This is a genomic window from Nocardioides pocheonensis, assembly GCF_003725535.1.
Classification (GTDB): domain Bacteria; phylum Actinomycetota; class Actinomycetes; order Propionibacteriales; family Nocardioidaceae; genus Marmoricola; species Marmoricola pocheonensis.
In genome coordinates, this window is sequence record NZ_RJSF01000047.1 from 1 (window position 1) to 52,273 (window position 52,273).

Genomic DNA, 52,273 nt, shown 5'->3' on the forward strand with positions numbered 1-52,273 from the left:
TGCGGGGCGTCGTACGCTCGGACCATGGACGCGACGGTCGCCCAGACGACCGGACAGACGGCCGCGCAGGCCGAGCGGCCCGTCCCGCAACCGTGGAGCCTCGAGATCGATGCGGTCGCGCACCTGCTCGACACCCGGACCACTCGCGGGCTGAGCGCCGCCGAGGCCGCGGCCCGGCTCGAGCAGGACGGCCCGAACGTGCTGCGCCAGGAGCCGCCGGAGCCGCGGTGGCGTGCGGTCCTCCGGCAGGTCACCGACCCGCTGGTGCTCCTGCTGCTGGCGGCGATCGCGATCTCGCTGGTCGCGTGGCTGGTCGAGGGCGCGGAGGGGGTGCCGTACGACGCGGTGGTGATCGCGCTGATCGTCGTGGCCAACGCCGTCCTCGGCTACGTCCAGGAGGCCCGCGCCGAGCAGGCCGTCGCGGCGCTCCAGCGGCTGACGGCGGCCACCTCGTCGGTGCTCCGGGACTCCGAGGTGGTGCGGGTCCCGTCGGCCGAGCTCGTGCGGGGCGACGTGCTCGTGCTCGAGGAGGGCGACGCCGTCGGCGCGGACGCCCGCCTGGTCGAGGCGTCCGCGCTGACGGTCGGCGAGGCCTCGCTCACCGGCGAGAGCGTGCCGGTGCTCAAGGACGCGCGGACGCTTCCGGGCGCGACCGCGCTCGGCGACCGGCTGGACATGGTGTTCGGAGGCACGGCGGTGAGCCGGGGACGCGGCCGAGCGATCGTGACGAGCACCGGCATGGACACCGAGATGGGGCGCGTCGCCGCGCTGCTGGAGTCGACGGAGAAGGAGAGCACGCCGCTGCAGCGAGACGTCAGCAGGATCGGCCGGATGCTGGGTGTGGCCGTGATCGTGATCGCGGTGGTGGTCACCTCGGCGATCTTCCTCACCACCGAGGTGCGCACCGCCTCGGAGGTCGTCGCGGTGCTGCTCATCGGCGTCTCGCTGGCGGTGGCCGCGGTGCCCGAAGGACTGCCGACGATCCTCTCGGTGGTTCTCGCGCTCGGGGTGCAGCGGATGGCCGCGCAGCGCGCGATCGTCAAGCGGCTCTCGTCGGTGGAGACGCTCGGCTCGGCGAGCGTGGTGTGCTCGGACAAGACCGGCACGCTGACCTGCAACGAGATGACCGTGCGGGCCGTGCTCACGCCGTCGGCGTACGTCGAGGTCAGCGGCTCGGGCTACGACCCCGAGGGCGCGCTGGTCGTCGACGGCCGCCCGCTCGACGACGAGCGGGTGCTGCGCGAGGTCGAGCTGGTCATCGGCGGCGGGAGCCTCGCGAACGACGCCGCGCTCGTCGCCGACGGCGGCTCGTGGTCGATCCAGGGCGATCCCACCGAGGCGGCCTTCCTGGTCGCGGAGGCGAAGATCGGCCTCACCGAGGCACGTCGGAACCGGTTCACCCGGGTCGACGAGGTCCCCTTCACCTCCGAGCGCAAGCTGATGAGCGCCCTCGCGACCGACGCGGCTGCCGAGGGCCGGCTCGCGGTGGTCACGAAGGGAGCACCCGACGTGCTGCTCTCACGGTGCACCCACGAGCAGACCTCCGCGGGTATCGTCCCGCTGACCGACGTACGCCGGGCCGAGCTGCTCGCGCAGGTCGACGCGCTCGCCGACCAGGCGTTGCGGACCCTCGGCGTCGCCTACCGGCCGCTGCCTGCCGACGCAGAGGCGGGCGAGCACCTGGAGCACGAGCTGGTGCACCTCGGCGTGGTCGGCATCATGGACCCGGCCCGCCCCGAGGCGCAGGCGTCCGTGGCCGAGGCGCACCGCGCCGGCATCCGGGTGCTGATGATCACCGGCGACCATCCCCGCACGGCCCGGCGGATCGCCGCTGACCTGGGCCTGATCGAGCCCGGCGGGGCCGTGCTCACCGGCGCCGAGCTCGAGGCGATGGACGACCGGCAGCTCCGCGACGCGGTGCGCGACATCACGGTCTACGCCCGGGTCGCGCCCGAGCACAAGCTCCGGATCGTCCGGGCCCTGCAGGCGAACCAGCACCTGGTCGCGATGACCGGCGACGGGGTCAACGACGCTCCCGCGCTCAAGGCCGCCGACATCGGCGTCGCGATGGGCCGCTCCGGGACGGAGGTGACCAAGGAGGCCGCCGACATGGTGCTGGCCGACGACAACTTCGCCACGATCATCGCCGCGGTGCGTGAGGGGCGCGGCATCTTCAGCGACATCCGCACGTTCATCCGCTTCCTGCTCTCCTCGAACATCGGCGAGGTGCTCACGATGTTCCTCGGCGTGGTGCTGGCCGGGCCGCTCGGGCTGACCGCGGGGAGCGGGCTCGCCGTCCCGCTGCTGGCCACGCAGATCCTCTGGATCAACCTGCTCACCGACAGCGCGCCGGCCCTGGCGCTCGGGGTGGACCCGCCTCCCGACGACGTGATGAACCGCCCACCGCGGCGGATGACCGACCGGGTCATCGACCTGGACATGTGGCTCGGGATCCTCTGGGTCGGCGCGGTCATGGCTGCGGTCACCCTGGCGGCGCTCGACCTGCGGCTCGACGGCGGCCTGCTGGGCGGGTCGGGCAGCGTCGAGAAGGCCCGCACGGTCGCGTTCACCACGCTGGTCCTGGCCCAGCTGTTCAACTGCCTCAACGCCCGCTCCGACCGGGTCAGTGCCTTCCGCCGGCTGTTCACGAACCGGTGGCTGTGGGCCGCGATCGCCCTCTCCGCGGCGCTGCAGGTCGCGGTCGTGCACGTCGGCTTCCTCAACCGCGCCTTCGACACCGTGCCGATGAGCCCCTCGGACTGGGCCCTCGCCGTCGGACTGGCCAGCCTCGTGCTCGTCGCCGACGAGGCGAAGAAGCTGGTCGAGCGGGCCGTGCTGCACCGCCGGTGACCCCGGTCCCGTCGCGGCGTACGCCAGGTCACACCGGACGGATCTGGCCTCAGGACGTTGACAGCACTACTGTCACGGTAGTTCCCCGTCCGCGACGACAAGGTGCCCGATGAAGCTCTCCACGATGTTGATGTACGACGGCAACCCCCGCACCGCCGCCGACCAGGTGGTCGCGCTCGAGAAGGCCGGGCTGGACACCGTCTGGGTTGCGGAGGCCTACGGCTTCGACTCCCCCACCCTGATGGGCTACCTGGCAGCGAAGACCGAGACCGTCGAGATCGGGTCGGCGATCCTCAACATCTACTCGCGCACCCCGGGCGCCCTGCTGCAGACCGCCGCCGGCCTCGACAACGTGTCGCAGGGTCGCGCGATCCTCGGCCTGGGGGCGTCCGGCCCGCAGGTGATCGAGGGCTTCCACGGCGTGCCGTACTCGAAGCCGCTCGGCCGCACCCGGGAGATCATCGAGATCATCCGCGCCGGCATGAGCCGGGAGAGGCTCACCAGCGACGGCATCTTCACGCTGCCGCTCGACAAGGAGCACGGCGCGGTGACCGGCCTGGGCAAGCCGCTCAAGCTCCTCACCAAGCCGGAGCGTTCGAGCGTGCCGATCTACGTCGCTGCCCTCGGGGAGAAGAACGTCGAGCTGGTCGGCGAGATCGCCGACGGCTGGCTGCCGCACCTGTACTACCCGGAGAAGGCCGCGAGCGTGTGGGGCGAGCCGCTGGCCGCCGGGGCGAAGAACCGCTCCGCGGACCTCGGCCCGCTGGAGGTCGTGGCCGGCGGCATGGTCGCGATCGGTGAAGGCCCGGAGACCAAGGCGCTGCTCGACTTCGCGCGCCCGCTCTTCGCGCTGTACGTCGGGGGCATGGGCGCGAAGGGCCGGAACTTCTACAACGACCTGGCCTGCCACTACGGCTACGAGAAGGAGGCCGCGGAGATCCAGGAGCTGTACCTCAACGGCAACAAGCGCGACGCCGAGGCGCTGGTGCCGCTGGAGTGGCTCGAGGCCGCGAACCTGGTCGGCCCGGAGTCCTACGTCAAGGAGCGGATCGCGGCCTTCGCCGAGTCCGGCGTCACCAGTCTCAACGTCACGCCGGTGGGCGACGACCCGGCCGACATCATGGCCCGGCTCAAGCAGTGGGTCTCCTGACCCTGACCGCTCCGACCGCTCCCCGGGCGCGCCCTTCGGGGCGCGGCCCCGGTCGATAGCCTGTCGTCGATGGCCGCCACCGAGAGCACCCCGACCCCGCAGCAGGTACGCCGCGCCCTGGCGCGCGCCGAGCGGGGCGCCGCGCTCGACGCGGCCGAGGCCACCGTGCTGCTGGCGGCGCGCGGCGACGATCTCGAGCGGCTGACCTCGGTGGCTGCGCGGGTCCGTGACCGTGGCCTGGAGGACGCCGGCCGGCCGGGCGTGGTGACCTACTCGCCGAAGGTGTTCATCCCGGTCACCCGGCTGTGTCGCGACCGCTGCCACTACTGCACGTTCGTCGAGACGCCGGGCCAGGCCGCGCGCGACGGCCGGGCGCCGTACCTCTCCCCCGACGAGGTGCTGGCGATCGCCGCCGAGGGCGCCGCGCTCGGCTGCACCGAGGCGCTCTTCACGCTCGGCGACCGGCCGGAGGACCGCTGGCCCGAGGCCAAGGCGTGGCTCGACGAGCAGGGCTACGACTCGACCCTGGCCTACGTGCGGGCGCTGGCGATCCGCGTGCTCGAGGAGACCGGGCTGCTGCCGCACCTGAACCCCGGCGTGATGTCCTGGGAGGAGCTGAACCGGCTGAAGCCGGTCGCCCCCTCCATGGGGATGATGCTCGAGACCACCTCCCGGCGACTGTTCGAGGAGAAGGGGCAGGCCCATTTCGGCTCCCCCGACAAGGACCCCGCCGGCCGCCTCCAGGTCCTGGAGGACGCCGGCCGGCTCTCGATCCCGTTCACGACCGGCCTCCTGATCGGGATCGGCGAGACCCTCGAGGAGCGGGCGGACTCGATCTTCGCGATCCGCCGCGTCGCCCGGCAGTACCGCAACGTCCAGGAAGTCATCATCCAGAACTTCCGCGCCAAGCCGGACACCGCGATGCGGCACACCGACGACCTCGCGCTCGACGAGTACGTCGCCGCCATCGCCGTCGCGCGCATCGTGCTCGGCCCCAAGGTCCGCCTCCAGGCCCCACCGAACCTCGTGGACAGCTCTGAAGGATCCGGGGAGTGCGCCAGGTTGTTGGGGGCGGGCGTCGACGACTGGGGCGGCGTCTCGCCGCTCACGCCCGACCACGTGAACCCCGAACGCCCGTGGCCCTCCCTCGAGCGGCTCCGGTCGGTCACGGCCACCGCCGGCTTCGACCTGCGCGCGCGCCTCACCGCGCACCCCGAGTACGTCCTGGCCGGCGAGCCCTGGATCGACCCCCGCGTGTCCGCCCACGTCGCCGCCCTCGCCGGTGACGACGGCCTCGTGTCCGCGGAGATCACCGACGGCGCCGCGCGCCCGTCCGGCCTGCCGTGGCAGGAGCCCGACGGCGGCTTCGCGGTCGCCGGCCACGGTCGCGTCGACCTTCACACCGCCGTCGACACCGAGGGCCGCTCCGCCGACCGCCGCTCCGACTTCGCCGACGTCTACGGCGACTGGGACGAGCTCAAGGACGGGATAGTCCGGCACGAAAAGCATGCCGCTTCGGACATTTCGGCGTCCGAACGTGACGGACTATCCGCCCTTCGAGCAGCCGAGAAGGACCCCGGCAACCTCTCCGACGAGCACGCCCTCACCCTGATGACCGCCGAGGGCGACCTGCTGGCCGACGTGATCGCCCTGGCCGACCAGCTGCGCCGCGACACCGTCGGCGACGAGGTGACCTACGTCGTCAACCGGAACATCAACTTCACCAACGTCTGCTACGTCGGCTGCCGCTTCTGTGCGTTCGCGCAACGCCGCACCGACGCCGACGCCTACTCGCTCTCGCTCGAGCAGGTGGCCGACCGCGCCGAGGAGGCGTGGAAGCTGGGCGCCACCGAGGTCTGCATGCAGGGCGGCATCGACCCCGAGCTGCCCGGCACGGCGTACTTCGACCTGGCTGCCGCAGTGAAGAACCGCGTGCCCGACATGCATGTGCACGCGTTCTCCCCCATGGAGATCGTCAACGGCTCCTCGCGCACCGGCCTGTCCTTCGAGGACTTCCTGATCAAGGCGCGCGAGTCCGGCCTCGACACGATCCCCGGCACCGCGGCGGAGATCCTCGACGACGACGTGCGCTGGGTGCTCACCAAGGGCAAGCTGCCGACCCGTACCTGGATCGAGATCGTCAGCACCGCGCACCGCGTCGGCGTGCGGTCGAGCTCGACGATGATGTACGGCCACGTCGACAACCCGCGCCACTGGGTCCAGCACCTCCGCGTGCTCGCGCGGATCCAGGAGCAGAACCTCGAGCAGGGCGTCGCCGGCTTCACCGAGTTCGTGCCGCTGCCGTTCGTGCACCACTCCGCGCCGATCTACCTGGCCGGCGTCGCCCGGCCGGGGCCGACCCTGCGCGACAACCTCGCGGTCCACGCGATGGCCCGGATCATGCTCCACGGCCGGATCGACAACATCCAGACCAGCTGGGTCAAGCTCGGCGTCGACGGCACGCGCGCGATGCTGCGCGCCGGAGCGAACGACCTCGGCGGCACGCTGATGGAGGAGACCATCTCGCGGATGGCCGGCTCGGAGCACGGGTCGGCCAAGACCGTCGAGGAGCTGGTCGAGATCGGCGCCGGCATCGGCCGCCCGGTCGTGGAGCGTACGACGACGTACCGCCGCACCCGATCCGCCCAGCGCTGAGCCGCCCAACGCTGAGCCGTGGGTCCCAGCCCGAGGAGCCGACGGGTCGATGCACCCGAACCGGCGGCCCTGGGACCGGAACCCACGACTCAACGGGTCTGTGGGTCCCCAGAGCCGGCTACGAGGCTACCCCCGGGGTCCGGTCGAGAGTCAGCTCCCGCGCCGCGGCGTAGCGGGCTCGGACCTGCGGCGTGGGATCGGCCTCGCTGACCTCGGCGGTCGGCAGCTCCCAGGCCGGTGGCTCGGCCTCACCGGAGAGCACCCACGCCGCCTGCCGGGCGGCGCCGCGGGCGACGTACTCGAGCCGGTGCGGCACGTGCACGGGGTGCCCGAGCACGGACGGCGCAATCCTGCGCACCGCCTCGGACGCAGCGCCGCCGCCGGTCAGCAGCACGCGGCGCACCACACTGCCCTGGGCCTCGAGGGCGTCCAGGCAGTCGGCCAGGCTGCAGAGCAGGCCCTCGACCGCGGCCCGGGCCAGGTGAGCCGGCTCGGCGGTGTCGAGCGTCAGCCCGTGGAGGGACGCGGTCGAGTCGGGCTTGACCGGCGTGCGCTCGCCCTCGAGGTAGGGCACCATCACGAGCCCGCCGGCGCCGGCCGGCGCCGAGAGCGCGAGCCGGGACAGACCGTCGTGGTCGACACCGAGCATCCGGCACGCCGCGTCGAGGATCCGCGCGGCGTTGAGCGTGGCCACCAGCGGGAGGTACCGACCCGTGGCGTCGGCGAAGCCCGCCACGATGCCGGAGTGGTCACGCGCCGGGACCTCGGAGACCGCGCACGCAACACCCGAGGTGCCGATCGAGACCACCACGTCGCCCGGTCCGGCGCCGAGCCCGAGGGCGGCGGCGGCGTTGTCCCCGGTGCCCGGACCGAGGATCGCCCCGAGACCGGCAACCGCTCCGGCCTCCTGGCGGGGTCCGAGCACGGTGGGCACCTGCGCGTCGTGGCCGAGCCCCCGGACCAGGAGGTCGTGGCGATAGGCGTCGTCGACGGTGGACCAGTAGCCGGTGCCGCTGGCGTCGCCGCGATCCGTGACGAGGGCGTCCAGCCCGCGCGCACCGGCGAGCTGCCAGGTCAGCCAGTCGTGCGGCAGGCAGACCGCCGCCGTCCGGCCGGCGTGGTCCGGCTCGTGCTCGGCCAGCCAGCGCAGCTTGGTCACCGTGACCGACGCGACCGGCACCACGCCGATCTGCTCCGCCCATGCCTCCGGGCCACCGAGCTCCGCGACGAGGTCGAGCGCGGCACCGGCGGAGCGGTTGTCGTTCCACAGCAACGCCGGGCGGACGACCGCTCCGGCGTCGTCCAGGCAGACCATGCCGTGCTGCTGGCCGCCGACCGAGACGGCGGCCACGTCGTCCAGACCGCCCGCCTCGTCGATCGCGCTGCGCAGGGCCACGAGCCAGGCGGCAGGGTCCACCTCGGTGCCGTCGGGGTGGCTCGCCCGGCCCTGCCGGACGACGTCACCGGTCGCAGCGTCGACCACGACCACCTTGCAGGACTGGGTGGACGTGTCCACCCCGGCGACCAGGCGTGTCATCGGCTCAACGGACGCCGTAGAGGTGCTCGAGCGCGAGCTGGTCCAGACGCTCGAACCCCATGCCCCGCTCGGCGGCGGCGTCGGGGTCGAAGGCCTCCGCACGGAGGTCCTCGATCGTCTCGCCCTCGGCCACGGTCGGCACGCCGAGCTGGTCGACACGAGCCAGCCGCAACGCCTCCTGCACCTCGGGGTCGGCGCGGAACGCACGCGACTTCTCCCGCAGGATCAGGTAGTTGCGCATGCAGCCCTCGGCCGACGCCCAGACACCGTCCATGTCCTCGGTGCGCGGCGGCTTGAAGTCGAAGTGCCGCGGCCCGTCGTAGCCACCGTGCTCGAGGATGTCGACGGTCCAGAACGCACCCCGGGCGTTGCCGGCGCCGAAGCGCAGGTCCTGGTCGTAGCGCGGGCCGGTCTGGCCGTTGAGGTCGGCGTGGAACAGCTTCCCGTGCCAGAGCGCCTGGGCCAGCCCGTGGGCGTAGTTGAGCGAGGCCATCTCCTCGTGACCGACCTCGGGGTTGAGCCCGACCAGCTCGGGGTGGTCGAGCTCGTTGATGAACGCGAGCGCGTGCCCGATGGTCGGCAGGAGGATGTCGCCCCGTGGCTCGTTGGGCTTGGGCTCGATCGCGAAGCGCAGGTCGTAGCCCTGGTCGACGACGTACTGGCCGAGCAGGTTGAAGGCCTCGGCGTACCGGTCCAGCGCGGCGCGGATGTCCTTGGCAGCGCCGGACTCCGCGCCCTCACGACCGCCCCAGGCGACGAAGATGCGGGCACCCATCTCGACCGCGAGGTCGATGTTGTCCAGGGCCTTGCGGAGCGCGAACCGGCGTACGTCGCGGTCGTTGTTGGTGAAGCCGCCGTCACGGAAGACGGGGTGGCTGAACAGGTTCGTGGTGATCATCGGGACCACCAGCCCGGTCTCGTCGAGCGCCTTGCGCAGCGGGGCGAGGTGGGCCTTCTTGGTGGCCTCGTCGGCACCGAACGGGAACACGTCGTTGTCGTGGAACGTGATGCCGTAGGCCCCCAGCTCGGCCAGCCGGTGGATCGCCTCGGCGGGGTCGAGCGGCGGACGGATCGCGCCGCCGAAGACGTCGACCCCCTGCCACCCGACGGTCCACAGTCCGAAGGTGAAGCGGTCCTCGCGCGTCGCGGTGTACTCCATGTCCATCACATCCCTTGATCGTTCTGGCAGACAACAAAACCGGTCTACACCTGCCTGTACAAGCCGCATGGAGGCGGTTATGTTGTTTTGGACAACATAACGCGTGACGGCCGTCACGCGCGAGACTCCTCTGGAGGTTGGACAGATGCTCAAAACCAGGAGCACCCGCATTGCCCTGACCGCCGCAGCCAGCGCGCTGGTGCTGCTGGGTGCGGCAGCGTGCGGGAGCAGCAACAACAGCAGCGACAACAAGACGCCGTCTGCAGGCTCGTCGAGCGGCAGCGGCAGCAAGGCCAGCGGCAAGGTGGGCGTGATCCTCCCCGATGCCACGACCTCTCCCCGCTGGGAGGGCAACGACCGGCCGAGCCTCCAGAAGGCCTTCGACAGCGCCGGCATCGGCTCCGACATCCAGAACGCGGGCGGCGACACCTCCAAGTTCGGCACGATCTGCGACTCGATGATCAACGAGGGCGTCAAGGTGCTCATGATCGTCAACCTCGACTCCGACTCCGGCGCCGCCTGCCTCAAGAAGGCTGCGGCAGCGGGCATCGTCAGCATCGACTACGACCGGCTCACGCTGGGCGGCGGCGCGTCGTACTACGTGTCCTTCGACAACGTCGAGGTCGGCAGCCTGATGGGTCAGGGCCTGCAGAAGTGCCTGACCGACGCGGGCAAGACCAAGGCCAACATCATCTACATCGACGGTGCGGCCACGGACAACAACGCCGCGCTGTTCAAGAGCGGCTACGAGCAGGCGCTCAAGCCGAAGATCGACTCCGGTGACTACAAGCTCGTCGGCGACGTCTCCGGTGAGTGGAACGACCAGAAGGCAGCGAACGCCTTCGACGGTCTGTACACCAAGAACAACGGCAAGATCGACGGCGTCGTGTCCGCCAACGACACGATGGCCGGCGGCATCATCGCCCGGCTCGCGGCCAACAACCTCGCGGGCAAGGTCCCGGTCACCGGTCAGGACGCCTCGATCGAGGGCCTGCAGCGGATCCTCGCCGGCACCCAGTGCATGACCGTCTACAAGAACACCAACCTCGAGGCCGACCTGGCGTCGAAGCTGGCGATCGCCGTCATCAAGGGCGACAAGGCCACCGCTGACAGCCTGGCCAACAAGACCGTCAAGGACACGACCACCAACCAGGAGGTCAAGTCCGCACTGGCGACGCCGGAAGCGATCTACAAGGACGGTGTCAAGAAGGTCATCGACGACGGGTTCCAGAAGGCGTCCGACATCTGCACCGGCCAGTACGCGAAGCTCTGCACCGCGGCCGGCATCAGCTGACCTGAGCGTGTGGGTGTCGGCTCGGGCCGGCACCCACACGGTCAATTCCCGTCCCGTCCTGTCGAACCCCTCCCCGGCGGTCCCAGGCCGCTCCACCCGGAAGGTCCTCTCCATGAGCGTCACCCAGACAGAGCGTCCACCGGTCGGCGCGGACACGCCGATCCTCACCCTGCGCGGCATCGAGAAGAGCTTCGGCGCCGTCCACGTCCTGCGGGGCGTCGACCTCGACGTGCGAGCCGGCCAGGTCACCGCCCTCGTCGGCGACAACGGTGCCGGCAAGAGCACCCTGATCAAGGGCGTCGCCGGCATCTACGGCTTCGACGCCGGTGAGTACCTCTTCGAGGGAAAGCCCGTCGCCGTGCACAATCCCCGCGACGCCAACGCGCTCGGCATCGAGGTCGTCTACCAGGACCTCGCGCTGTGCGACAACCTCGACGTGGTGCACAACATGTTCCTCGGCCGCGAGCTCACCGCGAGCGGCCTGCTGAACGAGGCAACCATGGAGACCCGAGCGAGAGAGACCCTCGACGGGCTGTCCGTCCGCACCCTCCAGTCGGTGCGCACGCCGGTCGCCTCGCTCTCCGGTGGCCAGCGCCAGACCGTCGCGATCGCCCGCGCCGTGCTCTGGAACTCCAAGATCGTGATCCTCGACGAGCCGACCGCCGCCCTGGGCGTCGCCCAGACCGAGCAGGTGCTTGCGCTCGTACGCCGCCTCGCCGACAAGGGCCTCGCGGTCGTGCTGATCAGCCACAACATGAACGACGTCATGCAGGTCGCCGATGACATCGCGGTGCTCTACCTCGGCGCGATGGTCGCCCAGGTCAAGACCGCGGACGTCACGCACAGCCAGGTGGTGGAGCTGATCACCACCGGCAGGGCCACGAACGGCACGAAGGGAGCGGACGCGTGAGCGCCACAGAGACCACGACCGAGCCGGCGGTCGCCCCGAGGGGTCCCCAGTCGCTGGGAGCCGTCTTCGAGGACTACCGGGCGCGGATCCGCGGAGGAGACGTCGGCGCACTGCCGGCGCTCGCCGGCGTGATCGTGCTCGTCCTCGTCTTCACCGTCCTGTCGGGGACGCAGTTCACCAACGCCTTCAACTTCGCCAACCTGGTCCTCCAGGGGTCGGCCTACGCCGTCTTCGCGATGGGCCTGGTCTTCGTGCTGCTGCTGGGCGAGATCGACCTGTCCGCGGGCTACACCGGCGGCGTCGGCGCGGCCGTCGTCGGCAAGCTGATCCTCGACCAGAACCTGAACTGGGTGCTCGCCCTGATCGGGGGACTCCTGTTCGGCGCGCTGGTCGGGCTCGTGATCGGACTCCTGGTGTCCAAGCTGGGCGTCCCGTCGTTCGTGGTCACGCTGGCGTTCTTCCTCGCCCTGCAGGGTGTGCTGCTGCTGATGACCGGCGCGGGCGGCACCATCCCCTACCGCGACTCGCACCTGCTCGCGATCATGAACAAGAACATGCCGCTGTGGCTGGGCTGGGCCTTCGCAGGCCTGACCGTGATCGCGTACGCCGCACTCGGGTTCAGCCGCCGCCTGCAGCGGCAGCGGGCCGGGCTGCCCACGCCGACCATCCTCGTCTGGGTGCTCAAGTCGATCGCGTTCGCGGCCGTGCTGATCGCCGCGACGGCGTACCTCTCCAAGGAGCGCAGCCGCAACGTCTTCCTCGCCTCGCTCAAGGGCGTGCCGATCGTGATCGTCATCGTGGCGGGTCTTCTCGTCGTCCTGACGTTCCTCCTGACCCGCACCGCGTGGGGCCGGCACGTGTACGCCGTCGGCGGCAACGCCGAGGCGGCCCGGCGCGCGGGCATCAACGTCGCGCGGGTGAAGATCTCGTGCTTCATGATGTGCTCGATGCTGGCGTCGGTCGGCGGGGTGCTGCTGGCCAGCCGCACCAACTCCGTGAACCCGCAGACCGGTGGCTCCGACGTCCTGCTGTTCGCCGTCGGCTCCGCCGTGATCGGTGGCACCAGCCTCTTCGGCGGCCGTGGACGCGTGCTCGACGGCATCCTCGGCGCGGTCGTGATCACCGTGATCGTCAACGGCATGACCCTGCAGGGCCAGTCGCAGGGCCGGGTCTACATGATCACCGGCCTGGTGCTGCTGCTCGCAGCGAGCGTCGACGCGGTCAGCCGGCGCAGGGCCGCGGCGAGCGGAAGGGTCTGACGGGCGGGAGGACGAAGGGGGGCCCAGTGGCCAGACGAGCCGGGCTCGGGCAGGAAGCAGTGCGCCGCGCGAACATGAGCGCCCTGCTGACGCAGGTCCACCTGCAGGGGCCGACGACGCGCGCGGCGCTCACGACGACCCTCGGCCTGAACCGGAGCACGATCGGCGACCTCACCCGGCAGCTCGAGGAGATCGGCCTCCTCGTCGAGGTGCCGCCGGGTGAGGAGCCGGTCGTCCCGGGTCGGCGGTCCGGGCGACCGTCGCTGGTGGTCGCGCCGCGCGAGGACGTGACCGTGCTGGCAGTCGCGCTCGACGTCGACCGGATCACCGTCGCGGTCGTCGGGCTCGGCGGCGTGGTCCTCGACCGGCGCACCCGGCTGCACCAGCGCGGCGAGCACGACGGCGAGCGCGTCGCCGAGACCGTCGCGCAGATGTGCGGCGAGCTGATGGCGCTCGGTCTGGGCAGCCGGCTCCTCGGGGTCGGGGTGTCGGTGCCCGGAGCCGTCAGGGAGAGCGACGGGATGGTGCGCTTCGCGCCCAACCTGGGCTGGACCGACGTGCCGTTCGCGGACCTGCTGGCCACCGAGCTCCGCCTGCCCGTGGTGACGGCCAACGACGCCGACCTCGGGGCACTCGCCGAGCACATGCGCGGTGCCGCCGTCGGCGCCGACGACGTGGCCTACCTCAGCGGCAGCGTCGGCATCGGCGGAGGCTTCTTCGTCCGCGGCCTGCCCCTGCGCGGCGCCTCCGGCTTCGCCGGCGAGGTCGGGCACGTGATGGTCGACAGCAACGGCGACCAGTGCCGGTGCGGCGCGGTCGGCTGCCTGGAGACCAAGGTCGGCGAGAACCAGCTGCTGGCGGCTGCCGGACGCCTCCCCGGTGGCGGGCCACCGGCCGTCGCGGAGCTGATCAAGGCCGCCGACGCCGGTGACGCTCGCGCCGGTCAGGCCGTCGACGGCGTCGCGCACTGGCTCGGTGTCGGCCTGCGGCCGGTGTTCGCGCTCTTCAACCCGGAGGTCGTCGTGCTGGGCGGCCTGCTCAGCCAGGTCTTCACCGCACGCCGCACGATCGTCCTCGAGGGGCTCGATCCGCAGAGCCTGATCTCGGCGCGCGACGTCCTCAACATCCGGCCGTCGTCGCTCGGCGACGACGCCTCCCTGCTGGGTGCGGCCGAGCTGGCCTTCGCGCCGCTGCTCGCCGAGCCGGGGCGGGTCGACGTGGACCGACCCGTGGCCGCCCAGGGCTGAGGCCGGGCCTACTGCTCGACGATGCCGTCCAGCCGCACGGGGAGGGCCTCGACGCCGTAGACGATCGACTTGGCGTGGTAGTCCAGGTCGGAGGGGTCGATGGCCAGCTGCAGGTCGGGGAAGCGCCGGGCGAGCGCGGGGAAGGCGGCCCGCAGCTCCATCCGGCCGAGCTCGGCGCCGACGCAGCGGTGCATGCCGTGGCCGAAGGCGAGGTGTGTGGAGGACTCCCGGGCCGGGCAGAACGCCTCACCCTGCGTCGACCGCGGGTCGCGGCTGGCCGCGGGCAGGTGGACCAGCACGATCGAGCCCTTCTTCACCAGGTGGCGTCCGATCCGGGTGTCCTCCTTCACGAACCGCGGGAACGCGATCTGCACCGGTGCGAGGTGGCGCAGGAGCTCCTCGACGATCGGCTCGACGCTGTCGGGGTCCTCGGCGAGGGACTTCCACAGCTCGCGGTGCTGGAGCAGCACCGACGTGCCGAGCGCGAGCATCGAGGCGCTGGTCTCGAGGCCACCGGTGAACGCGCCGTCGGCCAGACCCCCGAGGTCGAAGTCGCTGATCTCGTCGCCGTGCTCACGCAGGATCTGGCCGATCAGGCCGGGTCCGGGGTTCTCGCGCTGCCGGGCGGTCTCGGCCAGCAGGAACTCCCGTGACCCGCCGATCGCGCCGACCGCGCCCATGCCGCCCTGGGAGACGTCGAAGCGGGCCGAGGCGAGCTTGCTGAACCGCTCGCGCTGCTCGTCGGCGACGCCGAGCAGGTCGCAGATCACCCGGAACGGCACCGGGAACGCGAAGGTCTGGGCGAGGTCGACGACGCCGCCGTTCGCCAGGGCAGCGGCCTCGGTCTCGTCGAGCTGCTCGGCGATGATCTGCTCGATGCCGGGCTTGAGGCGCTCGAGGCGGCGCACCGTGAACTCCGGCGTCAGCAGCTTGCGCAGCTGGGTGTGCTTCGGCGGGTCGGTGAACCCCAGGCCGCCGATGTCGCCGGTCTCGACGTCGCCGCTCTTGCCCATGAGGTGGCGGATGTCGGTGGAGTGCGTGGAGTTGGCCAGGACGTCGCGCGCCTCGTCGTACCCGGTGACCAGCCAGATCTCCAGGCCCATGAACGAGGAGTGCAGCTTCACCGGGTCGGCGTCGCGCATCCGGGTCAGCCGCGGCGTCGGGTCGATGCCGTGACGGTTCAGCGGCCACGACAGCCGCTCGGGCACGCGGTCCAGCTTGGTGAGGTCGACGCCGCCGGAGCGTGCGACGACCCGCCGGACCACGGCAGTCTTCACGGTCGAGAGGAGGCTCATGGTGCCCTTCGGGTTCGGGTGTGTCCCGGAGCGAATCCTACCGATCGGTCAGCCGGGACGCTCGGACGGCACCCTCGGGCGCGTGGGTCACCGGTCCGCGGAGGTCCGACCGAGCACGTCGGCCGCGACGCGCAGGTCGGCCACGAACCCGGCGTACATCTCGTCGCGCTCACGGGAGCGCAGCACCGCCGAGGGGTGCACGGTCGCCAGCGCCCACTCCGGGCGACGGGCGAGGTGGCCGCCGGCGGGCCACTCGAGGAGCCGGCCGCGCTGCTCCCCCACCTTGTACGCCGGCCCGTAGACCGCCTTGCCGGCGGTGCCGCCGAGGATCACCACGCCGCGGGGCCGGACCGCCTCCAGCTCGGCGTCGAGCCACGGCTGGCAGGCGAGCACGTGCGCGCGGCCGGGTGACTTGTGGATCCGCTGCTTGCCGCGCCGGCCCGCGAACCGGAAGTGCTTGACCGCGTTGGTCACGTAGGTGTCGCCGGGGTCGATGCCGGCGTCGGCCAGCGCCCGGTCGAGCAGCCTGCCCGCCGGGCCGACGAACGGCTCCCCGGCGAGGTCCTCCCGGTCGCCGGGCTGCTCGCCGAGCAGCATGACCGCGGCGTCCTGCTCGCCCGAGCCCATGACGGCCTGGGTCGCGTCGCGGTAGAGGTCGCAGCCGCGGCACGTCTGGACCGCCTCGCGGAGCGCGGGCAGCGTGGCCTCCGCCGGCACCCACCGCTCGGCTCCTGGGAACTCGGTCGCACCGGCCACGGTGACCTCAGAGAGAGAACACGATCTTGCAGGCGCCGTCCTTCTTGGCCTGGAAGATCTCGTAGGCGTAGGGGGCGTCCTCCAGGGGCATCCGGTGGCTCGCGAAGCTGTCGACGCCCAACGGGTCGTCGTCGGTGAGGAACGGCAGGATGTCGTCGACCCAGCGGCGCACGTTCGCCTGCCCCATCCGCAGCTGGACCTGCTTGTCGAACATCGTGAGCATCGGCATCGGGTCGGCGGCGCCCCCGTAGACGCCGACGATCGAGATCGTCCCCCCACGACGGACGATGTCGACCGCGGCGTGCAGCGACGCGAGGCGGTCCACCCCGGCGGTGTGCATCATCCGCTCGGCGATCCGGTCCGGGAGCATCGCCGCCAGCCGCTGCGCCACGGTCGCCGAGGGCGAGCCGTGCGCCTCCATCCCGACCGCGTCGATCACGGCATCGGGCCCCCGGCCCTCGGTGACGTTGCGGATCATGTCGGCGACCTCGTGGCCCTCGAGGTCACGCAGGTCGATGGTCTCGGCCCCGAACTTGCGCACCCGGGCGAGACGCTCGGGGACCAGGTCGACGGCGATGACGTGGTGGCCGCGGTGCGCGGCGATCCGGCAGGCCATGTCACCGATCGGACCGGCGCCGAGGACCACGACCGATCCGCCCGCGGGAATCGCGGCGTACTCGACGGCCTGCCAGGCGGTCGGGAGCACATCGGAGAGGTAGAGGAAGCGGTCGTCGGCCGGGCCGTCGGGCACCTTGATCGGGTTGTAGTCCGCGCGCGGCACCCGGAGGTACTCCGCCTGCGCCCCGGGCACGGACCCGTAGAGCTTGGTGTAGCCGTAGAGCGCGGCACCCATGCCCTGGTCGCGGACCTGGGTGGTCTCGCACTGCGTCTGCAGCCCGAGGTCGCACATCTCGCACGAGCCGCACGCGATCTGGAACGGTACGACGACCCGGTCGCCGACCTTGAGGTCCACCGCACTCCCGACGTCCTCGACGATCCCGATCGGCTCGTGCCCGAGGATGTCGCCCTCGGTCATGAACGGTCCGAGCACCTCGTAGAGGTGCAGGTCGGAGCCGCAGAGGCCGCTCGACGTCACCTTGATGATCGCGTCGGTCGGCTCCTGGATGACCGGGTCGGGCACCGTCTCCACCCGAACGTCCCGAGTGCCGTGCCAGGTGAGCGCTCTCATGCGACCGAGGTGCCCGGAACGCCCGGGCGCAAACTCGCCATCGGCCTCGGCCCGGCTCGGGCGGCATGACGCCCCTTCCCGGCGGGTACCGGCCGGTCATGCCTGGAGAAGACGACGGCCTGACCCCCGACGCGGCCCCGACCGAGGCCGGCCACGACCACCACAGCCGGATCGCCGACAAGGCCCGGTTCAGCGGCAGGCCCGAGGTGGAGGGCGCCCCGGGCGAGGAGGACCTCGACGCGAGCGACCTCGACGAGCAGCTCGACCGCGACCCCGAGGACGTCTCCGAGAACCGGCGCGACGTACCGGACACGCCGGAGAACTCCGAGGAGGCCCGCACCGAGGGCGGCCCGACGCCGTAGCACCGCCTCCTGTCCTCCCGGGACACGACGAGTTCGTACCGCTTCGGAAACCCGTCGGTTGGCCCGATCGACCTGCCGGATCGCGGTTTCGGCGTACGCGGGGACGATCGGGTTCTAGCGTGAGGCCGTGCACCTCCTGAACCGGCTGCTGCCGCCCCTGCGGCCGTCGGCGCAGCCCACCTTCGCCTGGTCGCGGGTCGAGGCGTTCATCGACGGGCTCTACGCGATCGCCGCCACGCTGCTGGTGCTCGAGCTGAAGCCGCCCCGCACTGCCCCCGGGCACCTGGGCCACGCGCTCCTCGACCAGTGGCCGATCTACCTGGTCTACGCGCTCGGCTTCATCCAGATGATCGGCGGGTGGGCGGCGTCCCGCCGGCTCGGCTCGATGCTGGCCCGGGCCGACCACTACGTCGTGCTGATGACGATGGTGGCGCTGATGTCCTTCGTCCTGACGCCGTTCACCTTCGCGGTGCTCTCCGACGCGGTCCACGACCGGCACGACTTCGTGTCGGGCATCCGGCTGCTCTCGCTGGTGCTGGGCGCTTCCCTGATCGGGCTCGCCGGCAACATGACCTACATCCGTCGCCGCGGCTACTTCCGCGAGGGGCTGCCCACCGAGGCCTTCGAGCGCGCGTACCTCGCGTCGGTGACCGTCTGGGTGCTGCCGCTGCTCGCCCTCGGCCTGAGCTACGTGGTCGGGCCCTGGGCGATCACGCCGATCGTCGTCATGTCGGTGCTGTCGCTGCTGCCGTTCGACCTTCCGGGGGACGCCGCGCTCTGAGCCGGCGCCTCGAGCACCGCGGCCCGGCGACGCCGCGCCTGCAGGTACACCTCGTCGAACTGCGCGAGCGCGCGGGGCCAGTCGTGGTCGGGACGCTGCGCCACGTTGTGCCGCGCGATCGCGGTCCGCAGCGGCGCGTCGGCGACCAGTCGGATCAGCGCGCCGGCCATCGTGTCGTCGTCCTCGCACAGCAGCCCGTCGACGCCGTCGCGGACGAACTCGCCCACCCCGCCGGACCGCATCGCGACCACCGGCAGACCGGCGGCCCGGGCCTCGAGGGCGGCGATGCCGAACGACTCCTGGTACGCCGGCGCGACGTAGACGTCGGCGTCGGCGTACAGGGCCCGGATCTGCTCACGCGTCTGCCGACCGGTGAGGACGACCGCGTGCCCGAGCCCGCGCCCGAGGATCTCCGCACGCAACCGGGCCTCGAGCGGGCCCTCGCCGACGACCACCAGCCGCACCGCCTCGGGCGACTCGGCGACGACCCGCTCCACGGCGTCCAGCAGCGCGAACGGGCGCTTCCGGCCGGCGAGGCGCATCACGCTCACCATCGTCACCGGCGATCCTGACCGCGGGTGCCGGGGCACGGCCCGCCACCAGTCCACGTCGACCGCGTTGCCGACCACGCTCACCTCGGTGCCGGCGCGCAGCACGGAACGGGCCTCGGCGGCCGCGGCGTGGCTCACGGCCGTCCAGAGCACGGAGGCACGGTCCCAGTCGGCGATCGCCCGCACGGCGCGCACGAACGGGCGCTTGCTGGCCAGCATGGAGTGCACGGTCAGCACGGTCGGGATGCCTGCGTCGTCGGTGGACCGGGCGACCGCGGTGGAGAAGGGCGACACCACGGACAGGTGGGCGTGCACGACGTCGTACGCGCCGGCGAGTGCCGTGCGGTGGGCGTGCGGCGGCGCGAACGGGTGCAGCAGCCCCACGGGCGCGCGTACGACGCGCACCCGGCCCGGCTCCGGACCGGGCTCCGGTCGTGTGTCCGGGGTCGGCGTCAGCACGGTCACCTCGTGGCCGGCACTGGCCTGCCGCTCGGCGAGGTCCTCGACGAACACCTCGATCCCGCCGAGGCGGGGCCGGTACATGTTGGTCACGTGCAGGATGCGCATCAGGCCGCCGTTCCCGAGGCAGCCCGGGTCGCCCGGCGTCGCCAGAACAGCCAGCCGGCGAGCCAGGTGCCGCCGACGGGGATCTCGAGGGCGAAGGTGAACCCCCGGTAGAGCAGCACGCCGGCGGCGACCGCGGCGGGGCTGCCGCCGAGTGCGATCAGGGCCGCGGCCGTGCCGGCCTCGGCGAAGCCCACGGCACCCGGGGTGATCACCACGAGGGTCATCACCCGGTCGACCGCGAAACCGGCCAGCACCGCGGCCGGGGCCAGGTCGGCACCGACGGCGTGCAGGCAGGCCCAGAGCAGCACCGCCTGGAGCAGGCCGTAGCCCAGCATGCCGAGGGACATCTGCCCCCAGCGGCGCTTGAGGACGTCGGCGACGAGGTCGCGGCAGTCGAGGATCGAGGCACTCACGCGGGCGGGGTCCGGATGACGTCGCACGACCCTCCCTATGCCGACCACGACGGGCGCGACGACGTGCGCGGCCCGCTCGGCGGCTCGCCGGCTCGCCAGGCCGACCGCGAGCAGCACCAGCACGACCAGCAGGGCACCCATCGAGGCGACCGCCGTCCACCGGGTCGCCGCGCTCACCGGACCGCCGGTCGACCACAGTGCCGCGAGGGCGAGGACCGGCATCGCCAGCTTGAGGAGGACCACCCAGACGTTGGTCACGAGCGTGAAGGCGGCGAAGCCCGAGCTCTCGACCCCCCAGGTCCGGATCATCAGGTAGTTCAGCGACATCCCGGCGGCACCGCCGAACGGCATGGTGTTGGCGACGGCGCTGCCGGTGAGGTTGAGGGTCAGCGCACGACGGCGGGTGAGCCCGGGGAGTGCGCCGGTGAGCACGAAGGAGTGGGTCAGCAGGCCGGCGGCCCAGAGCAGCACCAGGACCGCGGCCTCGCGACTGGAGACGGCGCCGAACGCGGCCCGCACGTCGGTCACGGTGGACCCGACGACCCGGGGGAACACGTACCCGAGCAGGACCCCGGCGAGCGCCACGGCGCCGACTGCGCGCACCGCGTGCCGGCCGGGCCGGCGCTGCGCCGCGAGCGGCGTCTCGAGCACGGGGGGCTGCAAGACTGCGACCGTGTCGTTCACGCTCGTGTCCTTCCATGCGCACCCCGACGACGAGGCCCTGCTGACGGGAGGCACGCTAGCGCGTGCGGCCGCGGAAGGGCACCGGATCGTGCTCGTGGTGGCCACGGCCGGCGAAGCCGGGCTGACCGGTGATCCGGGCACGGACGCGGGCACCCTGGCGACCCGGCGCCTCGCCGAGCTGCGGCGCTCGGCGGAGGCGCTGGGATGTGCCCGCGTCGAGGTGCTCGGCTACCCCGACTCAGGCTCCACGGGTGAGCCGCGGCGCACGGAGGGGCGCCCGGCCTTCGCGGACACCGATCCGCAGGAGCCGGCCGAGCGGCTCGCCGCGATCCTGCGCGAGGAGCATGCCGATGTCCTGACGACCTACGACGAGCACGGTGGGTACGGACATCGCGACCACGTGCAGGTGCACCGGGTCGGGGCTCTCGCGGCACGGCTCGCGGGCACGCCCGTGGTGCTCGAGGCGACCGTGGACCGGGTGCTGCTGCAGCGGGTGGCCGGTGTGATGCGCTGGGTGCCGGGGCTGGCCGGACTGGTCCCGGCCTCGCGGTTCTCGGACGCGTACCTGCCCCGGACGGAGCTGACGCACCGGGTCGACGTACGAGGGCACCTCGCCGCCAAGAAGGCGTCGCTCGCGGCGCACGCCTCCCAGACGTCGGGAGGCCGCGGCGTGCGGACGGTGGCTCTGCTGCTGCGACTGCCGGACCCGTTGCTGCGGCGTGCCCTGGGACGGGAGTGGTTCCGGGAACGCGGCCGCGAACCCGTCGAGGATCTCCTCCTCGACGACATCTTCGCGTCGGTCCGCTGACCATGCCGCCTCCCAGGGACAAAGGTGTCACGAGGGTGCGCTGCGCTGGCTGAACACAGCCTGACCGCGCGCCGGTGGTCCAGGTCGGTCTCATCGGCGGGCGAGCACCCGCTGCACCCATGCGGGCGCAACCAGGAAGGCCTCCGCACGCAGGGCCGCCGTGCCGATGCGGGGCAGGTCGCCGGGCCGGGCGAAGCACAGGAAGCGCGGCTCCCAGGACGGCCGGTACTTCGCGTTCGCCCGGTAGAGCGACTCGATCTGCCAGAACCGCGACGCGGTGAGCAGCAGCGAGCGCCACAACCGCAGCACCGGACCCGCACCCAGCCGGTCGCCGCGCGCGAACACCGAGCGGAACACCGCGAAGTTCAGCGAGAACCGCCGTACGCCGAGCTCCGGGCACGCCCGCCAGAGGCCGACGACCATGTGCTCGACGATCCCGTTCTCGGCCGCGCGATCGCGTCGCATCAGGTCCAGGGAGAGGCCGTCAGGCCCCCACGGCACGAAGTTGAGCAGGCCGCGGAGCACCCCGTCCCCGTCGCGGCACAGGACCACCAGGGAGTCGCTGTCGACCGGGTCCACGAAGCGACCGAGCGCCATCGAGAAGCCGCGCTCCACCTCACCGTCGCGCCACTCCTCGGCCCGCACCCGGATCTCGCTGCGCATCGCCTCGTCGAGGTCGCGCACCCGGTGGCACGTGACGACGAGCCCGGCCCGCTCGCACCGCGACACCGCCTGTCGCACGCCCCGCATGCTCCGGCCCTCCAGGGAGAAGTCGGAGACCTGGACGATCGCCTCGTCACCGAGCTCGAGCGCGTCGAGCCCGGCCCGGTGGAACGCCGTGGCCCCGACCTCGCCGACCCCGAGGGCGGCCGGCACCCACCCGAACGACTTCGCCTCGCACAACCAGGCGTCGATCGCCCCGGCCCAGGCCTCCGGGTCGCCGACCGGGTCACCCGCGGCGAGGGAGACGCTGCCCACGACGCGGTAGGTCACGGCCGCCTTGCCGCTCTTGCTGAAGATCACCGAGCGGTCGGACCGGGTCGCGAAGTAGGACAGCGAGTCGACCTGGCCCCAGCAGCCGAGCAGCGCCCGGACCTGCTGGTCCTCCTCGGGCGTCAGGGGGTGCGGCCCTCCGGCGGGCATGGTGAGTGCGAGCACCAGGAGGCCGGCCACCGTGGCACCGAGGGTCAGCAGCGCGATCGCGGCGTGGTCGGCGTCGGAGGGGTGCACGAACTGGACCGGGCCGGTGATGCCGACGAGCCCGACGAAGGCGTGCCGGACCCGGTCGAGCTGCGTCGTACCGGGCGCCTGGCCGTCGGCGTCCAGGGCCAGCCAGAGCCAGCCGAGCGTGGTGGCGAGCACGGGTCCGCCGAGCAGCACCGCCAGCACGCGTGACAGCGAGCGGTGGTCCGGACGGGCGGTGAAGTTCGGGCGCGCGGAGACGAGCAGCACGAACATCGCCGTCGTCACCACCGCCTCCTCCACGTCCAGGCCCTTCACGAGATGGAGCACGACGGTGAGGGCGCTGAGCACGGCGGTGAGCAGCCAGGCACGGAACTTCCCGCGTCGCAACGGCCTGGACAGCACCAGGAGCAGGGTCCCGGTCGCCAGCGCTCCGGTGGTGGCGGCGGCCGGCGCGAAGTCCGGCAGCAGCGTCTTGACCATGTCCACCCGACCGTGCAGCGCCGGCAGCAGGGCGCTGAGGATCGTCATGGCCCCGGTTGCCGCCACGATGCGAGCGATCCACGGGGGCGACTTCAGTGCGGCCCACATGGCCACTCCGTTCCTGTTCTCCACCGGTTTCAGCATCTCTCTCCCACCGCGCCGCGTCAGGAGGCCAACGTCCCGACCGCGACCGGGTCGGCCGGCTTGCTGCGGCGCTGCTCCGCACCTCCGCCCGGGTAGACCATCCGGCGGCCCAGGGCGGTTCCCGCGAACGCGATCACGAGCCCGGCGGCGTCGTCGACAGCGAAGTGCCAGCCCAGGTACACGGTCGCGACCATCGTGAGGGCCAGGAAGGCGGCCAGCACGCGCGTCGTACGCCGCAGGCCGTAGTAGTGCGCCATCAGCACGACCAGCGTGGTCATCGCGACGTGCAGGCTCGCGAACGCGGAGACCTGCGCGAAGGCGTCGTGCGCGTGCGGGTGCGCGAGCAGGTGCGCCCGCTGGGCCATGTACCGCGCCTGGGTGTCCTGGATCATCGTGTGCGGCAGACCGGCGAACTCCCGCGGCGCCGAGCTGAACGGACCGAGCGACGGGATCAGGTAGTAAGAGCCGACCCCGAGGATCCAGACCCAGATCGCGGAGGCGATGAAGACATAGCCGTCCCGGATCCGGTCGACCAGCACGACGGCGGCCACGACGGCCACGGTGATCAGGGTCGAGAACGACTCGTAGAACACCATCAGCACGTACGCCGCCACGTGCTGGCCCAGCAGGTCGTGCAGCAGCACCCCCGGGCTGTGGCCCAGGAACAGCCAGCGGTCCCACCGCAGCAGCATGGCGTCCCGCGGCTGGTTGAAGACGTCCCAGCTCTTCAGGTTGTGGTAGCAGAAGTAGACCAGGTGGTAGGCGAGCAGGGCCCCCGCGGCGAGCCCGACCCGTCGGCGCGGCCAGCGGGTGCGCAGCCCCGCGAGCACTCCCCGCACGTTCCGAGCGGCACGGCCGCCACGGACGACCTGGTCGAGCACGGCCAGCACCACCGCGATCACCAGCGAGATCACGACGCGCCAGAGGAGCACGGAGCCGGCCGGATCCCTCAGCGGGATACCCACCTGCACCGACCGGACCACGGCGACGGCGGCGAACAGGACGACCACGACCCAGACGCGCGCGACCCAGCGGCGATCCCCCATCTCGAGCACGCTGCAGTGTGGCGCGCCCAACCTGATCACCGGCTGAACGCGGACCCTGCTCCCGGGCTCACTCCCACTCGATGGTGCCGGGCGGCTTGCTCGTGATGTCCAGCGTGACCCGGTTGACCTCGGCCACCTCGTTGGTGATCCGGGTCGAGATCTGCTCCAGCACGTCGTACGGGAGCCGGGCCCAGTCCGCGGTCATGGCGTCCTCGCTGGTCACGGGGCGCAGCACGACGGGGTGCCCGTAGGTGCGGCCGTCGCCCTGCACGCCGACGGAGCGTACGTCGGCCAGGAGGACCACCGGGAACTGCCAGATGTCTCGGTCGAGGCCTGCCTTGGTGAGCTCCTCGCGGGCGATCGCGTCGGCCTCGCGCAGCAGGTCCAGCCGCTCGCGGGTGACCTCGCCGATGATCCGGATGCCCAGGCCGGGGCCGGGGAACGGGTGCCGCCAGACGATCTCCGCCGGGAGGCCCAGCTGCTCGCCGACGAGGCGGACCTCGTCCTTGAAGAGCGTGCGCAGCGGCTCGACCAGCTCGAACTCGAGGTCGTCGGGCAGGCCTCCGACGTTGTGGTGGGACTTGATGTTCGACGTACCGGCTCCGCCGCCGGACTCGACGACGTCGGGGTAGAGCGTGCCCTGGACCAGGAACGCGACCTTCTCGCCGTCCTCGGCCGCGGCCCCGAGGACCTCGGCCTCCGCGGCCTCGAAGACCCGGATGAACTCGCGGCCGATGATCTTGCGCTTCTCCTCGGGGTCGGTGACGCCGGCGAGCGCGTCGAGGAAGCGCTTCTCGGCGTCGACCACGTGGAGGTCGACGCCGGTGGCGGCGACGAAGTCGCGCTCGACCTGCTCGGCCTCGCCCTTGCGAAGCAGGCCGTGGTCGACGAACACGCACGTGAGCTGGTCGCCGATCGCCCGCTGGACCAGCGCGGCGGCGACGGCCGAGTCGACACCACCGGAGAGCCCGCAGATCGCCCGGCCCTGACCGATCTGGGCGCGGATCCGCTCCACCTGCTCGTCGACGATGTTCACCATCGTCCAGGTCGGCCGGCAGCCCGCGATCTCCCAGAGGAAGTGCTCGAGGATGCGCTGACCGTGCTCGCTGTGGAGCACCTCGGGGTGCCACTGCACGCCGGCCAGCCTGCGGTCGGTCTCCTCGAAGGCCGCGACGGTGGCCCGCGGCGACCGGGCGTTCACGGTGAAGCCCGGCGGTGCCGCGACCACCTCGTCGCCGTGCGACATCCAGGACGTGAGCGTCGTCGGCAGGCCGGCCAGCAGCGTGCCGGGCTCGAGCACCGAGACGTGCGTGCGGCCGTACTCCCGCTGGCCGGTGTGCGCGACCTCGCCACCGAGGGCCTGGGCCATCGCCATGAAGCCGTAGCAGATGCCGAAGACGGGCACCCGGCCGTCGACCAGGGCGGCGTCCAGCTGCGGGGCACCGGGCTCGTACACGCTCGACGGGCCGCCGGACAGGATGATCGCCCGCGGGTTCTTCGCGAGCATCTCCTCGGTGGACATGGTGTGCGGCACGATCTCGGAGTAGACCTTCGCCTCGCGCACCCGGCGGGCGATCAGCTGGGCGTACTGCGCTCCGAAGTCAACGACGAGGACGAGGTCGTGGTCGGTCAAGTCCGGCCCTTCCGGTCGGTGGAGAGAGGCTGAGTCTATCGGGGCCCGAGGCGACGACCTGCCGCCCGTCGCGGACGCGGTCGCCGCGCTCCCCGGTGTGCGCCGCCCCGTCGTGGACGGGGCGGAAGTCGATTGCCGGGCGGCTCACGGGCGTGTGATGCTTCCGGTGATCGTGATCCAGCGGCAGGAGGTGAGACCCATGTGCACAGATTCCGTGACGGGTGCTCCCCCGCAGGGCACGATCACGCGACCCAGGTAGTCGTGGTCGGGAGCGCCGGACAGGCCATCCGCGAAAGGCGGCTCCCATGAACACCACACCCTCTTCGACCCCCTCCTCGAGCTCGACGGCCTTGCACGGCCGGGCGCTGGTCCTCGCCGGCGCCGGATCGACCGGCAACGCCTGGGAGATCGGGCTCGTCGCCGGTCTGTCCGAGGCCGGCGTCGACCTGACCGAGGCCGACGTCATCATCGGTACGTCGGCCGGATCGACCGTGGCTGCCCAGATCACCAGCGGGAGGAGGCCGGCCGAGCTGTTCGCCGACATCCTGGCCGCGCCACCCCTGGCTCGGCGTGGCGACGCCGGTCCGGAGAGGGGGCGGGCGCCGAACCAGGCCACGCAGGCCTACCTCGAGTGGTCGGACCGGATCATCGCCTCGGCCGCCGACGCCTCCGACATGCGCCGCAAGATGGGCGCCGCCGCGCTCGAGACGGACGGCTCCGACGTACGGGGCGGGGCGCGCTGGCGGGACATCGTCGCGGCCCGGCTCCCGAGCCGCGACTGGCCTGCCCAGCGTGTGCTCATCACGGCGGTCGACGCGCGTACGGGGGAACCGGTCGTGTTCGACCGCCACAGCGGGGTCGAACTGGTGGACGCGGTCGCGGCCAGCACCAGCAACGGGTTCCGCCCCTTCGGGGCCTACCGCATCGGTGAGGACCGCTACGTCAACGGCGGTTACCGCCGCAGCGAGAACGCCGACCTGGCGGCCGGGTACGCCCGGGTGCTGGTGCTGTCCCCGTTCGGCGGCCGCTCGCGGATGCCGCAGGAGTGGGGCATGGACCTCGCCACCCAGGTCGAGGAGCTGCGGACCGGTGGCAGCCGGGTCGAGACGATCGTCCCCGAGGTCGAGGCCGAGCACCTGTTCGGCGCCGCCGCGATGGACGTGTCGCTGCGCCCCGCCGCCGCGCGGGCCGGTCACGACCAGGGCAGGGCGCTGGCCGAGCGGCTCGCCGAGTTCTGGCGCTGAGGCCATCGTGAAGGCCCGTGGGCAGAGAGTCGGGCGCCCGGAGACCGAAAGCGCCCCAGACGCGACTCAGGGCCCGACCGGGGAGCGACGGCAGAGCGTCGGGCCCGCCCCAGGGGAAACGCCCTCAGACGCGACTCAGGGCCCGGCCGGGGAGCGACGGCAGAGCGTCGGGCGCCCGGAGACCGAAAGAGCCCCAGACGCGACTCAGGGCCCGACCGGGGAGGGAGGGAGGTCGGGCCCTGAGTGTCCACGTGGCGTGAACCGTGTCGAGATCGGGCCTGGGAGGGAGCGATGCACCCGATCTGCACTGGTAAACGAAGGGTCCGCAGGGCGGTTACGGCGCCCCGGAACTTTTTTTCGACTTTCTGGCGAAGGCTCCGGATCCCCCCGGAAGGAGGATTCGGGCATACCGCCAGCGCGCCGGCCCCCGACCTCCCGATCCTGACGTCCGCCCGCGCTCAGCTGACCGCGACGATCGGCAGGTGCAGCGCTCCCGGAGCGCCCTCCGGCACGACCGGGTGGGCCGGCGACACCGGCGCCACGGGCTCGTATGCCGCACCGAGGGTCGGCCGCGGGTCCGGCTCGCCCTTGTTCGGCCAGAACGACATCGCCCGCTCGGCCTGGGCGGTGATCGTCAGCGACGGGTTCACGCCGAGGTTGGCCGAGATCGCGGAGCCGTCGGCGATGTGCAGACCGGGGTGGCCGTAGACGCGGTGGTAGGGGTCGATCACGCCGGTCTCGGGCGAGTCGCCGATCGTGCAGCCACCGATGAAGTGCGCGGTCAGCGGCCGGTTGAACGGCTCCCCGATGTTGCCGCCCGCGGTGCCGCCCACGATCTCGGCCATCTTCCGGGCCGCCCGGTTGGCCACCGGGATCCAGGTCGGGTTCGGGATGCCGTGGCCCTGCCGCGACGTCATGTAGCTGATGTTCGTGCCCGGCACCTTCTTCAGGTACGTCGTGATCGAGTTGTCGACCGTCTGCATGACCAGCGCGATCACCGTGCGCTCGGACCAGTGCTTGAAGTCGTACAGGTCCTTGACGTTGCGACGCTCCTTCCACATCTCCTTCAGCCACGTCTTCCAGCGCGGGTCCGGGCCGTCGCCGTCGGTGAGCACGGTCTGCATCATCGACATGAAGTTGCTGCCCCTGCCGTAGCGCACGGGCTCGATGTGGGTGTGCTCGTCGGGGTGGAACGACGAGGTGATCGCGACCCCGCGCGAGTAGTCGATCGTGCTGCCGACCGGTGCGATCGCGCCGAGGATCGACTCGGAGTTCGTGCGGGACAGGTAGCCGAGCCGGTCGGAGAGGCGCGGGAGGTGGCCCTCGTCCTTCATCCGGTGCAGCAGCCGCTGGGTGCCCAGCGAGGCCGCCGCGACGATCACGTGCTCGGCGGTCAGCGTGCGGGTCGACCGTCGGGTCGCGCGCTTGGCCTTGGTGTACTTCGCGGTGATCTCGTAGCCGCCGTCGCTCAGCGGGCTGATCCGGGTCACGGTGGTCAGCGGCATCACGCGCGCGCCCTGGGACTCGGCCAGGTAGAGGTAGTTCTTGACCAGGGTGTTCTTCGCGTTGTGCCGGCAGCCGGTCATGCACTCGCCGCAGGCCTTGCACGGCACCCGGTCGGGTCCGGCGCCGCCGAAGAACGGGTCCTTCACGGTGTCGTGGTGGGTCTCGCCCGGGCCTCCGAAGAAGACGCCGACCGGGGTCGGGTGGAAGGTGTCCCCCACACCCATGTCGTCGGCGACCTTCTTCATCACCTCGTCCGAGGGCGTGCGGAGCGGGTTCTCGACCACGCCGAGCATCCGCTTGGCCTGGTCGTAGTACGGCGCGAGCTCGGCCTTCCAGTCGGTGATGTGCGCCCAGGACGGGTCGCGGTAGAACGCGTCGAGCGGCTCGTACAAGGTGTTCGCGTAGACCAGCGACCCACCGCCGACGCCCGCACCCGAGACGATCATGCAGTCCTTGAGCGCGTCGATCCGCTGGATGCCGTAGCAGCCGACCTCCGGGCGGAAGAGGTACTTCTGGACGTCCCAGGAGTTGTCCGGGAAGTCCTCGTCACGGAAGCGGGCGCCGGCCTCCAGGACGGCGACCTTGTAGCCCTTCTCGGTCAGGCGCAGCGCGCTGACGGACCCGCCGAACCCCGAGCCGATGATGATCACGTCGAAGTCGAACCCCTCGGTCCGCCCCGTGCCCGCGGTGGAGCTCGTCGAAACGCCGTCGGTCAACATCATGCGCGTCCGATCTTGTTCAGGAGCCGCAGGCTCGTCGTCATCAGCTTGGCGTACTGCTGGTCGTCGAGGCCGTACTGCGGGCTGAACCGCAGCAGGGCCTGGGAGGCCACGGCCTGGGTCTCGGTGTAGCGGTGGATGCCCTCGCCGCCCTGGCGGCGCCCCATGCCCGACTCGCGCATCCCGCCCATGGGGGCGTCGATGCTCGCGAACGTGGCTCCGAAGGCCTCGTTGATGTTCACGGTGCCGCACTTGACCTGCCGGGCGATCACCCGGGCGCGGCGTACGTCGCGGCTGTAGATCGCGGCGTTCAGGCCGTACTCGCCGTCGTTGGCGCGGGCGATCGCGTCCGCCTCGTCGTGGAAGCGGTAGAGGCTGATCACCGGACCGAAGGTCTCGTTGCCGAAGCAGACCATGTCCGGGCTGACGCCCTCGAGGATCGTCGGCTCGTAGAAGAACGGGCCGAGGTCGGGCCGGGGCTTGCCCCCGGCGAGGACCCGCGCACCCTTGGCGACGGCGTCGTCGACGTGCGCGGTGACCGTGTCGAGCTGGTCCTGGCTGATCAGCGATCCCATGTCGCTGCCCCACTCCAGGCCGGCCGAGAGCCGCATCGCCCTGGTGGCGGCGACGAACTTCTCCTTGAACCGGTCGTAGACCTGGTCGGCGACGAACATCCGCTCGGTGGAGACGCACAGCTGCCCGGCGTTGGAGAAGCAGGCCCGGATCGCGCCCTCGACAGCCTTGTCGATGTCGGCGTCGCGCAGGACCAGGATCGGGTTCTTCCCGCCGAGCTCCAGGGAGCAGCCGATCAGCCGGTCGGCGCACTGCTGGGCGATGATCTTGCCGGTGGCCGTCGAACCGGTGAAGCAGATGTAGTCCGAGCGCTCGATCATCGGCCCGCCGAGCTCACGACCCGGACCGGCGACGACGTTCCACAGGCCGCGCGGGAAGCCGGCCTCCTCGAGCAGCTGAGCGCCGAGGAGGGCGGTGAGCATGGTCTGCGCGTCGGGCTTCGTGACCACGGCGTTGCCGGCGAGGAGCGCGGGCAGCCCGTCGCACAGCGCCATCGTGAACGGGTAGTTCCACGGCGAGATGATGCCGACGACGCCCTTCGGCACGCGGTTGACCTCGACCCGGGTCAGGGCCGGGATGACCCCGAGGCGACGCTCGGTGTCGAGGTGCTTGTGCGCGGTGCGCGCGTAGTAGCGAGCGGTCAGGGCGATGTGGAGCGGCTCGTCGAAGGCGTGCTTGCGCGCCTTGCCGGACTCCCAGCAGATCAGGTCCATGATCTCGTCCTGGCGGTCCAGGACGATGTCGTGGAGCCGCATGAGCAGGGCGGCCCGGTCGTCGATCGAGGTGCGCGCCCAGGCCTGCTGCGCGCGGCGCGCGCGGGCGTAGGCCTCCGCGACGTCCTCGACCGTGGACTGCGGGATGACCGCCAGCGGCTTGCCGGTCGCCGGCGCGTACGCCGTCACCCCGGTGCCGCTGGTCGCGATGATCTGGTCGGTGAGCGCGGCGACGTACTCGGGCTCGAACGCGTACGACGCCCGCGGGTCGTGCTCGGGATCTGCGGGCAGGCCTGTGGTGGGATTCACGCTCATGACCGGAGCGTAAACCGCCGAGTAACTTTACACAATGGCTTGTCTGTAAAGCGGTCCGGGAGCTCCCGTGCACGGCCTTTCGGGAGCCCCTCTGTGCCAAAACGCCGGAACTGTCCCGGATTGGCCCGTACCCTCGCGCCTGTGGACGGCCTGATGACCGCGGCGGCTCCCGCGGCACAGCGCGCAGGGAGCGCACCGCGGCGCGCCCTCCTGGCCACGCGCGCCCTGTTCACCCTCACCGCCTTCTTCGGGGCGGCGCTGCTCTTCGTCGTCCAGCCGATGGTCGCGCGACTGCTGCTGCCGTCGTACGGCGGGTCGGCCACGGTGTGGAGCACCAGCTCGCTGTTCTTCCAGGTGCTCCTGCTCACGTCGTACTTCTACGTGCACGTCAGCCGGACCCGGCTGCGTCCACGGGTCCAGCCACTCGTCCACGCCGCCCTGGTGGCGGTGCCCCTGACCGTGCTCCCGGTGGTCCTCCCCGCCGGTGCCGCCCCCGGCGACGGTTCGCCGGTCCTCTGGCTGCTGCGGACCCTGACCTTGATGGTCGGGCTGCCGTTCCTCGTCGTCGGGACCGCGGGCCCGGTGCTCCAGGCCTGGTTCGCCGAGACCGCGGACGTCCGGTCACACGACCCGTACTTCCTCTTCGCCGCCAGCAACCTGGGCAGCTTCGGCGGTCTCCTCGCCTACCCCTTCCTCATCGAGCCCCACGTCTCGCTGCACACGCAGCGGCTGGCGTGGTCGTGGGGATTCGTTGCCTTCGCAGCGCTCACGGTCGGCTGCGCCGTCGTCGCGACCCGGGGGGCGAGCCGGACCCCGGAACGGCGCGACGAGGCGGCCGGGCCGAAGGGCCGCGTCCCTGCGCGAACCCTCCTGCGGTGGACGCTCCTGGCGTTCCTGCCCGCCTCGCTGAGCCTGGCGATCACCTCGCACCTGTCCACCGACGTGGGCGCGATCCCCCTCCTCTGGGTCGTCCCGCTCGCGGTGTACCTGGCGACGTTCGTCACCGCCTTCTCGCGCACGACCCGGCAGGTGCCACGCCGCGCGACGTACGTCGCCGCGACCGTCGCCGTCGTCGGTGCGGCCGCAGCCCCGATCGGTGGGATGCCGATCTGGTTGATGGCGGGGATCGACCTGGTCCTGCTCGCCACCGTCGGGTACGCCGCCCATGCCCGTCTCGCGGCCGACCGACCTCCCCCCGAGCACCTGACCACGTTCTACCTCGTCATCGCTGCCGGCGGCGCCCTCGGAGGGTTCCTGAACGGCTTCGTGGCGCCGCTGGTCTTCGACCGGGTGCTGGAGTTCCCGCTCACGCTGGTGCTGGTGTCGTTGCTCTTCGTCGGGATCGGCGCCAACCGCGGCACGGTGCGCTCCCTCCTGATCCTCCTCGGGGGGCTGCTCCTGGTGCTGGCCGCCGCCGCGGTGGTGAACCGCGGTGAGGAGTGGCGGGGCACCTCCGCGTACGTCGCGCTCGCCGTGCTGGCGGCCGCCGTGGGCTGGGGCCTCACCCGGGCTCCGATCCTGCTCGCGCTCTGCCTGGTGGCGCCGTTCGTCGCAACCTGGTGGGGGACCACCGACACGATCGATCGCACCCGCTCGTTCTACGGTGCCTACCGCGTCGAGCAGACGGCCGACCAGCACAAGCTCGTCCACGGCAACACCGTGCACGGTGCCCAGTTCCGCGACGAGCGGCGGCGCGACACACCCACCACCTACTACGCGTCGCCGGGCTCGGTCGGCGACGTGTTCGAGCTCTTCGGCGACCGCCTGGACCGGGTCGGCACGATCGGGTTGGGAGCCGGCACCATCGCGGCGTACGGACGGCCCGGTCAGAGGATGACCTTCTTCGAGATCGACCCGGACATCGTGCACACAGCCCGTGACCCGCGCCTGTTCACGTTCCTGACCGACTCGAAGGCGGCAGTGGACGTGGTCGTCGGCGACGGGCGCCTCGAGGTGGCGAAGCTGCCCTCCGGGAGCCTGGACCTGCTGGTCCTCGACGCGTTCAGCAGCGACTCGATCCCGGTACACCTGCTGACCCGCGAGGCGTTCGCCATGTACGCCGACCGGCTCGCCGACGGCGGCATCCTCGCGGTGCACATCTCCAGCCGGTTCTTCGACCTCGTTCCCGTGCTGGCCGCCGCAGCCGAGGACCTGGGCTGGACCGCGACGATCGGGCTCAGCCAGGGATCCACGCCCGGAGCGACGTCGAGTCGCTGGGTGGTGCTCAGCGCGGACCGCAGCGTCGCGAGCCAGCTGGCGGCCCGCCCCCGGTGGGAACCCCTGGACCTCACCAGGCGAGTGCAGTGGACCGACGACTACTCGTCGGTGCTGTCGGTGCTCGGGCAGCCGGGCTGATCACTCCTCCGGCTCGGGCGGCACTTCCTTCCCCTCCGCCTCGTCGCGTTCTGCCCACTCCAGCAGCGGCGCGATGTCGAAGACGTGGTCGTCGATGTCGTGGTGGAGGTCGCCGATCTCGGCGTAGCGCGCCGGCATGGTCGCGATGGTGAAGTCGTCGGGCTCGCAGTCGTCGACCTCGTCCCAGCGGACCGGCGCGCTGACCGTCGCCTGCGGGTTGCCGCGCACGGAGTACGCCGCGGCGATGGTGTGGTCGCGGGCGTTCTGGTTGTAGTCGACGAACAGGTCGGCCGGGTCGCGGTCCTTGCGCCACCACGTCGTGGTCACCGACTCGCAACGACGCTCGACCTCGCGCGCGAAGGCGAGCGCGGCGCGGCGTACGACCTTGTGGTCGCCGTCGGGGCGGATCCGGACGTAGATGTGCATGCCCTTGCCGCCGCTGGTCTTCGGGTAGCCGACCGCGCCGAGCTCGTCGAGCACCTCATGGGCGACGTGCGCGACCTCCTGCACGGTCGACCACGGGCACTCGGGGCCGGGGTCGAGGTCGATCCGCCACTCGTCGGGCTTCTCGACGTCGGCGCGCCGGCTGTTCCACGGGTGGAACTCCACCGTGCTCATCTGCACCGCCCAGATCACCTGCGCGATCTCGGTGACGCAGAGCTCGTCGGCGGTGCGCTTCCAGCGCGGGAAGAAGACCTGGACGGTCTCCATCCACGGCGGCGCGCCCCTCGGCAGCCGCTTCTGGTGCACCTTCTCGCCGGTGACCCCGGTCGGGAACCGGTGCAGCATGCACGGCCGCTCGCGCAGCGCGTTGACGATGCCGTCGCCGACGGAGAGGTAGTACTCCGCGAGGTCGAGCTTGGTCTCACCGCGCGCCGGGAAGTAGACCCGGTCCGGGTTCGAGAGGCGCACGACCTTGTCGTCGATCTCGAGCTCGATCGCCTCGGACATGCCTCGACCCTAGCGAGGCGGCGGCGCGTCGTCGTGACGCTGCGCAGCCCTGGTGGGCCGTGCCACCCTTGATCCCGTGGAGCACGACGAGTACGCCGAGGACGACGCGGCGTTCCTGCAGCACCTCGACTCGCTGGGGGTGCCCCACCCCTACGCGTCGCGGCGGGCGGAGCCGCTCGGGCTCGACCGGAACACCCAGGAGGGCGCCCTCCTGGCGTTCAGCAACGCCCTGCGCCCGGAGGTCCGAGCGCACCGCGTCGTGGCCGCGGTCCTGCTGGTCGCCTTCGCGCTGCCGGTGGTGTTCACCCTGCTGCGCGTGCTCGGCGTGCTGCTCCGGTTGCTGACCGGGTAGCCCGGCGGCCGGACCCCCTCAGGCGCGGGCGTAGTTCGACGCGCCCCACCAGTCCACGACGACCACCGGCTCGTCCCCGACGACCCAGGCGTCGTGGCCCTGCGGCAGGGCGGTGACGTCACCGGCGACGGCGTCGAACTCCGAGCCGTCGGCCATCCGGATCCGCAGCGTGCCCTGCAGGTGGTACTGGAAGTGCGGGGCCTCGCACAGGTCGGTCCCGGCGATCGGCTTGACGTGGTCCGACCAGCGCCAGCCGGGCTGGAGGGTCAGACGGCCGATCTCGCTGTCCCCGATGGACAGCAGGTCGACCTTCCCGTGCTCGAAGGACCGGGTCTCGTCGGGTCGGGTGAAGCTCTTCTGCTCGGCACTCGCGCTCATGGCTCGCTCCTGTTCGTGATGGCTCGGTGGCCGGGTCGGCCACGTCCCCGATGCTGGTCCCGGCGCCTTGCAGTCCGGTTGCAGGATCCACGAACGCTTCCTGCAGGAGAGGCCGGATCCGTACGATGCACCGGTGGCTGCGCTGTCGGTGCGTGTGCTCGGGGAGTTCTCGATCGACGGCCTCGACGTCGGCAGCCTCGCCGACCGCAAGGCCCGCCAGCTGCTCCGCTGGCTGGCCCTGGCGGGCGGACGCGCGGTCAGCACGACCGCCCTCGCGGACGCGCTCTGGGGAGACGTCCCGCCGGCACGTCCGGCCGACCAGGTGGCGGTGCTCGCCAGCCGGCTCAGGCGGGCCCTCGGGGCCGACTCGATCGTGCGAGGAGACGACGGCTACCGCCTCGCCTACGACTGGCTCGACCTCGACGAGCTGGGCGTCGTCGTCGCGGAGGCCGAGCGACGCCACCGCGAGGGCAAGCCGACCGGCGCAGTCGCGGCGGCCCGGATCGCCCTGGCGCTGGTGCGCGGGCCGATCCCGCCACCGACCACCGACGCGGAGTGGGTGCGGGCCGACCACGCGGCCGCCGAGCAGCTGGTCAGGCGGGCCCGACGGGTCGCCGCCTCGGCGATGCTCGACACCGACGACTGGCTCGACGCCCTGGACCTCGCCGCGGCCGACGCGCGCGCGGACCCGTACGACGAGGACGCCGTGCGACTCGTCATGCGGGCGAACGCGCTGGGCGGACGGCCCGCGATCGCCCTGGCGGCGTACGCCGACCTGCGCAAAGTGCTCGCCGAGGACCTGGGCAGCGACCCGGCGCCCGCGACCGCGGCGCTCCACGAGACGATCCTGCGCGGGGAGCTCGCGCCGCCGGCGACAGCCAGGAGCCGGCCCGAGGCGCGCCTCGTGGGGCGCGGGAGCCAGCTCGCCCACCTCGACGCGCTCGCCGACCGGGCCGCCGAGGGGCCGACCCGCGTCGCGGTCGTCGTCGGCGAGGCCGGCATCGGGAAGTCCACCCTGCTCGCGACCTGGTCGCGAGCACGCGCCGCCCTCGGGGACACCGTGCTGTTCGGGACGTGCGGGCCGCTCGAGCGGTCCGCACCCCTCGATGCGCTGCTCGTCGCGGTCGCCGAGCACCTGCGGCGCAGCGACGACCCCGACGCGCTGCTCGGCGAGGACGCCGCGGTGCTCGCTCCCCTGCTCGGGCTCGAGCGCGACCCCGCACGTGTGCCGGTCGGCACGATGCCGCTCGACCCGGCACTGGGCGTTGCCGGGCTCTTCGCCGCGATCACCGGGCTGCTCGGCCGGATCGCGGGCGACCGAGCCGTGGTCGTGGTGATCGACGACGCGCACCTCGCTGGTCCCGCCCTCGCCGACTGGATCGCGTTCGCGGCACGGCGCACCCTGCGGCTGCTCGTCGTCACCGCCGTGCGCCCGGCCGAGACCGCGCCGATCCGGTTCGCCGACCTCGTCAACGTCGGTCCCCTCGACCGCTCCGAGACCGCTGAGCTCGTCGGGTCGGAGCGCGCGGACGCGCTGTACGAGCGGTCCGGCGGTCATCCTCTGTTCCTCACCGAGCTCGTGCGGGCGCCGACCGAGCGGCTGCCGGCCTCGCTGATCGCCGCGGTGGACGAGCTGTGCGACCAGCTCGGCCCGGCCGCAGACCTGCTCCGGACCGCGGCCGTTCTTGGTGCGGAGCTCGACGTCGACCTGCTCTCCTCGGTCGTGGGCCGCCCACCCCTGGACGTGCTCGCCGACGTGGAGCGTGCCGAGGCACGCGACCTGCTCGTCGAGCAGTCCGGCCGCTACGCGTTCCGCCACGAGCTCGTGCGCGAGGCGCTGGCCGCCGGCAGCCGGTCCGCGCGGGTGGCTCTCCTGCACCGTGAGGCCGCTGCTGCTCTTCACCGCAGACCGGACGCCGACCCGGTCGCCGTGGCCGAGCACGCGCGCCTCGGCGGCGACCTGCCCCTGGCGGCGCAGGCCCTCCGGACCGCGGCGCTGCGCGCGGCCGAGCGGTTCGACCACGCAACCGCCGAGCGCCTGCTCGACGAGTCGCTGCGCCTCGTGGAGGACTACCGCACGCGGATGGCCCGTGCGCGCGTGCGGATCCGACGGGGGAGGTACGCCGAGGCCGAGGCCGACGTCGACGCAGCGTCGGACGCCGGCGCGGAGGGCAACGAGGTGCGGTCCTGGGCGGCGTACTTCGACCGACGCTTCGACGACGCGGTCGCGCACGCCCGCGAGGGGGAGCTCGCGGCGTCCGACCCGGCGCTGCGTGCCCGGTGCCTGATCGTCGGGGGTCGCACCCTGCACGCCCGGGGCGAGCTCGCCGAGGCGGAGCGGCTGCTGAGCCGCGCCCTGGAGGTCGCCGACGGACCCGACCGGGTCACGGCCGCGGCCTGGCTCGGGGTGCTGCAGGCGCACCGCAGCCGTCCGGAGGAGGCGATCGACCTGCTCCGACCGGCGACCCGACCCGGCATCGGCGCGGACCAGACCTCGGCGACGCTGCACGCCCTCCTCTTCACCGGGCACGCACACGCGCTCGCGGGACGGCCGGCGCAGGCACTCGCGACCTTCGCGCACTACACCGAGGAGGTCGAGCGTCGACAGGTCCCGCGGTTCGGCGGTCGGGGCGTGAACTTCGGCGGCTGGGTGCTGCGCAACGTCGGCGCGCGGGACGCCGCGGTCGACGCGCACCAGGAGGCGCTGGCCTGTGCCGACGGCGACGGCACCCCCGAGGTGCGGATCGCTGCGCTCGAGGACCTTGCCGAGGACCGGCTGACCGCCGCGGACCCCGACGCCGCCGCGGCGCTGCTGGCCACCGCCGGGGAGGGTCTGATGGGCGACCTCGTCTTCGGCTGGCGGCTGGAGATGAAGCACACCCTCCTGCGAGCGCGCGTCGCGCTGCAGCGCGGCGCGCTGGATGACGCCGTCGGGCTGGCCTCGGGCCTGGCCGCGGGCGCCGACCAGGTGGGCGTCCCCCGGTACGCCGCGACGGCACGGCTGCTGGTCCACCAGGCGACCGCCGCGGCAGGTGAGCCGGTGGACCTCGACGCGGCGTGGCGCGACCTCGGCGCGGTCGAGGGTGCCGTCGCGCTCGAGGCCTGGTGGTGGGCGGGCGAGACCGGCGCAGCGCTCCGTCAGCAGCGCTGGATCGACCGCGCGGAGCTGCTCGCCTCGCGCCTGGCCGACGCCGGCGGGGCCCGTGGCGACAGCCTTCGCGCCGACGCGTCCCGACGGCTCGAGGACTGGCGACTCAGGGTCCGCTGAGGACAGCGAGCCCCGTCAGGAGCCGCACAGCACGAGCATCGAGATCGTCACCGGAAGCAGCGGGGCCACCGCCTCCTCGGCCTCCGCGCGCGCGCGAGCGAGCAGCGCGGGGTCGAGGCCGGAGACGAACGGTGCCAGGTGGGCCATGCCGGTCCGCCACGCGACGACCGCGGCCGGCGACTCGAGGCCGGCGTCGACCTCCAGCTGACGGACCTCGACCTGCCAGAACCCGGCGGCGTGGCCGAGGGAGCGCAGGCCGTCGGGGTCGTCCACCCGCGGCTCGAGCTCTGCCTTCTGCCGCTGGTACCACGGCGGTGCGGTGAAGCCGTGGCGGGCGAAGACCTCGTCGACCGCCGCCTTCACGGGGTGACCGGGTCCGGGCGTGAAGGCCGACGCGACGACGGCAGGCGCGACGCGACGCACCTCGCGCAGCACGGCGACCGGGTCGGCCATGTGACCCAGGCAGAAGGCCGCGGTGACCAGGTCGAAGGTCCGGTCGGCGAAGGGCAGGCTCGCGGCGTCGGCGAGCACGGCCGGGATGCCGGCCGGGCGACCGCGAAGCATGCCGTCGGCGACGTCGCTCGCCACCGCCCTCGACGCCCCGCGGTCGAGCGCCGCGCGGGCGGCCACGGCCGTGCCTGCTCCGACGTCCAGCACGAGCGCATCCTGCAGCTCGACCGGAGCGACCCCGACCATGGCGTCGGCGAGCCGGGCGTAGACCGCCTCGGGCCCCCGTCGCCACGACTCGGCGGCATCGTCGTACGCCTCGCGAACGCCCGGCATCGTCATGGGGACAGCATGGCCCTTCCGGCGACCGCGTGCGCCTCCCACCACGCGAGCTCGTCGTCGTAGCCGCCCAGCGCCTTCTCCCACCCGAACTGCACGAGCGCGCCGAGGAGGCACAGCGCCAGCTGCCGGTCCCACCACGGGTCGGTGGCGATCCCGTGCCGCTCGAGGGCGGCGCGGTACTGGTCGATCGCGGTCTCCTTCGTGACCGGGAGCCGGCGGCAGTTGATCGCCAGGTACCACGCGAGGTCGCTGAGCGGCGCCGCCCTCCCCGGGATCTCCCAGTCGATCAGGACCGTCCGTCCCCGGTCGTCCGTGCCGAGGTTGTCGAGCTTCCAGTTGCCGTGGACGAAGGTCTGTGGCGTCGTGGCGAGCGCGTCGACCAGCGGCGCAGGCTCGTGCACGAGGGGTACGACGACTGCGGCCGCCGCGGGCGCCACCTCCTCGAACAGCGGCCAGCCACGCCGGACCAGCTGGGGCACCAGGTCGTCCGACCCGCGGGCGAGCTCGGCCTCGGCCATCGCCGGGGAGAGCTCGAGGTAGCGCCCGGCAGGCGTGACGACGTCGATGTCGAGGCCGGTGTCCCAGAAGGCCGCGTGCACCTGTGCCATGTGGTCGAGGAAGGTCGCGTGCTGGTCGGCCGGCACGACCTCGTCGGTGGCCGGCACCAGCCACGCGGACACGTCGTCCATGAGCAGCGCAGCGGTGCGGTCCTCCGCGACCGCGACGATCGGCTGCCGGATGCAGTCCGGGAGCGCGTCCAGGACCCCCCGGCGCCACAGCTCGACGGGCGCGAACCCGTCGAACCCCGAGGCGCGCATGGTCCAGTCCGTCTCGCGGTCGAGGTGCTTCACGACGTACGCCGCGCCGTCGACAAGGACGCGTTCCAGCCGTGCCCCCGACTTGCCGACGCTGTCGAGCGGCTGCCGGTCCTCCACCGACCGCAACAGCTCCTCCACCGAGCCGAGGACGGCGCCCTGGTCAGACCGCATCCGCGGCCTCCATCTCCGCCATCAGCGCGGCCGGCCAGCGACCTCCGCAGAGCACCACGTCGGTGACGATCCGGTCGCCGTCGACGCCGAGGAAATGTGCGTGGTGCGCGGTGTGCGGCACGCCGTCCTCGGTCCAGGCGAGCACGTAGCGCACGACCTCGCCGCCCGGCACCGGTTGCCGCTGCAGCTCCTCGAACCGACCGGGGTCGGCGAACCACTGCCGGTACGTCGCCCGGATCGCGTCGGCCCCGCGGGCGTGGAAGCGCCAGTGCGGCACGGTCGCATCGAGCACGGCATCGCTCGCCCAGGCGTCGCACCCGGGGATGGTGGCGTCCCGGAGGGCGTCCAGGAACCGGTCCACCGCGGTCGTCTGCTGGTCCATCTCGTGACCTCGCTTCGCTGGGAACATCGTGACAGGCACGACGGTCGCGCGAAGCCCTTGCAGGCAGGTTGCAGCGGCCGGTCAGTCGACCCCGTGGCGCCGCACGAAGTCCAGGATCGGCTCGGCCAGCTCGGGCCGGCAGACCACGAGGTCGGGCAGGAGCACCTCGGCCTGGTTGTAGACCAGCGGCGACCCGTCGATCCGGCTGGTGAACAGGCCGGCCGCCCGCGCGACCGCCACCGGCGCGGCGGAGTCCCACTCGTACTGCCCACCGGCGTGCACGTAGGCGTCGGTGACGTCCCGCGCCACCGAGATCACCTTGGCGCCCGCGGAGCCCATCGGCACGAGGTCGGCGCCGATCTCCTCGGAGAGCGCCTCGACGAAGGCCGGCGGGCGGGTGCGGGAGACCGCGATGCGGGGACGCGGCGCCGTGCGGGCCGGTACGACGGGCGGCTGACCGGTGTGGAAGGTCACCCCCAGACCGGGCTGGGCGACCGCGCCGGCGACGAGCTCACCGTCCTGCCAGAGCGCCACGTGCACCGCCCAGTCGTCGCGCGGCGGCTCGGAGTACTCGCGCGTCCCGTCGACCGGGTCGATGATCCAGACCCGGCGGGCCGTGTGCCGGTCGTGGGCGCCCGAGGTGCCCCGGTGCTCCTCCTCGCTCAGCACGGCGTCGTCGGGCTGGTGCTCGGCGAAGATCTTCATGAGCAGCTCGTGCGAGGCCAGGTCGCCGGCGTCCTTGAGCGCCTTGCCCTCGAGCCCGCTGCCGCGGACCTGGAGCAGGAGGTCGCCCGCGACGGTGGCCGCCCAGGCGGCGAACAGGTGGTCGTCGGCGAGCGCCTCGGCGGGCGGCGTACCGGGGTCGAAGCCGGCGTCGGATGCAGTCACGAACCAAGACCCTATTGCGTCGAACCGGCCGTCACGGAAGCCCGTCCGTCGCGCGGTCGCGGCTGGACTGACGAGCGATGCGCAGCGAGCGAGGAGGGAAGCCGCGACCTGAGAGCGCGACGGACCGGCGAGGCGGAGCCGAGCCCATCAGACCGAGCGAGGCGGAGCCGCGCCCATCCAACTCAGCTGTTGAAGCGCTGCTGGGTCTCGGCGAGACCGCGGTCGACCAGGCACTCGACCGCGTCGGCGGCCCGGTCGACCTGGAACGGCAGCACCTTGCGCTCGGCCGAGGAGTAGTTCGAGAGGACGAAGTCGGCCGGGTCCTGCCGGCCCGGAGGCCGGCCGATGCCGACCCGGATGCGGTAGAAGTCACCGGTGCCGAGCGAGGACCGGAGCGACCGCAGGCCGTTGTGCCCGTTGTCGCCGCCGCCGAGCTTGACCCGCAGCGTGTCGAACGGGATGTCGAGCTCGTCGTGGATCGCGACCAGGTGGTCGGGCTCCACGCCGTAGAACTTCGCCAGCGTGGAGACCGCTCCCCCGGACTCGTTCATGTAGCCACGGGCGCGACCGAGCACGACCTTCGGTGCCGGGGCGCCCGGCGGCGCCAGCCGGCCCTCGAGAACCTCGGCGCGACCCGACTTGTGCGCGCGCAGGCTGCCGCCCATGCGGCGGGCGAGCTCGTCGACGACGAGGTAGCCCACGTTGTGGCGGTGGCCGGCGTACGCCGGACCGGGGTTGCCCAGCCCGACGACCAGCCAGGTGTCGTTCTCGCTCACGCGGTCGCCGGGGCCGAGGTCACTCGGACTCGGCGGGCTCCTCGGCGGCGGCCTCCGCCTCGGCTGCGGCCTCCGCCTCGATCTCGGCCTGCGGGGCCTCGTGCTCGATGCCGGCCTCGGCCTCGGCCTCGGCGAGCTCGGACTCGACCTCCTCGGCCGTCGGAGCGTGGCTGACGTTGACGATCAGCGACTCCGGGTCGGTGAGCAGGGTCGAGCCGGACGGGAGTGTCAGGTCGGACGCCAGGATCTGCGTGCCCACCTCGGCGCCCTCGACGGAGACCTCGATGTGCTCGGGGATGTGAGTCGCCTCGGCCTCGAGGGAGATCACGTTCTGCTCGGTCACGACGAGCGCGTCGGACGCCGCCTCGCCGGTCACGTGGATCGGGACGTCCACGGTGACCTTCTCGCCCTTGCGGACGGCGACGAAGTCGATGTGCTCGAGGAAGCCCTTGATCGGGTCGGCCTGCACCTGCTTGGTCAGGGCGAGCTGGACCTTGCCCTCGATCTCGATGTTCAGCACCGCGTTCGCGCCGCCGTGCTTGATCGCGAGCATGGTGTCGTGGCCGGGCAGGGTCACGTGGATCGGGTCGTTGCCGTGGCCGTAGATCACGGCGGGCACCTTCGCGTCGCGACGGATGCGGCGCGCGGCCCCCTTGCCGAACTCGGTGCGGGGCTCTGCCTTGATCAGGTCTTCGGACATGGGTCTGCGTGCTCCTCGGAGTCGTGCTCGAGCGGGTTGTCGGGTGGCTGCCCGGGGTGCGGAAGCGGCCGGAGACGCGACATGCACCGCACGCCGACGCGCGGTGCATGAACGAGCACACATCCGACCGCGTCGATCACGGAGCATCCCCGTCTCCGGGGCTCCCTCGCCGAGGCAACCTCGTCATCCTAGCCTTGCCCTTGCAGGCAAGGGAAATCGGCTCAGGTCGTGAGGCTCGCTGACGCCGGTTGCGACGCCAGGGTCGCCGCCGCCCGGGTTCCACCGCCCTCCGGTGGAGCCCGGCGCTCCACACGCGGAGCATCCCGGCTCAAGCGGCGTCCTGGTGCGTCGGAACCTGAGGCCGTGGACTCGTGGAACCTGCGTGCCGACCCCCCGGGCGAGCTCACGCGGCCCGTGCCGGTCGACCCCGACGGCCGAGCCGGTCCGACCAAGGGCCAGGCGCGTGGCCCGTCGTGGCGACGTACGTCGACCGGTCTCTACGTGCCGTCCGCGGTCGACCGGGGCCGGGTGGAGCAGCGCATCCTCGAGGAGGCCGGTCGTCTCCGCGGTCGGGGCGCGGTCAGCGGCTGGGCCGCGCTCCGCCTGCACGGCGGCGGGTACTTCGACGGGTGTGGCCCCGACGGACGCGCGACCCTCCCGGTCCCGCTCGTGGTGACGCCTGGGGTGCCCCTTCGTCGTGCGCCGGGCATCGAGGCGCACCGGGAACGCCTCCCGGCGAGCGAGGTGACCGAGCGCCACGGCATCTCGTGCACCACGCCCCGAGCGGGCAGCCTTCGACGCCACGCGGTGGTCACCCGACCTGCGGACCGCGGTGGTGACGCTCGACATGGCCCTGGCACCCGCGGTGGTCCAGCTCGCCGCGCTGAGGAGCCACCTGTCGGCCAAGGCGGGATGGCCGGGGGTGCGCATGGTGACCCGGGCCCTCGACCTGGTCGATCCACGCAGCCGCTCACCCGAGGAGACCCGGCTTCGGCTGATCTGGTGCCTCGACGCCGGCCTGCCGACCCCTCGCTGCAACTGGCCGGTCGCCGACGCGAGCGGGACATTCATCGGCAGCCCTGACCTGCTCTGCGAGGAGCTGGGCGTCGTCGGCGAGTTCGACGGCGCCGAGCACCGGTCGCGGCGTCGTCAGCGCGACGACGCCCGACGCGATGACCTCTTCCGGCGGGTCGGGCTGGAGTCGTTCCGGGTCGTCGGCGCCGACGTCGGCGACGTACCGCTGGTCCTCGGGTTGGACCGGTGCAGCGGCGAACTCACGACCCGCCTCGCGACATCAGCGTCGCCAGACGTGGTGCCTGGCAAGGCGGAGGAGGGAAGGCGGCCTTCAAGCGGAGCGGGCCGTCGACCGACGACAACGCAGCCAGGCGCCGCGTATGGCGGCGCTGATCAGGCGTGGCCGTCGAACATGGAGGTGACCGAACCGTCCTCGAAGACCTCCTTGATCGCCCGCGAGATCAGCGGAGCGATCGAGAGGCAGGTGAGCTTGTCGAACTCGTGCTCCGGTGCGAGCGGGAGCGTGTTGGTGACCACGATCTCCGCCGCGGGCGAGTTCTTGAGCCGGTCGACCGCCGGGTCGGAGAGGATCGCGTGCGTCGCGGCGATGATCACGCCCGCGGCACCGTCCTTCATCAAGGCCTCGGCCGCCTTCACGATCGTGCCACCGGTGTCGATCATGTCGTCGACGAGCACGCACATCCGGCCGGTGACCTGGCCGACGACCCGATTGGCGACCGTTTCGTTGGGCCGGTCGATGTCGCGGGTCTTGTGGATGAACGCCAGCGGTACGCCGCCCAGGCGGGCCGACCAGCGCTCGGCGACCTTGATCCGGCCGGCGTCCGGGGACACGACGGCCAGTTGCTGTTCGCCGTACTTCTCCCGGACGTAGTCGGCCAGGATCGGCAGCGCCATCAGGTGGTCCACGGGTCCGTCGAAGAAGCCCTGGATCTGGTCGGCGTGGAGGTCCACCGCGATCAGCCGGTCGGCGCCGGCGGTCTTGAACAGGTCGGCCATGAGCCGGGCCGAGATCGGCTCGCGGCCACGGTGCTTCTTGTCCTGGCGGGCGTAGCCGTAGAACGGCAGCACCACGGTGATCCGCTTGGCCGACGCGCGCTTGAGGGCGTCGACCATGATCAGGTGCTCCATGATCCACTCGTTGACCGGAGCCGTGTGGCTCTGGATCACGAACGCGTCGCAGCCGCGCACCGACTCCTCGTAGCGCACGTAGATCTCGGAGTTCGCGAACTCGTACGCCGAGGTGGGCACCAGCGTCGTCCCGAGCTCGGCCGCCACCTCGCTGGCGAGCTGGGGATGGGCCCGTCCGGTGAAGACCATCAGGTTCTTCTCGGTGGTCCGCTTCATTCCGGTCACGCGCGCTTCTCCTCGCTGGGGCCTGCGTTGATTGTCACCCACCGACCGGCGCGTCCCCAACATCGGGGTCCGGCGTGCCGCCATCTGGACGCTCGCCCGGCTCGCCCAGCGCCTTCTCGGCGGCCTCGGCCTGCTTCGTCCCCGCCCGCTTGCGCAGCGCCCACGCCTCGTAGTGCCGCTGCGGCCCGCTGGACACGGCGAGCGCTCCGGGCGGCACGTCGCGCCGGATCACGCTGCCGGCGCCGGTCGCGGCACCGTCACCGACGGTGACCGGAGCCACGAACGTGTTGTTGCTCGCGGTCTTCGCATGCGCGCCGATCGTGGTGCGGTGCTTCTCGAGCCCGTCGTAGTTGGCGAAGATCGTGCCGGCCCCGATGTTCGCGCCCTCGCCGATCGTCGCGTCGCCGACGTAGGACAGGTGCGGCACCTTGGCCCCCGGCCCGATCTCGGAGTTCTTGGTCTCGACGAACGCGCCGATCTTGCCGTCGGCGCCGAGCACGGTCCTGGGTCTGAGGTAGGCGAACGGACCCACCGTGGCACCGGCGCCGATCACGGCGAGCTCCGCGTGCGTGCGCACGACGCGCGCCCCCGCGCCCACCTCGACGTCCTTGAGCGTGCAGTCCGGCCCGACCACGGCGTCCTCGTCGACCACGGTGGCCCCCTGGAGCTGCACACCGGGGAGCAGCGTGACGTCCGCCGCCAGCCTCACGTCCGCGTCGACCCAGGTGGTCGCCGGGTCGACGATCGTGACGCCCTCACGCATCCAGTGCTCCAGGATCCGCCGGTTCATCTCCGCGCCGAGGGCCGCCAGCTGGACCCGGTCGTTCGCGCCCTCGGTCTGCATCACGTCGTCGATCGCGAACGCCGCGACGGTGCGGCCCGCCTCGCGCGCCAGGGCGACGGCGTCGGTGAGGTAGTACTCCCCCTTGGCGTTGTCGTTGCCGATTCGGGGCAGCACGTCGTCGAGGAAGTCGGCGTCGAAGGCCAGGATGCCGCTGTTGATCTCGTCGATCGCCGCCTGCTCCGGGGTCGCGTCCTTCTCCTCGACGATCGCCGCCACGGCGTCCTGCTCGTCACGCAGGATCCGGCCGTAGCCGGTGGGGTCGGCGACGACGCCGGTCAGGATGCTCATCGCGACGGGCGACTCGCGGTGGAACCGCACGAAGCGGGCCAGGGTCTCGCCCTCGAGGAGCGGCGTGTCGCCGTACGCGACGACGACGGTGCCGACCCGCGCCTCGGCGGGGATCGCCTCCCAGGCCGTGCGGACGGCGTGTGCCGTGCCCTCCTGCGTGTCCTGCACGGCCATGACGGCATCGGGCACGATGTCCTCGATGTGCGCGCCGACCTGCTCGCGCTGGTGACCCACGACCGCGACGATCCGGGTCGGCTCGAGCTGACGCGCCGCGTGCAGGACGTGCCCGATCATGCTCCGCCCCGCGATCGGGTGCAGGACCTTCATCGTCTTCGACTTCATCCGGGTGCCGCCACCCGCTGCCAGGACGATGACCGTCACGTCGTCGGACACGTTCTTCCTCCGCTCTGATCGGCCAGCGGGGCTCCGCCCGCTCACGGGTCGAACCTATGTCCCCGGCCTGTCCCGGGCGAGCCGAGGGCTCTCGATACGCCGAGGGAGGGGCGGACCTGGCTCCCCGGGTAGGAGTCGAACCTACGTCGCTAGTCCTGATTCAAAGTCAGGCGGGCCCTGCCGGCAGACCAACCGGGGAAAGAATGCGCCAAGGCTATCGGCGTCTGCCGGCAGCGCCCGCCTGCGGGGCGGCGCCGCTTCTGGCCGGCCGACCAACCGGGAATGTCTGGTGAAGAGGCTATCGGCGTCTGCCGGCAGCGCCCGGGCCCGGTGGTTTCCACAGGCTCAACCATCGGTGGTTGAGCCTGCCGAAACCGCTCAGGCGCCCGAGGTCTCCTCCGCGCCGAAGTCGTGCTCGGTGAAGTCCACGGTGCGGCGGGCGTTCGCCAGGGACGTGACCGTGCTGGTGCCGATCGGGCCCTGCCGGTCGAACACCACGGCCGTCCCGACGGCGATGCCGTCGTCGGCGAACCGCTCCCGGGCGGCGAGGCCGATCTCGGTGCTGACCGGCAGTCGCGAGAGGGCCAGGTTGATGTCGGTGTTGATGTACTCCACGCCGGCGGAGCCCCAGTTCATCACCATGCTGGTCGCGTCCGCGACGCCGGCGACCGCCTGGAACGGAGTCGCCTTCTCCCCGACCACGATCGGCAGCGCCGTCTGCCAGGTCTGCTTCCGGGAGCCGTTCTGGTGCTCCGCGAAGTTCTGCGACCAGCCCACCTCGCTGCTGAAGATCGGCACCCGCAGGTCCTCCGAGACGGGAGCGATCTCGAGCGGCGGCGGCTGCGGTACGTCGTCCGAGGACCACACCGCGCCGTCCGGGTTCTCGCTCGGAGCCAGGAAGATCGCACCGGCCCTGGCGACCGGCCGACCGTCCTGCTCGAGCACGGCGTCGACGAGGCAGATCCGCGAACCCTCGCGGACCACCTCCGACCGCAGCGTGCACGCCGACATGCTCGGCGCCCGGAACAGGTCCACGGTGTACCGCGCCGGCCTGAGGTCGTGGCGGCCGAGAGCCGCGACCGCCCGCTCGAGCTCGCGGGCCAGCGCGCCGCTGGTCGCGACCCCGTGCATCTGGTCCTCGCGCCACAGGCTCCGGGCGATGTCCTGCGGGACCAGCACGTCACCCTCGGCGCGGAACAGCGCGAACTCGCTCATGGCGCCATTCTCGCGGCGCTGCGCGTGCCGACCGCCGCCGGGGGTACTGGACCACTTTGAAGGCTACGAAGTCGTAGGTTACGGTTTCGTAGGTACGGCCCGTGCAACGTGAGGAACTCCATGACGACGTCCGCCCCGCCCCTGGCCGCCGATCTCGTCGTCGCGGATGCGACCCTCGGCGGCGACATCCAGTCGCGCAAGGAGCAGATCGCCCTGGGGGCGTTCATCGTCGTGCCGTTCCTGGCAGTGCTGGCCGCCGTACCGATCGCCTGGGGCGGCTGGCTGAGCTGGACCGACCTCGCGATCATGGCGGCGATGTACTGGCTCACCGGGCACGGCATCACGATCGGCTACCACCGGCTCTTCACCCACAAGTCGTTCAAGCCGAACCGGTTCGTGAAGAACACCCTCGCCATCCTCGGCTCGATGGCGATCCAGGGCCCGGTCGTGCGCTGGGTCGCCGACCACCGCAAGCACCACAAGTTCTCCGACCGCGACGGCGACCCGCACAGCCCGTGGAAGTACGGCACCAGCCTCCGGGCGCTGTGGAAGGGCTTCTGGCACGCCCACATGATGTGGCTCTTCGACGAGGAGCAGACCCCTCAGCGCAAGTACGCCCCCGACCTGATGAGCGACCCCGACATCGTGCGGATCTCCCGCGGGTTCTTCGGCTTCGTGCTCGTCTCGCTGCTGCTCCCGGCGGTTCTCGGCGGGCTGATCACCTGGTCCTGGCAGGGCGCCCTGACCGCGTTCTTCTGGGGCTCGCTGGTCCGGGTCTCGCTGCTCCACCACGTCACCTGGTCGATCAACTCGATCTGCCACACGATCGGCGACCGGCCGTTCGTGTCCCGCGACAAGTCGGCCAACGTCTGGTGGCTCGCGATCCCCTCGATGGGCGAGTCGTGGCACAACCTGCACCACGCCGACCCGACCTGCGCCCGTCACGGCGTGATGCGCGGCCAGGTCGACACCTCGGCCCGGGTGATCTGGGCGTTGGAGAAGGTCGGCTGGGTGCACGACGTGCGCTGGCCGGTGCGCGACCGGATCCAGTCGAAGCTGGTCGTCAACCAGGCCTGACGCAGGCCCGAGCCGGGGCCGGGATCGACCGCGCCGTCGGCGAGGCAATCCCGCACCGCGGGCTGGTTCGACCCCGCGGCCGCCCGAACCGCTGACACAATGCCCGGATGGCCGCTTCCGCGAAGAAACCCGCACGCAGCCGGATGACGGCCGCCGAACGCCGGGAGCAGCTGATCGAGATCGCCCGCACCGTGTTCGCCGAGCGCGGCTTCGACGGCGCCTCCGTCGAGGAGATCGCCGCTCGTGCGGAGGTGTCGAAGCCGGTCGTCTACGAGCACTTCGGCGGCAAGGAGGGTCTGTACGCCGTCGTGGTGGACCGCGAGGTGCGCCACCTGCTCGACATGATGCGCGAGGCCCTGACCGAGGGCTCGCCCCGCGTGCTGCTCGAACGCGCCGCGTCGGCGCTGCTGGACTACGTCGAGCAATCGTCCGACGGGTTCCGGATCCTGGTGCGCGACAGCCCGCTCGGCTCGGCGACGGGGTCCTACGTCTCGATCATGAGTGACATCGCCAGCCGCGTGGAGGGCATCCTGGTCGACGAGTTCAAGCGCCGAGGCTTCGACGCCAAGGCCGCGCCGATGTACGCCCAGATGCTCGTCGGCATGGTCGGCCTGACCGGCCAGTGGTGGCTGGACACCCGGAAGCCGGCCAAGGAGGTCGTAGCAGCCCACCTGGTCAACCTCGCCTGGAATGGTCTGGCCGGCCTCGAGGCCAAGCCGGTGCTGCACTCGGGCCGCTGAGCGCCGGTTCGCCAGCAGCGAACACCGCCGGCCGTCCGGAACAACCGGGGGCCGCACCGAGGTTGAGTCCTCACTACTCAACTCTTGGTCAGGGGTCCGTGATGACTGTGAAGCAACTCCCCGTGCTGTTCCTCCCCGACGTGGTCCTCCTCCCCGGGATGGTCGTGCCGATCGAGCTCGACGAGGCCGCGCAGGCGGCCGTGGACGCCGCCCGCGCCGGGGCGTCCGGGGACGGCGACGGCGAGCTGCTGGTCGCGCCGCGCCTCGACGACCGCTACGCGTCGTACGGCGTGGTCGCGACCGTCGAGAAGGTCGGCCGGTTCCGCGGTGGCGCACCGGCCGCGGTGCTCCGGACCGCTGGCCGGGCCCGGATCGGCTCGGGGGTCACCGGGCCGGGCGCGGCCCTGTGGGTCGAGGCCGAGCCGGTCGAGGAGGGCGCGCCGAGCGACCGCGCGATCGAGCTGGCCGCGGAGTACAAGGCGCTGGTCACCACCGTCCTGCAGAAGCGCGAGGCCTGGCAGATCGTCGACACGGTCAACGCGATCGACGACCCGTCCGCGCTGGCGGACACGGCCGGGTGGGCGCCCTACCTCTCGGTGGATCGCAAGCGCGAGCTGCTCGAGACCCCGGACGTCGAGGCACGCCTGACGCTGCTGATCGAGTGGACCCGCGACCACCTCGCCGAGTCGGAGGTCAACGAGAAGATCAGCGAGGACGTCCGCGAGTCGATGGAGAAGAGCCAGCGGGAGTTCCTGCTCCGCCAGCAGCTCGCGGCGATCCGCAAGGAGCTCGGCGAGGGCGAGCCGGACGGCTCGGACGACTACCGCGCGCGCGTCGAAGCCGCCGACCTCCCGGAGCACGTGCGCGAGGCCGCACTGCGCGAGGTCGACAAGCTCGAGCGGTCCAGCGACCAGAACCCCGAGGCGGGCTGGATCCGGACCTGGCTCGACACCGTGCTGGAGCTGCCGTGGGGCACGACCACCACGGACTCCACCGACCTCGAGGCGGCCCGCGCCGTGCTCGACGCCGACCACCACGGCCTCGACGAGGTCAAGGACCGGATCGTGGAGTACCTCGCGGTGCGCGCCCGCCGCGCCGAGCGCAACCTCGAGGTGATCGGCGGTCGCGGTTCGGGTGCGGTGATCCTGCTGGCCGGCCCTCCGGGTGTCGGCAAGACCTCGCTGGGCGAGTCCGTCGCGCGCACGCTCGGCCGGAAGTTCGTCCGCGTCGCGCTCGGCGGTGTCCGCGACGAGGCCGAGATCCGCGGCCACCGGCGCACGTACGTCGGCGCGCTGCCCGGCCGGATCGTGCGGGCGATCAAGGAGGCCGGCTCGATGAACCCGGTCGTGCTGCTCGACGAGGTCGACAAGGTCGGCTCGGACTTCCGTGGTGACCCGGCGGCAGCCTTGCTCGAGGTGCTCGACCCGGCGCAGAACCACACCTTCCGCGACCACTACCTCGAGCTCGACCTCGACCTCTCCGACGTGCTGTTCATCGCGACGGCCAACGTGCTGGAGACGATCCCGCCGGCCCTCCTGGACCGGATGGAGCTGGTGTCGATCGACGGCTACACCGAGGACGACAAGGTCGCGATCGCCCGCGACTTCCTGGTGCCGCGTCAGCTCGAGCGTGCGGCGGTGACGCCCGAGGAGCTGACCGTCACCGACGACGCGTTGCGCGAGCTGGCGTCGAACTACACCCGCGAGGCCGGCGTACGCTCGCTCGAGCGGCTGCTCGCCAAGGCGTTCCGCAAGGCCTCGCTCAAGGACCTGCCGCTCACCATCGACGTGGCCGACCTCAAGGACCTGATCGGACGGCCGCGGTTCACGCCCGAGTCCCACGAGCGGACGTCCGTGCCCGGCGTGGCCTCGGGCCTGGCCGTGACCGGGATGGGCGGCGACGTGCTCTACATCGAGGCCTCGCAGCTGCCCGGCGACCAGTCAGGGCTGACGCTCACCGGACAGCTCGGTGACGTGATGAAGGAGTCCGCGCAGATCGCGCTGTCGTACGTGCGGTCGCACGCGTCCGAGCTGGGGGTCGCCCCGGAGTCACTGGATCGACCCATCCACGTGCACGTGCCCGCCGGCGCGGTCCCCAAGGACGGCCCGTCGGCCGGAGTCACGATGACGACCGCGCTGGTCTCCCTGCTGACCGGTCGGCCCGTGCGTGCGGAGGTCGGCATGACCGGCGAGGTGTCGCTCACCGGACGGGTGCTCCCGATCGGCGGGGTGAAGCAGAAGCTGCTCGCCGCCCAGCGCGCCGGCCTCACCGAGGTCTACCTGCCCCAGCGCAACGAGCCCGACCTGGACGACGTGCCGGCCGAGGTGCTCGCCGCGGTCACGGTGCACCTGGTCTCGGACGTGCGGGAGATCCTGGGGAGTGCGTTGGAGGGGGCCGGGCTGGCGAACGCCGCGGCGTAGTCGGCCTGCGGCGGGTTCGCCTGCGGCGGGCTTCGTGTCGGCGGGTCTGGGTGGG

40 protein-coding genes and 1 tRNA gene are annotated in these 52,273 nt (G+C 72.2%); 17 read left to right on the plus strand and 24 right to left on the minus strand.

From position 1 onward, the window contains the following. Nucleotides 1-24 precede the first annotated feature (24 nt). The 3 genes from EFL26_RS20745 to EFL26_RS20755 all read left to right on the plus strand — a co-directional run bounded on the left by EFL26_RS20745 (nt 25) and on the right by EFL26_RS20755 (nt 6,655). Nucleotides 25-2,850, plus strand: a complete 2,826-nt coding sequence (locus EFL26_RS20745) for a cation-translocating P-type ATPase (protein ID WP_123224836.1) — start codon at nt 25-27, stop codon at nt 2,848-2,850. Between the two features lie 109 nt (nt 2,851-2,959). Then, nucleotides 2,960-4,000 (plus strand): LLM class F420-dependent oxidoreductase, encoded by a 1,041-nt coding sequence (locus tag EFL26_RS20750; protein WP_123224837.1) that lies wholly within the window; start codon nt 2,960-2,962, stop codon nt 3,998-4,000. 69 nt (nt 4,001-4,069) lie between these two features. Then, on the plus strand, nt 4,070-6,655 hold the full coding sequence (locus tag EFL26_RS20755; RefSeq protein WP_123224838.1) for a bifunctional FO biosynthesis protein CofGH: 2,586 nt from the start codon (nt 4,070-4,072) through the stop codon (nt 6,653-6,655). 118 nt (nt 6,656-6,773) lie between these two features. Here EFL26_RS20755 and xylB read toward each other — a convergent pair whose 3' ends face one another. Together xylB and xylA are read right to left on the minus strand one after the other, a co-directional pair. Then, nucleotides 6,774-8,192 carry a xylulokinase gene (xylB, locus tag EFL26_RS20760; RefSeq protein WP_123224839.1) on the minus strand — a complete coding sequence of 473 codons (1,419 nt, stop codon included), beginning with the start codon at nt 8,190-8,192 and terminating at the stop codon, nt 6,774-6,776. Between the two features lie 4 nt (nt 8,193-8,196). Beyond that, entirely contained in the window at nt 8,197-9,351 is a 1,155-nt protein-coding gene (gene xylA / locus EFL26_RS20765) for a xylose isomerase (protein ID WP_123225122.1), read from the minus strand. Nucleotides 9,352-9,496: 145 nt separating this feature from the next. Here xylA and EFL26_RS20770 point away from each other — a divergent pair, with 145 nt between their 5' ends. The 4 genes from EFL26_RS20770 to EFL26_RS20785 all read left to right on the plus strand — a co-directional run bounded on the left by EFL26_RS20770 (nt 9,497) and on the right by EFL26_RS20785 (nt 14,061). Further along, nucleotides 9,497-10,645 (plus strand): sugar ABC transporter substrate-binding protein, encoded by a 1,149-nt coding sequence (locus tag EFL26_RS20770; RefSeq protein ID WP_123224840.1) that lies wholly within the window; start codon nt 9,497-9,499, stop codon nt 10,643-10,645. 112 nt (nt 10,646-10,757) lie between these two features. Next, a complete protein-coding gene (locus tag EFL26_RS20775; protein ID WP_123224841.1) occupies nt 10,758-11,555 on the plus strand; it encodes an ATP-binding cassette domain-containing protein in 798 nt (265 codons plus the stop codon). Continuing rightward, a complete protein-coding gene (locus EFL26_RS20780; RefSeq protein ID WP_123224842.1) occupies nt 11,552-12,814 on the plus strand; it encodes a sugar ABC transporter permease in 1,263 nt (420 codons plus the stop codon). The genes EFL26_RS20775 and EFL26_RS20780 overlap by 4 nt, the downstream gene beginning before the upstream one ends. Before the next feature lie 26 nt (nt 12,815-12,840). Further along, the gene (locus EFL26_RS20785) at nt 12,841-14,061 is read left to right on the plus strand and encodes an ROK family protein (RefSeq protein WP_246000315.1); all 1,221 of its coding nucleotides are present in this window, start codon (nt 12,841-12,843) and stop codon (nt 14,059-14,061) included. An 8-nt stretch (nt 14,062-14,069) separates the two neighbouring features. On the opposite strand, the gene EFL26_RS20790 is transcribed toward EFL26_RS20785, so the two are convergent. The 3 genes from EFL26_RS20790 to EFL26_RS20800 all read right to left on the minus strand — a co-directional run bounded on the left by EFL26_RS20790 (nt 14,070) and on the right by EFL26_RS20800 (nt 17,301). Further along, on the minus strand, nt 14,070-15,356 hold the full coding sequence (locus EFL26_RS20790) for a cytochrome P450 (protein WP_123224843.1): 1,287 nt from the start codon (nt 15,354-15,356) through the stop codon (nt 14,070-14,072). A gap of 87 nt (nt 15,357-15,443) precedes the next feature. Continuing rightward, nucleotides 15,444-16,112, minus strand: coding sequence for a UdgX family uracil-DNA binding protein (locus EFL26_RS20795; protein WP_123224844.1), 669 nt, complete (start codon nt 16,110-16,112; stop codon nt 15,444-15,446). A gap of 7 nt (nt 16,113-16,119) precedes the next feature. After that, complete coding sequence (locus EFL26_RS20800; RefSeq protein WP_123224845.1) at nt 16,120-17,301, minus strand: zinc-dependent alcohol dehydrogenase; 1,182 nt, start codon at nt 17,299-17,301, stop codon at nt 16,120-16,122. A gap of 98 nt (nt 17,302-17,399) precedes the next feature. On the opposite strand from EFL26_RS20800, the gene EFL26_RS20805 reads away from it, so the two are divergent. Continuing rightward, nucleotides 17,400-17,663, plus strand: a complete 264-nt coding sequence (locus EFL26_RS20805) for a hypothetical protein (RefSeq protein ID WP_123224846.1) — start codon at nt 17,400-17,402, stop codon at nt 17,661-17,663. Between the two features lie 127 nt (nt 17,664-17,790). Next, the gene (locus EFL26_RS20810; RefSeq protein WP_123224847.1) at nt 17,791-18,444 is read left to right on the plus strand and encodes a TMEM175 family protein; all 654 of its coding nucleotides are present in this window, start codon (nt 17,791-17,793) and stop codon (nt 18,442-18,444) included. Here EFL26_RS20810 and EFL26_RS20815 read toward each other — a convergent pair. Both EFL26_RS20815 and EFL26_RS20820 read right to left on the minus strand, forming a co-directional pair. Beyond that, the gene (locus EFL26_RS20815) at nt 18,351-19,562 is read right to left on the minus strand and encodes a glycosyltransferase family 4 protein (RefSeq protein WP_123224848.1); all 1,212 of its coding nucleotides are present in this window, start codon (nt 19,560-19,562) and stop codon (nt 18,351-18,353) included. The two genes, EFL26_RS20810 and EFL26_RS20815, sit on opposite strands and share 94 nt — an antisense overlap. Then, nucleotides 19,562-20,659, minus strand: coding sequence for a lysylphosphatidylglycerol synthase domain-containing protein (locus tag EFL26_RS20820; RefSeq protein WP_183408303.1), 1,098 nt, complete (start codon nt 20,657-20,659; stop codon nt 19,562-19,564). Before EFL26_RS20820 ends, EFL26_RS20815 begins: the two co-directional genes overlap by 1 nt. Here EFL26_RS20820 and EFL26_RS20825 point away from each other — a divergent pair. Then, nucleotides 20,649-21,467, plus strand: a complete 819-nt coding sequence (locus EFL26_RS20825; protein ID WP_123225124.1) for a PIG-L deacetylase family protein — start codon at nt 20,649-20,651, stop codon at nt 21,465-21,467. The genes EFL26_RS20820 and EFL26_RS20825 overlap by 11 nt on opposite strands. Before the next feature lie 90 nt (nt 21,468-21,557). On the opposite strand, the gene EFL26_RS20830 is transcribed toward EFL26_RS20825, so the two are convergent. The 3 genes from EFL26_RS20830 to guaA all read right to left on the minus strand — a co-directional run bounded on the left by EFL26_RS20830 (nt 21,558) and on the right by guaA (nt 25,955). Further along, a complete protein-coding gene (locus EFL26_RS20830) occupies nt 21,558-23,264 on the minus strand; it encodes a phosphatidylglycerol lysyltransferase domain-containing protein (protein ID WP_221177088.1) in 1,707 nt (568 codons plus the stop codon). A gap of 32 nt (nt 23,265-23,296) precedes the next feature. After that, the gene (locus EFL26_RS20835) at nt 23,297-24,322 is read right to left on the minus strand and encodes a phosphatase PAP2 family protein (protein ID WP_123225125.1); all 1,026 of its coding nucleotides are present in this window, start codon (nt 24,320-24,322) and stop codon (nt 23,297-23,299) included. A 67-nt stretch (nt 24,323-24,389) separates the two neighbouring features. Beyond that, on the minus strand, nt 24,390-25,955 hold the full coding sequence (gene guaA / locus EFL26_RS20840) for a glutamine-hydrolyzing GMP synthase (protein ID WP_123224851.1): 1,566 nt from the start codon (nt 25,953-25,955) through the stop codon (nt 24,390-24,392). Between the two features lie 305 nt (nt 25,956-26,260). Here guaA and EFL26_RS20845 point away from each other — a divergent pair, with 305 nt between their 5' ends. Next, nucleotides 26,261-27,199 carry a patatin-like phospholipase family protein gene (locus EFL26_RS20845; protein WP_123224852.1) on the plus strand — a complete coding sequence of 313 codons (939 nt, stop codon included), beginning with the start codon at nt 26,261-26,263 and terminating at the stop codon, nt 27,197-27,199. 458 nt (nt 27,200-27,657) lie between these two features. Here EFL26_RS20845 and EFL26_RS20850 read toward each other — a convergent pair whose 3' ends face one another. Continuing rightward, nucleotides 27,658-29,424 (minus strand): GMC oxidoreductase, encoded by a 1,767-nt coding sequence (locus EFL26_RS20850; protein ID WP_123225126.1) that lies wholly within the window; start codon nt 29,422-29,424, stop codon nt 27,658-27,660. After that, nucleotides 29,424-31,025, minus strand: coding sequence for a succinic semialdehyde dehydrogenase (locus EFL26_RS20855; RefSeq protein ID WP_123224853.1), 1,602 nt, complete (start codon nt 31,023-31,025; stop codon nt 29,424-29,426). The genes EFL26_RS20850 and EFL26_RS20855 overlap by 1 nt, the downstream gene beginning before the upstream one ends. Before the next feature lie 141 nt (nt 31,026-31,166). On the opposite strand from EFL26_RS20855, the gene EFL26_RS20860 reads away from it, so the two are divergent. After that, nucleotides 31,167-33,380, plus strand: coding sequence for a fused MFS/spermidine synthase (locus tag EFL26_RS20860; RefSeq protein WP_123224854.1), 2,214 nt, complete (start codon nt 31,167-31,169; stop codon nt 33,378-33,380). On the opposite strand, the gene ligD is transcribed toward EFL26_RS20860, so the two are convergent. Continuing rightward, entirely contained in the window at nt 33,381-34,331 is a 951-nt protein-coding gene (ligD, locus tag EFL26_RS20865; protein ID WP_123224855.1) for a non-homologous end-joining DNA ligase, read from the minus strand. A gap of 76 nt (nt 34,332-34,407) precedes the next feature. On the opposite strand from ligD, the gene EFL26_RS20870 reads away from it, so the two are divergent. Further along, on the plus strand, nt 34,408-34,683 hold the full coding sequence (locus tag EFL26_RS20870; RefSeq protein WP_123224856.1) for a hypothetical protein: 276 nt from the start codon (nt 34,408-34,410) through the stop codon (nt 34,681-34,683). An 18-nt stretch (nt 34,684-34,701) separates the two neighbouring features. On the opposite strand, the gene EFL26_RS20875 is transcribed toward EFL26_RS20870, so the two are convergent. Next, nucleotides 34,702-35,061 (minus strand): cupin domain-containing protein, encoded by a 360-nt coding sequence (locus EFL26_RS20875; RefSeq protein WP_123224857.1) that lies wholly within the window; start codon nt 35,059-35,061, stop codon nt 34,702-34,704. Between the two features lie 133 nt (nt 35,062-35,194). Between EFL26_RS20875 and EFL26_RS20880 the strand changes: the two genes are divergently transcribed. Continuing rightward, complete coding sequence (locus EFL26_RS20880) at nt 35,195-38,329, plus strand: ATP-binding protein (RefSeq protein WP_183408304.1); 3,135 nt, start codon at nt 35,195-35,197, stop codon at nt 38,327-38,329. Nucleotides 38,330-38,344: 15 nt separating this feature from the next. On the opposite strand, the gene EFL26_RS20885 is transcribed toward EFL26_RS20880, so the two are convergent. From EFL26_RS20885 to EFL26_RS20930, 10 genes are all read right to left on the minus strand, one after another. Then, nucleotides 38,345-39,118 (minus strand): class I SAM-dependent methyltransferase, encoded by a 774-nt coding sequence (locus EFL26_RS20885; RefSeq protein ID WP_123224859.1) that lies wholly within the window; start codon nt 39,116-39,118, stop codon nt 38,345-38,347. Further along, the gene (locus EFL26_RS20890; protein ID WP_123224860.1) at nt 39,115-40,107 is read right to left on the minus strand and encodes a phosphotransferase; all 993 of its coding nucleotides are present in this window, start codon (nt 40,105-40,107) and stop codon (nt 39,115-39,117) included. The genes EFL26_RS20885 and EFL26_RS20890 overlap by 4 nt, the downstream gene beginning before the upstream one ends. Beyond that, the gene (locus EFL26_RS20895; RefSeq protein WP_123224861.1) at nt 40,097-40,489 is read right to left on the minus strand and encodes a nuclear transport factor 2-like protein; all 393 of its coding nucleotides are present in this window, start codon (nt 40,487-40,489) and stop codon (nt 40,097-40,099) included. The genes EFL26_RS20890 and EFL26_RS20895 overlap by 11 nt, the downstream gene beginning before the upstream one ends. 81 nt (nt 40,490-40,570) lie before the next feature. Further along, a complete protein-coding gene (locus EFL26_RS20900; RefSeq protein WP_123224862.1) occupies nt 40,571-41,377 on the minus strand; it encodes a 3'(2'),5'-bisphosphate nucleotidase CysQ in 807 nt (268 codons plus the stop codon). Nucleotides 41,378-41,559: 182 nt separating this feature from the next. Beyond that, the gene (gene pth / locus EFL26_RS20905) at nt 41,560-42,153 is read right to left on the minus strand and encodes an aminoacyl-tRNA hydrolase (RefSeq protein ID WP_123224863.1); all 594 of its coding nucleotides are present in this window, start codon (nt 42,151-42,153) and stop codon (nt 41,560-41,562) included. Nucleotides 42,154-42,172: 19 nt separating this feature from the next. Continuing rightward, nucleotides 42,173-42,853 (minus strand): 50S ribosomal protein L25/general stress protein Ctc, encoded by a 681-nt coding sequence (locus tag EFL26_RS20910; protein WP_123224864.1) that lies wholly within the window; start codon nt 42,851-42,853, stop codon nt 42,173-42,175. Between the two features lie 1,407 nt (nt 42,854-44,260). Continuing rightward, the gene (locus tag EFL26_RS20915) at nt 44,261-45,241 is read right to left on the minus strand and encodes a ribose-phosphate diphosphokinase (RefSeq protein ID WP_425464121.1); all 981 of its coding nucleotides are present in this window, start codon (nt 45,239-45,241) and stop codon (nt 44,261-44,263) included. A 34-nt stretch (nt 45,242-45,275) separates the two neighbouring features. Continuing rightward, entirely contained in the window at nt 45,276-46,766 is a 1,491-nt protein-coding gene (gene glmU, locus EFL26_RS20920; protein ID WP_123224866.1) for a bifunctional UDP-N-acetylglucosamine diphosphorylase/glucosamine-1-phosphate N-acetyltransferase GlmU, read from the minus strand. 117 nt (nt 46,767-46,883) lie between these two features. After that, nucleotides 46,884-46,965, minus strand: a tRNA-Gln gene (locus tag EFL26_RS20925). A gap of 179 nt (nt 46,966-47,144) precedes the next feature. Beyond that, nucleotides 47,145-47,981, minus strand: coding sequence for a thioesterase family protein (locus EFL26_RS20930; RefSeq protein ID WP_123224867.1), 837 nt, complete (start codon nt 47,979-47,981; stop codon nt 47,145-47,147). 120 nt (nt 47,982-48,101) lie between these two features. On the opposite strand from EFL26_RS20930, the gene EFL26_RS20935 reads away from it, so the two are divergent. From EFL26_RS20935 to lon, 3 genes are all read left to right on the plus strand, one after another. Next, nucleotides 48,102-49,058 carry an acyl-CoA desaturase gene (locus tag EFL26_RS20935; protein ID WP_123224868.1) on the plus strand — a complete coding sequence of 319 codons (957 nt, stop codon included), beginning with the start codon at nt 48,102-48,104 and terminating at the stop codon, nt 49,056-49,058. Between the two features lie 143 nt (nt 49,059-49,201). Further along, entirely contained in the window at nt 49,202-49,798 is a 597-nt protein-coding gene (locus EFL26_RS20940; RefSeq protein ID WP_221177107.1) for a TetR/AcrR family transcriptional regulator, read from the plus strand. A 101-nt stretch (nt 49,799-49,899) separates the two neighbouring features. Then, nucleotides 49,900-52,218 (plus strand): endopeptidase La, encoded by a 2,319-nt coding sequence (lon, locus tag EFL26_RS20945; protein WP_123224870.1) that lies wholly within the window; start codon nt 49,900-49,902, stop codon nt 52,216-52,218. The last annotated feature ends 55 nt before the right edge of the window (nt 52,219-52,273 follow it).

Bases quoted from the DNA above. Each gene is read 5' to 3' on its own strand.
- EFL26_RS20745 (WP_123224836.1), top strand. From the start codon at position 25: ATGGACGCGACGGTCGCCCAGACGACCGGACAGACGGCCGCGCAGGCC.
- EFL26_RS20750 (WP_123224837.1), top strand. From the start codon at position 2,960: ATGAAGCTCTCCACGATGTTGATGTACGACGGCAACCCCCGCACCGCC.
- EFL26_RS20755 (WP_123224838.1), top strand. From the start codon at position 4,070: ATGGCCGCCACCGAGAGCACCCCGACCCCGCAGCAGGTACGCCGCGCC.
- xylB (WP_123224839.1), bottom strand. From the start codon at position 8,192: ATGACACGCCTGGTCGCCGGGGTGGACACGTCCACCCAGTCCTGCAAG.
- xylA (WP_123225122.1), bottom strand. From the start codon at position 9,351: ATGGAGTACACCGCGACGCGCGAGGACCGCTTCACCTTCGGACTGTGG.
- EFL26_RS20770 (WP_123224840.1), top strand. From the start codon at position 9,497: ATGCTCAAAACCAGGAGCACCCGCATTGCCCTGACCGCCGCAGCCAGC.
- EFL26_RS20775 (WP_123224841.1), top strand. From the start codon at position 10,758: ATGAGCGTCACCCAGACAGAGCGTCCACCGGTCGGCGCGGACACGCCG.
- EFL26_RS20790 (WP_123224843.1), bottom strand. From the start codon at position 15,356: ATGAGCCTCCTCTCGACCGTGAAGACTGCCGTGGTCCGGCGGGTCGTC.
- EFL26_RS20800 (WP_123224845.1), bottom strand. From the start codon at position 17,301: ATGAGAGCGCTCACCTGGCACGGCACTCGGGACGTTCGGGTGGAGACG.
- EFL26_RS20805 (WP_123224846.1), top strand. From the start codon at position 17,400: ATGCCTGGAGAAGACGACGGCCTGACCCCCGACGCGGCCCCGACCGAG.
- EFL26_RS20815 (WP_123224848.1), bottom strand. From the start codon at position 19,562: ATGCGCATCCTGCACGTGACCAACATGTACCGGCCCCGCCTCGGCGGG.
- EFL26_RS20835 (WP_123225125.1), bottom strand. From the start codon at position 24,322: ATGGGGGATCGCCGCTGGGTCGCGCGCGTCTGGGTCGTGGTCGTCCTG.
- EFL26_RS20845 (WP_123224852.1), top strand. From the start codon at position 26,261: ATGAACACCACACCCTCTTCGACCCCCTCCTCGAGCTCGACGGCCTTG.
- EFL26_RS20850 (WP_123225126.1), bottom strand. From the start codon at position 29,424: ATGTTGACCGACGGCGTTTCGACGAGCTCCACCGCGGGCACGGGGCGG.
- EFL26_RS20855 (WP_123224853.1), bottom strand. From the start codon at position 31,025: ATGAGCGTGAATCCCACCACAGGCCTGCCCGCAGATCCCGAGCACGAC.
- ligD (WP_123224855.1), bottom strand. From the start codon at position 34,331: ATGTCCGAGGCGATCGAGCTCGAGATCGACGACAAGGTCGTGCGCCTC.
- EFL26_RS20875 (WP_123224857.1), bottom strand. From the start codon at position 35,061: ATGAGCGCGAGTGCCGAGCAGAAGAGCTTCACCCGACCCGACGAGACC.
- EFL26_RS20885 (WP_123224859.1), bottom strand. From the start codon at position 39,118: ATGACGATGCCGGGCGTTCGCGAGGCGTACGACGATGCCGCCGAGTCG.
- EFL26_RS20890 (WP_123224860.1), bottom strand. From the start codon at position 40,107: ATGCGGTCTGACCAGGGCGCCGTCCTCGGCTCGGTGGAGGAGCTGTTG.
- EFL26_RS20895 (WP_123224861.1), bottom strand. From the start codon at position 40,489: ATGGACCAGCAGACGACCGCGGTGGACCGGTTCCTGGACGCCCTCCGG.
- EFL26_RS20910 (WP_123224864.1), bottom strand. From the start codon at position 42,853: ATGTCCGAAGACCTGATCAAGGCAGAGCCCCGCACCGAGTTCGGCAAG.
- EFL26_RS20930 (WP_123224867.1), bottom strand. From the start codon at position 47,981: ATGAGCGAGTTCGCGCTGTTCCGCGCCGAGGGTGACGTGCTGGTCCCG.
- EFL26_RS20935 (WP_123224868.1), top strand. From the start codon at position 48,102: ATGACGACGTCCGCCCCGCCCCTGGCCGCCGATCTCGTCGTCGCGGAT.
- EFL26_RS20940 (WP_221177107.1), top strand. From the start codon at position 49,202: ATGACGGCCGCCGAACGCCGGGAGCAGCTGATCGAGATCGCCCGCACC.
- lon (WP_123224870.1), top strand. From the start codon at position 49,900: ATGACTGTGAAGCAACTCCCCGTGCTGTTCCTCCCCGACGTGGTCCTC.